Source organism: Extibacter sp. GGCC_0201, assembly GCF_017566055.1.
GTDB lineage: Bacteria > Bacillota > Clostridia > Lachnospirales > Lachnospiraceae > Extibacter.
Genome location: NZ_JABFCH010000028.1, coordinates 1 through 56941, shown reverse-complemented (window position 1 = coordinate 56941; position 56941 = coordinate 1). Strand labels below are relative to the sequence as shown.

Annotated in this window: 48 protein-coding genes and 1 pseudogene; 41 read left to right on the top strand and 8 right to left on the bottom strand. The window is 50.1% G+C overall.

Annotated features, from left to right (window positions below; genetic code table 11):
* Window positions 1–125: 125 nt before the first annotated feature.
* The 6 genes from HJV72_RS16190 to HJV72_RS16165 are packed head-to-tail and all read right to left on the bottom strand — an operon-like array spanning window position 126 to window position 5677.
* A complete protein-coding gene (locus HJV72_RS16190) occupies window positions 126–893 on the bottom strand; it encodes an SDR family oxidoreductase (RefSeq protein WP_208072530.1) in 768 nt (255 codons plus the stop codon).
* A gap of 22 nt (window positions 894–915) precedes the next feature.
* On the bottom strand, window positions 916–1728 hold the full coding sequence (rhaD, locus tag HJV72_RS16185; RefSeq protein ID WP_208072528.1) for a rhamnulose-1-phosphate aldolase: 813 nt from the start codon (window positions 1726–1728) through the stop codon (window positions 916–918).
* On the bottom strand, window positions 1725–3236 hold the full coding sequence (locus tag HJV72_RS16180) for a rhamnulokinase (RefSeq protein WP_208072526.1): 1512 nt from the start codon (window positions 3234–3236) through the stop codon (window positions 1725–1727). Before HJV72_RS16180 ends, rhaD begins: the two co-directional genes overlap by 4 nt.
* Window positions 3237–3253: 17 nt before the next feature.
* Window positions 3254–4078, bottom strand: coding sequence for a DeoR/GlpR family DNA-binding transcription regulator (locus tag HJV72_RS16175; RefSeq protein WP_208072524.1), 825 nt, complete (start codon window positions 4076–4078; stop codon window positions 3254–3256).
* Window positions 4079–4103: 25 nt separating this feature from the next.
* Window positions 4104–4709, bottom strand: coding sequence for a class II aldolase/adducin family protein (locus tag HJV72_RS16170; RefSeq protein WP_066580322.1), 606 nt, complete (start codon window positions 4707–4709; stop codon window positions 4104–4106).
* 17 nt (window positions 4710–4726) lie between these two features.
* Complete coding sequence (locus HJV72_RS16165; RefSeq protein WP_208072523.1) at window positions 4727–5677, bottom strand: 1-phosphofructokinase family hexose kinase; 951 nt, start codon at window positions 5675–5677, stop codon at window positions 4727–4729.
* A 419-nt stretch (window positions 5678–6096) separates the two neighbouring features.
* On the opposite strand from HJV72_RS16165, the gene HJV72_RS16160 reads away from it, so the two are divergent.
* The 18 genes and pseudogenes from HJV72_RS16160 to HJV72_RS16075 all read left to right on the top strand — a co-directional run bounded on the left by HJV72_RS16160 (window position 6097) and on the right by HJV72_RS16075 (window position 27061).
* Entirely contained in the window at window positions 6097–7599 is a 1503-nt protein-coding gene (locus HJV72_RS16160) for a sugar ABC transporter ATP-binding protein (protein WP_330619019.1), read from the top strand.
* A gap of 4 nt (window positions 7600–7603) precedes the next feature.
* Window positions 7604–8599 (top strand): ABC transporter permease, encoded by a 996-nt coding sequence (locus tag HJV72_RS16155; protein ID WP_208072520.1) that lies wholly within the window; start codon window positions 7604–7606, stop codon window positions 8597–8599.
* Between the two features lie 76 nt (window positions 8600–8675).
* Window positions 8676–9680, top strand: coding sequence for a sugar ABC transporter substrate-binding protein (locus HJV72_RS16150; RefSeq protein WP_208072518.1), 1005 nt, complete (start codon window positions 8676–8678; stop codon window positions 9678–9680).
* A 166-nt stretch (window positions 9681–9846) separates the two neighbouring features.
* A complete protein-coding gene (locus HJV72_RS16145; protein ID WP_208072516.1) occupies window positions 9847–10887 on the top strand; it encodes an NAD(P)-dependent alcohol dehydrogenase in 1041 nt (346 codons plus the stop codon).
* 31 nt (window positions 10888–10918) lie between these two features.
* Window positions 10919–11686 (top strand): GolD/DthD family dehydrogenase, encoded by a 768-nt coding sequence (locus HJV72_RS16140; RefSeq protein WP_208072514.1) that lies wholly within the window; start codon window positions 10919–10921, stop codon window positions 11684–11686.
* Between the two features lie 36 nt (window positions 11687–11722).
* Entirely contained in the window at window positions 11723–12565 is an 843-nt protein-coding gene (locus HJV72_RS16135) for a transketolase (protein ID WP_208072512.1), read from the top strand.
* Between the two features lie 2 nt (window positions 12566–12567).
* On the top strand, window positions 12568–13518 hold the full coding sequence (locus HJV72_RS16130; protein WP_208072510.1) for a transketolase family protein: 951 nt from the start codon (window positions 12568–12570) through the stop codon (window positions 13516–13518).
* A 9-nt stretch (window positions 13519–13527) separates the two neighbouring features.
* Complete coding sequence (locus HJV72_RS16125) at window positions 13528–14574, top strand: zinc-dependent alcohol dehydrogenase family protein (RefSeq protein WP_208072508.1); 1047 nt, start codon at window positions 13528–13530, stop codon at window positions 14572–14574.
* Between the two features lie 136 nt (window positions 14575–14710).
* Window positions 14711–15154, top strand: coding sequence for an RpiB/LacA/LacB family sugar-phosphate isomerase (locus HJV72_RS16120; RefSeq protein ID WP_066580295.1), 444 nt, complete (start codon window positions 14711–14713; stop codon window positions 15152–15154).
* 157 nt (window positions 15155–15311) lie between these two features.
* Entirely contained in the window at window positions 15312–16922 is a 1611-nt protein-coding gene (locus HJV72_RS16115) for a response regulator (RefSeq protein ID WP_208072506.1), read from the top strand.
* Window positions 16923–16935: 13 nt separating this feature from the next.
* Window positions 16936–17976 (top strand): sensor histidine kinase, encoded by a 1041-nt coding sequence (locus tag HJV72_RS16110; protein ID WP_208072504.1) that lies wholly within the window; start codon window positions 16936–16938, stop codon window positions 17974–17976.
* Window positions 17951–18421: pseudogene (locus HJV72_RS20530) on the top strand (ATP-binding cassette domain-containing protein); the annotation flags it as partial. The gene HJV72_RS16110 and the pseudogene HJV72_RS20530, both read left to right, overlap by 26 nt.
* Before the next feature lie 1283 nt (window positions 18422–19704).
* Entirely contained in the window at window positions 19705–21231 is a 1527-nt protein-coding gene (locus tag HJV72_RS16100; protein ID WP_243765678.1) for a sugar ABC transporter ATP-binding protein, read from the top strand.
* A complete protein-coding gene (locus HJV72_RS16095) occupies window positions 21231–22178 on the top strand; it encodes an ABC transporter permease (RefSeq protein ID WP_330619018.1) in 948 nt (315 codons plus the stop codon). Before HJV72_RS16100 ends, HJV72_RS16095 begins: the two co-directional genes overlap by 1 nt.
* 17 nt (window positions 22179–22195) lie before the next feature.
* Entirely contained in the window at window positions 22196–23188 is a 993-nt protein-coding gene (locus HJV72_RS16090; RefSeq protein ID WP_208072500.1) for a substrate-binding domain-containing protein, read from the top strand.
* Between the two features lie 167 nt (window positions 23189–23355).
* Complete coding sequence (locus tag HJV72_RS16085; RefSeq protein ID WP_208072498.1) at window positions 23356–24399, top strand: NAD(P)-dependent alcohol dehydrogenase; 1044 nt, start codon at window positions 23356–23358, stop codon at window positions 24397–24399.
* Between the two features lie 14 nt (window positions 24400–24413).
* Complete coding sequence (gene dhaL, locus HJV72_RS16080) at window positions 24414–26192, top strand: dihydroxyacetone kinase subunit DhaL (RefSeq protein WP_208072496.1); 1779 nt, start codon at window positions 24414–24416, stop codon at window positions 26190–26192.
* 173 nt (window positions 26193–26365) lie between these two features.
* Complete coding sequence (locus HJV72_RS16075; protein WP_243765677.1) at window positions 26366–27061, top strand: flavodoxin family protein; 696 nt, start codon at window positions 26366–26368, stop codon at window positions 27059–27061.
* On the opposite strand, the gene HJV72_RS16070 is transcribed toward HJV72_RS16075, so the two are convergent.
* Complete coding sequence (locus HJV72_RS16070; RefSeq protein WP_208072492.1) at window positions 27015–27923, bottom strand: LysR family transcriptional regulator; 909 nt, start codon at window positions 27921–27923, stop codon at window positions 27015–27017. The two genes, HJV72_RS16075 and HJV72_RS16070, sit on opposite strands and share 47 nt — an antisense overlap.
* A gap of 191 nt (window positions 27924–28114) precedes the next feature.
* Here HJV72_RS16070 and HJV72_RS16065 point away from each other — a divergent pair, with 191 nt between their 5' ends.
* The 23 genes from HJV72_RS16065 (at window position 28115) to HJV72_RS15955 (ending at window position 56146) form a co-directional block, all read left to right on the top strand.
* Window positions 28115–29770, top strand: coding sequence for an ABC transporter substrate-binding protein (locus tag HJV72_RS16065; RefSeq protein WP_208072490.1), 1656 nt, complete (start codon window positions 28115–28117; stop codon window positions 29768–29770).
* A 34-nt stretch (window positions 29771–29804) separates the two neighbouring features.
* Window positions 29805–30827, top strand: coding sequence for an ABC transporter permease (locus tag HJV72_RS16060; RefSeq protein WP_208072488.1), 1023 nt, complete (start codon window positions 29805–29807; stop codon window positions 30825–30827).
* Between the two features lie 12 nt (window positions 30828–30839).
* Window positions 30840–31703 (top strand): ABC transporter permease, encoded by an 864-nt coding sequence (locus HJV72_RS16055; protein WP_208072486.1) that lies wholly within the window; start codon window positions 30840–30842, stop codon window positions 31701–31703.
* Window positions 31704–32717, top strand: coding sequence for an ABC transporter ATP-binding protein (locus HJV72_RS16050; protein ID WP_208072484.1), 1014 nt, complete (start codon window positions 31704–31706; stop codon window positions 32715–32717). It abuts the gene before it with no gap.
* Entirely contained in the window at window positions 32699–33697 is a 999-nt protein-coding gene (locus HJV72_RS16045) for an ABC transporter ATP-binding protein (RefSeq protein WP_208072482.1), read from the top strand. The genes HJV72_RS16050 and HJV72_RS16045 overlap by 19 nt, the downstream gene beginning before the upstream one ends.
* On the top strand, window positions 33694–34743 hold the full coding sequence (locus tag HJV72_RS16040) for an aminopeptidase (RefSeq protein ID WP_208072480.1): 1050 nt from the start codon (window positions 33694–33696) through the stop codon (window positions 34741–34743). The genes HJV72_RS16045 and HJV72_RS16040 overlap by 4 nt, the downstream gene beginning before the upstream one ends.
* A 4-nt stretch (window positions 34744–34747) precedes the next feature.
* Window positions 34748–35794 carry an aminopeptidase gene (locus HJV72_RS16035; RefSeq protein WP_208072478.1) on the top strand — a complete coding sequence of 349 codons (1047 nt, stop codon included), beginning with the start codon at window positions 34748–34750 and terminating at the stop codon, window positions 35792–35794.
* 15 nt (window positions 35795–35809) lie between these two features.
* Entirely contained in the window at window positions 35810–37237 is a 1428-nt protein-coding gene (pepV, locus tag HJV72_RS16030; protein WP_208072476.1) for a dipeptidase PepV, read from the top strand.
* 34 nt (window positions 37238–37271) lie between these two features.
* On the top strand, window positions 37272–38093 hold the full coding sequence (locus HJV72_RS16025) for a carbon-nitrogen hydrolase family protein (protein WP_330619017.1): 822 nt from the start codon (window positions 37272–37274) through the stop codon (window positions 38091–38093).
* 74 nt (window positions 38094–38167) lie between these two features.
* Entirely contained in the window at window positions 38168–39235 is a 1068-nt protein-coding gene (locus HJV72_RS16020; RefSeq protein WP_066580262.1) for a hypothetical protein, read from the top strand.
* Window positions 39236–39294: 59 nt separating this feature from the next.
* Window positions 39295–40041 carry an aspartate/glutamate racemase family protein gene (locus HJV72_RS16015; RefSeq protein ID WP_208072474.1) on the top strand — a complete coding sequence of 249 codons (747 nt, stop codon included), beginning with the start codon at window positions 39295–39297 and terminating at the stop codon, window positions 40039–40041.
* Window positions 40042–40243: 202 nt separating this feature from the next.
* Window positions 40244–41848 carry a response regulator gene (locus tag HJV72_RS16010; protein WP_208072472.1) on the top strand — a complete coding sequence of 535 codons (1605 nt, stop codon included), beginning with the start codon at window positions 40244–40246 and terminating at the stop codon, window positions 41846–41848.
* A 9-nt stretch (window positions 41849–41857) separates the two neighbouring features.
* Window positions 41858–42907, top strand: coding sequence for a sensor histidine kinase (locus tag HJV72_RS16005; RefSeq protein WP_208072470.1), 1050 nt, complete (start codon window positions 41858–41860; stop codon window positions 42905–42907).
* Window positions 42882–44300, top strand: coding sequence for a hypothetical protein (locus HJV72_RS16000; protein WP_208072468.1), 1419 nt, complete (start codon window positions 42882–42884; stop codon window positions 44298–44300). The genes HJV72_RS16005 and HJV72_RS16000 overlap by 26 nt, the downstream gene beginning before the upstream one ends.
* A gap of 128 nt (window positions 44301–44428) precedes the next feature.
* Complete coding sequence (locus HJV72_RS15995) at window positions 44429–45415, top strand: substrate-binding domain-containing protein (protein WP_066580254.1); 987 nt, start codon at window positions 44429–44431, stop codon at window positions 45413–45415.
* 84 nt (window positions 45416–45499) lie between these two features.
* A complete protein-coding gene (locus HJV72_RS15990) occupies window positions 45500–46981 on the top strand; it encodes a sugar ABC transporter ATP-binding protein (protein ID WP_208072466.1) in 1482 nt (493 codons plus the stop codon).
* A gap of 20 nt (window positions 46982–47001) precedes the next feature.
* On the top strand, window positions 47002–48003 hold the full coding sequence (locus tag HJV72_RS15985) for an ABC transporter permease (protein ID WP_208072464.1): 1002 nt from the start codon (window positions 47002–47004) through the stop codon (window positions 48001–48003).
* Between the two features lie 69 nt (window positions 48004–48072).
* Complete coding sequence (locus tag HJV72_RS15980; RefSeq protein WP_208072462.1) at window positions 48073–48957, top strand: sugar phosphate isomerase/epimerase family protein; 885 nt, start codon at window positions 48073–48075, stop codon at window positions 48955–48957.
* Window positions 48958–48968: 11 nt separating this feature from the next.
* Window positions 48969–49532, top strand: a complete 564-nt coding sequence (locus tag HJV72_RS15975; RefSeq protein ID WP_208072459.1) for a 6-phospho-3-hexuloisomerase — start codon at window positions 48969–48971, stop codon at window positions 49530–49532.
* A gap of 53 nt (window positions 49533–49585) precedes the next feature.
* Window positions 49586–51328, top strand: a complete 1743-nt coding sequence (dhaL, locus tag HJV72_RS15970) for a dihydroxyacetone kinase subunit DhaL (RefSeq protein ID WP_208072457.1) — start codon at window positions 49586–49588, stop codon at window positions 51326–51328.
* A gap of 87 nt (window positions 51329–51415) precedes the next feature.
* On the top strand, window positions 51416–52414 hold the full coding sequence (locus HJV72_RS15965) for a Gfo/Idh/MocA family protein (protein WP_243765675.1): 999 nt from the start codon (window positions 51416–51418) through the stop codon (window positions 52412–52414).
* A 341-nt stretch (window positions 52415–52755) separates the two neighbouring features.
* A complete protein-coding gene (locus tag HJV72_RS15960) occupies window positions 52756–54549 on the top strand; it encodes a sensor histidine kinase (RefSeq protein WP_208072453.1) in 1794 nt (597 codons plus the stop codon).
* 22 nt (window positions 54550–54571) lie between these two features.
* Window positions 54572–56146, top strand: coding sequence for a response regulator (locus HJV72_RS15955; RefSeq protein ID WP_208072451.1), 1575 nt, complete (start codon window positions 54572–54574; stop codon window positions 56144–56146).
* On the opposite strand, the gene HJV72_RS15950 is transcribed toward HJV72_RS15955, so the two are convergent.
* Window positions 56133–56699 (bottom strand): DUF1062 domain-containing protein, encoded by a 567-nt coding sequence (locus HJV72_RS15950; protein ID WP_208072449.1) that lies wholly within the window; start codon window positions 56697–56699, stop codon window positions 56133–56135. The genes HJV72_RS15955 and HJV72_RS15950 overlap by 14 nt on opposite strands.
* Window positions 56700–56941: the final 242 nt, after the last annotated feature.

Genomic DNA, 56941 nt, shown 5'->3' with positions numbered 1-56941 from the left:
GATGTAAGCCGCTGTCGGCGCACATTCCGCAGGGTTAGGGATACGTGAAATAGTCGGAGCCTCAGACGCATCGGAGCATCTCCCACCCGGCTCCCCGCCCGCAGCCACTTTACTTAACCCCACATTTACTGGCAGGAATAGGCTCCGTCTACAATGAGATCGCTTCCTGTCGTGTAGCCTGAGGCGTCCGACGCAAGATAAAGCACCGGCGGTATCAGCTCTTCAGGATTTCCCATCCGGCCAAGTGGCATGAGCGGTATCCATGCGTCTATCAGTTCCTGCGGTGACAGGTCGACAGACATCGGTGTGGCGATGTAGCCCGGGCTCAGTGAATTGACCCGGATGCCATATTGTGCCCATTCTACGGCCAGTGACTTGGTCAGGTGGATGACTCCTGCTTTTGAGGCGTTGTAGGAACACTGCCACTGTGGTATGTTGACGATGGTCCCCGACATAGAAGCCATGTTGATGATGCTGCCCTTTATGCCCCGTTCAATCATGATTCGCCCTACAGCGCGTGCCATGATAAATTCTCCAGTCAGGTTCGTGTCCACGACCTGGCGGAATTCCTCTACGGTTGCGTCCATGGTAGACTGATGCATGCAGATTCCCGCATTGTTGAAAAGAATATCGATGGTGCCGGAACGTTCCAGAATGGAGCGAAGCGCCTGCTCCACCTGTGGCTCGTCCGTGACATCGGCTCTGAGCTCGTAAGCGTTTCCGCCGTCTTTCGTAATCATATCCACCGTTTCTTTGGCGCCGGACCGGGAGATGATTACAACTTCCGCTCCTGCCTTGGCAAGGCCGCAGGCGATGACTTGTCCGATGCCGCGCCCGCCTCCGGTCACGATGGCTACTTTGCCGTCTAATCCAAATATATCCTGTAAATACATGATAGGGTCCTCCTTTTAGGTTCTAGTCAAGCCAGCCTTTCCTCGGTACTGCGTGGAACGTATCGGCGAGGGCTTTGAGCTGGTCTTTCGGTATCTCGTTCTTTCGCTCCAGATGGGCGATCTTCATATAGATTTCAGCAGCTTTCTCCACGGTTTCTATGAGGCCGAACGCTTCATCCAGCGTCCTGCCTGTGCCGAAGATGCCATGGTGTGCCCAGACGACGAGCCGGCAGTCCTTAATCTTCTCGGCCGTGGCCGCCCCGATGTCATTCGTTCCTGATACCATCCATGGTACGACGCCGATGCCGTCCGGAAATACGACGATACATTCGGTAATCATCTGCCAGAGCGTGCAGGTGAAATCGCGGTCATCGATGGAATGTACAAAGGTCATGGCAATCGTATTTGCCGGATGGCAGTGCATGACAACCTTATGTTCAGGATCTGCTTTCAGCCTTGCCATATGGTTCATGAGATGAGTAGGGAATTCGCTTGTCGGTAACGTATTGCCCTCAAAGCCCCAGAGCAGTTCCAGCTCTCTGCCATTCGAAGCTACTCTTACGATTCCAAGATTCCCCTCCGGGTCTTTGGTAACGTTCTTGAAATACTTTCCGGTCCCTGTCACGAGAAACAGGCGTCCGGCAAGCTCGGTGGCATCAAAATCTATCGGGATATTGCGGATGGTCTTGGAAAGGTCGAGATAATCTGCCAGCTCCTGTTCGTCCAGCAGACAGCTTATATTTCCGCCGTTCCTCTCGTCCCATCCGAGACGGTACATGTTAGCCGTCATATCACAGATATCGGTTATGATTGGTGATTCTAATATAGGTTTCATCTTTGCTCCTCCCTGGCGTCTCGCAGCGGCGCCGGTTCTGAATCGTTCGACAGTTTCAGAAATGCCTCATAATGCATATTCCACTCCTCCGTATTCTGAGGGGTATATTCTTTCGTCTGATAAGACGGCCTCATGATATCTTTTGCCTCATTGAGCGTAGCGGCAGCGCCTGTAGCGATGAGCTGTACGGTGATGTTGCCGATGGCAGTTGCCTCATCCGGACCGGCGATAACCTTGCGGCCCGTCGCATTGGCAGTGAACTGGCAGAGCATGGATGCTTTGGCGCCCCCACCCATCATATTGATGACAGGGAGTGCCTTGCCGGAGATATGTTCCAGCTGCTCGATGGTCCATCGGAACTTCATCGCAAGGCTTTCATATATGCAGCGAATGATCTCGCCCGTGGATTCTGGCCGTGTTCCATAGTGGTCCATACAGTACTGCCGTATTTTAACTGGCATATTGCCTGGCTCGTAGAACAGGTTCTCATCCGGGTCAAAAAGGAAGCCGAACGGCTTGGCGGCTTCGGCAAGCCGGCCTAGTTCTTCAAAGCTATAGTCCTGGCCGTGCTCTTTATAATATCGCTTCGTCTCCTGGATGAACCAGGAGCTCATCACATTGCGGAGCAGGCGGTGGTGGCCTTTGTAACCGCCCTCGTTGGCAAGGTTCGCCCGGTAGCCTTCCTCTGTGATGACGCAGGAATCCAGTTCCGTACCTATGAGCGCCCATGTGCCGCAGCTTATGAGGGCGCAGTCTGACGTGACCGGAGAAGAGAGATATGCGGAAGCCGTATCGTGTTCACATACGACAGATACGGGAAATCCTTTCGTCTCCATATATTTGTTGTAGCTTTCCTGCGTGCGTCCGAGCAGGGTGCCCGGCTTAGTCAAAGTGCCGAACAGGCTGCGGGGTATGGAATAGCTGTCCAGAATCTCCTGGCACCAGTCATCCTTCTTGAAATCATACAACTGGCTGACGGAAGACAGCGTGTATTCGGATATCGTCTTTCCAGTCAGGAAATTGATGAGCAGGTCGGGGATAAAGAGCAGCTTGTATGCGTTCTTCAATATGTATCCGTGGCCGTCCTCGCACATGGCGGCGAGCTGCATATAAGTGTTGAAGAGCGCATTCTGGTTGCCGCTTAAGCGGTAGAGCTGTTCTTTGGAAAGCCGTCCGTATATCTTCGCGGCGTGACGTTCGGTACGCTTGTCCCTGTAACAGCGCACCGGGGTGAGCAGCGCTCCCTTTTCATCGATAAACGCAAAATCATTGGAAAAAGAGTCGATGGCAAAAGAATCGATATGGTCGTCCGTCAGTTCTATCGCTTTTTTGATTCCGATGTTCATCTCTTTGTAGATGTTGATGATATCCCAGTACAGGCTGCCGTTAATCTGGTATGATACATTGTCGAACCTGTGGATATTCTGAATAGATGCCTTGCCGTTACCTACGGCTGCAAGGAAGAGCTTGCCTCCGCTTGCGCCCAGGTCAAAAGCCAGTATGTTCAATGTGGACCCTCCTCCCTCTAGCTTGTAATGATTTTAATATTATTCTTGGAAGTAATCGTACGTATGTTGCTGCCGGTCTGCGGCGTATAGTCATATTTGTCTGTCACGATATAATCGATCGCATCAAAATCGGACAGGTAGAAAGGTCCGTTAATCTCAAACTTTGTGTGGTCTGCCAACAGGTATGTCTCTTTTGACTTGGACATAAGTGCTTTCTTCGTATCGACCTCGTTGAGGCTGATGTCGGTAAGCCGGTTCTCAAGTGTAACACCGGTACAGGAGATAAAGGTCTTGTTCGGGAAAAAGTCCTCCGCACTTCTGATCGTCCTCGTTCCGTATACGGAATAATTGTTGCAGTTATAGAAGCCGGCCAGCGATATGAGCGACAAGTTGGGATTCTCGAGCTTGGCCGCCTCCAGCAGCACCTTTATGGAATTCGTGATGATAGTCAGATGAACTTCTCTTGGAATATAGTCCAGGAGAAACAGCGTGGTAGAACTGTTGTCGATGAAAATGGTATCCCGGTTCTCGATAAATGCAGCTGCCCTCTGTGCTATCTTTTTCTTTTCCGGTATATTTCTCACATGCCGGAGCGCGAAAGGATACTCGTTGTTGAGTATAGTGTCGCCGTACTTGGCAGAGGCTCCGACGGAACGGGAATTGCCGTTGGTTATGGCTCCGCCGTGGGTTCTCGTCAACAGGCCTTCGCTTTCCAGCTCTTTGAGATCCCGACGTATCGTCTCCTTGGACGTGTGAAGCATATCGGCCAGTATATTGACGCTTACGGAAGACTGTGACTTCAGCAGGTCGATGATTTTGGCTTTCCTTTCATGGCTATACATAATTCATACCATCCTTATTTAGAATTTAGATGAGGTTCTTCGTAATGGTACAGAAAGCGTCACACTCGATGCGCTCTAACATGCTGTAGGCAAGATAGATGCTAGGACCGGATACGACGACGCCGTGCTTTGGCATGATCATTCCGATTGGCTTCTTTTCGGCCAGCTCCCTGTGGTCTTCAAAATACTGGTATACGTTTCTGCTCAGCTCTTCGGAATAGGCTTTCGTCCATTCGATACATCCGACCTCGCCTCGTCCCATCGTGGCTTCTGTCACATTCGGAATCGGCTTGCACTGTGCCACGAACGGCATACAGTAGAACGGATGGGCATGTATCGTACATTCTATTTCTTTGAAGTTGCTGAGGATCAGCACGTGCATCAATCCTTCGCGGGAGAGCTTTCCTTCTCCTTCCAGTATGTTCTGGTCATAATCAATCAGAAGGAAATCTTCCGGCTTCATATTACAATGCTTATTCTCTGACATAAGTGACGGGGACATGAGGATGCGGTTATCGTCCACGCGTACCGCGAAGTTCCCCCCGGCAGCGTTCGTAAGCCTGCGTTCCCACATCAGCCGTGCTACTGTTACCATTTCCTGTCTCATTTCGTAATAAGATAAATTGCTCATACTTTTACTCCTTTACTTTAATATAATTGGCAGATTTTTTCAATTGTTACTTGGTTTTTCAATTCCATGGCGCGGCTATAATCATAGCCAGCCGAAAGCTGCGATTCGGCAGTAGCGGCTGAGACTCCTGTCGCAGTCCGTATCGTCTCTTCCATCTCATATCCCTTCGACAATCCGTATACGAACCCGGCAAGATAGCAGTCGCCGCAGCCTATCGTATTGATGACATCTACCCTCGGCGGGTGTACGCGGTATACCCCTTCCGGGGTCTTGACGATAGAGCCGTTCCCGCCCAGTGATACGGCAATAATCTCCACCCCATATCTGTCCAGAGAATCGATGGCTTTGATGATAGACGCGTCATCTTCCGGAATACTGTACCCGGCCAGCGTAGAGAGTTCGTCCAGATTCGGCTTGATCATATAAGGAGACTCCTGGATACACTCCTTCAGCGAGGCGCCGCTCGTGTCCAGGAAGAACTTCAAATCCCTGTCCCGGAAGGTGTGCAGAATCTTATTGTATATGGAAGGGTCGGGAGAATTGGATGCATCGCCGGAAAATATGAGGTAATCTCCGGGGCGGATGGCTTCTTTCATCGTAGACAGAAGATCTTCCAGCTCTTTTTCGGTGAGCGTGACACCGGATTCCGCGACAATCGTACAGTCGGCACTGTCCTCGATGAGGAGATAATTTGTTCTCGTCTCCCTGCAGCCTTCCATATAATGGTTGAACCGGACGTCGATGCCGTAATTGGAGAGCATCTGGATGACCTGTCTGCCGTTCTCGCCGTGGCATATGCCGAAGGCGTTATTATCCTGTCCCAGAAGCTTCAGGTTGATAGATACGTGTGTGCCTTTGCCGCCGATAGTATCTGTGGTTTTTTTGACCCTGTTTGTGACATTCTTCTCCAGCTCGTTCAAGTATAAGATCCTGTCGATGGCGGGGTTCAGCGTAAGGGTGTGAATCATAACATGCTCCTTTCTATGTACATCTTATATAAGAAATTAAGCATAAGATAACACAAAAACAAAAAGAAAACAATAAAAAACAAACAAAAAGTCAAAAAGAATAATTGAATGACGGTTGATAATATGAACTAAATATGAACAAAGATATAACTAAAAATGTACATTTTAACAAAAATCATAAAAAAGTGCCTGTCAAAGGACAAAAAAGTGACTTGACAAACAAGGGTCATAATATTATAATTTGTCCTATAATAAGCAAAATGCATAATAAATGCAAAATATTTGTCATAGAATCGTTAAAAATGCTAAGTTAGATATTGGCTCAAGCATAAACGGTCATAAACAGTAATAAAACAAATATGAGAAATTGCAAAAAATTGGTAAAAGCTGTGAAGTATATGAAAAGGGAGGAAAGAAGAGTGGAGAATATTAAAATGCGTGTCAGCGGAATTAATAAGTCTTTCCCGGGAGTCAAAGCTTTGGACAACATCGATTTTGCGGTAAGAAAAGGGACGGTGCATGCCCTTTGTGGTGAGAATGGTGCAGGAAAGTCTACGCTGATGAAGATTATCAACGGACTTTACAAACCGGACTCAGGACAGATATTCATCGACGAGAAGCCGGTGGAGATTAAGAATCCTATTCAGGCACAAAGCTACGGGATTGCCATGATTGCCCAGGAGCTGAACTATGTACCTGAGATGTCGATAGAAGAGAACCTGTTTCTCGGAAGGCTGCCGGTAAACAAGGTTGGTAAAATCGACTGGAGGAAAGTCCGCAAGGAGACGCTTAAGTTTCTCGAGCAGGAGAAGCTTCCGTATGATCCGGAGCAGAAGCTTAAGACGCTTACCGTATCTGATATCCAGATGCTGGAAATCATCAAGGCTATTTCTAATAATGCAGATATCGTAATCATGGATGAGCCGACATCGGCAATCACGAACAGAGAGGTTGAGGTGCTGTTTGAGAAGATTGCAGAGCTCAAGAGCCGCGGCGTAAGTATCATCTACATATCCCACAAGATGGAAGAAGTATTCCGCATCGCAGACGATATCACCGTATTGCGTGACGGCACGGTGGTCGAGACGCATCCGGCATCCGACATTGACCTGGACACTGTCATTGCACTGATGGTAGGGCGGAAGATGGAAAATGTATACCCGAAAGAAGAAGTGCCCGTCGGCGATCCGATTATTGAAATCAAAGATTTGGAGAGCAGGGGGGTATTCAAGGATATCAACTTCTACGCGAAGAAAGGTGAAATAGTAGGATTTGCAGGCCTGATGGGAGCAGGACGTACAGAGACGATGCGGGCAATCTTCGGCCTGGACCCTTATGACGGTGGAGAAATCAAAGTCCATGGCAAGCCGGTACAGATTAAGAAAGTAAGAGACAGTATCAACAACAAAGTAGTCATGCTGTCAGAGGACAGAAGGCGTTACGGAATCGTACCTATCAGAAGCGTTATGGAGAACGCAAGCATTTCAAGCCTTGACAAGTTCATCTACGGGGGCAGGAGCCACCCAAGAGAGGAGAAGAAGCTCGTCGGGGAATATTTTGACAAGATGAACGTCAAAACACCTTCGCTAGAGACTGCGATACAGGCACTTAGCGGCGGCAACCAGCAGAAGGTACTTCTCGCAAAGTGGATGCTGAGGGATCCGGATGTGCTGATTCTGGATGAACCAACCAGAGGTATCGACGTTGGCGCAAAGTTTGAGATATACAGACTGATGACCGAACTCGTGAAAGAGGGCAAGACCGTCATCATGGTTTCCTCGGAACTGCCTGAATTAATCGGAATGTGCGACAGGATTTATGTCATGAACAAAGGAATGATTACAGGATGTCTGAACAGGGACGAGTTCTCGCAGGAAACGATTATGAGATTTGCGACAGGTACAGAAAAAGCGGAGGTATAGGAAGATGAGTAAAGGTAAATTCAAAAACAGTAAGTTCGTAGAAAAATATTCTATTTTTATCGTGTTGCTGGCGATGTTCATATTATGTGCGGTGATGAATGAGAATTTCTTATCCGTGAACAACCTGACTAACGTTGCCCGGCAGCTGTCTGTAGGAACCATCATAGCATACGGGGAGATGCTCCTTGTCATCGCAGGGCTGATTGACTTGTCTGTAGGCTCCGTGCTGGCACTCTCCGGCGTGCTCTCGATCGCCTGTTACCAGTCCACCGGTTCCCTGGCACTGGCGCTTGTGCTGGCAGTCGTGATCGGAGTTCTGTGCAACCTTGTAAATGCGGTACTTGTAACACATTTTGATGTTCCGGCCTTTATCGCCACGCTTGCGATGCAGACGATGGCAAGGGGTGCGGCCCTCCTGTATACGCAGGGACAGAACCTGCTTCAGCTGAAGGATTTTACAATCTTCGGGCAAGGCAGCGTGGGACCGATACCGATGCCTATCATCTTCATGGTCGTCATCACCATCATCACCTGGTATATCATGAACCACACGAGATATGGCCGTTCCCTGTACGCGATCGGCGGCAACGAAGGGGCAGCTATCGCATCCGGCATCAATGTTAAGAAGAACAAGTACATTACATATATCATCAACGGCGTATTTGCGGGAATCGCGGGCGTATTGTTCATGAGCCGTGTCAACGCAGGGCTGCCGAACGGCGCGGTCGGATACGAGATGGAAGGTCTGACAGCCACCATCGTCGGCGGTACGAGCTTCTCCGGAGGCGTAGGAACGACGATGGGCACCCTTGCCGGTGCATTTATCATCGGTTTCCTGAACAATATCATGAACCTGACCGGAGTGGACTCCTACGTACAGCAGATAGTCAAAGGTGCCATCATCGCATTTGCGGTCGTTCTGGATATCCGTTCCAAGAATAAGAAGACGAGGAAAGTTATCCTTGTGGCAGAAGATGCCAAGAAAGAAGAGGCGAAGTAAAGCTTCCATCATAGAAATGAATGCATTAAGTGCAGAACTTTTACAATATGAAAGCAAAAAAAGGAGGATATTATCTATGAAAAAGAAAGTTATAAGCGTATTACTCTGCGCGGCAATGGTTGCTACTATGGCAATCGGATGCGGCAAATCAGACTCAGGAAGCTCTGACGACAAGAAAGATTCAGGAGACAAGAAAGACAGCTATAAAGTAGCTTATATCGCAAGAGCCCAGTCCGATTCATTCGCGGCATGGCTTGCAAATGAGCTGAAGGCTGAATTTGAAAACTATGACGATATGACACTGGAAGTATTTGACGGTGAAGCTAACGACGAAAAAGAGAACACGATGATTGAGAACGCTATCTCCAGCGGATTCGACGGCATCATCATCCAGGCGAACAACGGTGAGGCTCAGCTTCCTTATATCCAGCAGGTAGTTGACGCAGGAATCCCATGTATCACGACAAACCCACGTGTCGAGTGTGAAGGAACAGGTTCTATCGACGCCGATCCATACGAGCAGGCGAAAGTAAACTGCGACCTTGCTATCGACCAGATTCCAGAGAACGCAAAAGTTGTCGTACTGTTAGGGCCTGCAGGCAACTTCCACAGCACAGAGAGAAGAAATGCATGGGAAAAAGAATTCTTCGAGAAGAGACCAGACGTTGAGATTCTTGCAGAAGACATCGCTAACTGGAACAAAGACGAAGCTATGTCACTCATGGAAGACTGGGTACAGGCTTACGGCGATATCGATGCAGTCGTATCTATGAACGACAATATGGCAGCAGGCGCAATCGAAGTAGTAAAAGATAATGACAAATTTAAAGATATGCTGGCATACGGCGTTGACGGAACAGCAGAGGCTTGCCTGTTGATCAAAGAAGGCAAGATGACATCTACAGGCTTACAGTCAGCAATCGACCTGGCTAAGATGAACGCAGAAGCAATCCATTCTGTACTGACAGGCGAAAAGAAGATTACTGACATTAATGACAACGTTCCGGCTCCATTGATTACAAGCGACAATGTTGACGAGTATATCCAGATGTACAAAGACAACGGACAGATTAAAGAATAATAGAATGTCAGTAAATAAAAGTATATTGTAAAAGTAAAAAACTGGCAGGTCTTATGGCTTGCCAGTTTTTATACAAAAGATGCGCTGTCTCGTATGCGGGACATTTTATTTGACCTAAAAAAATCGAGAAAAATTTAACAATCCAGGAAAGGACAGGTGGTTTGGTATGAATAACAGAGCAGCTTATATGACAGATTTAGACAAAATGGAGATCCGCGATATCGAGATGCCGAAAGCCGGAGCAAAAGAAGTGCTTGTCGAGCTTGAGTATGTAGGAATCTGCGGTTCCGATGTGCATTATTTCCATGACGGGAGATGTGGCGATTACAAGGTAGAGGGAGACTTCATGCTCGGACACGAATGTGCCGGTACGGTCGTCGCCCTTGGCGAAGGCGTAGAGCATCTTAAAGTTGGTGACAAAGTTGCACTTGAGCCGGGTATCACGTGCGGCCAGTGTGAATTCTGCAAGACAGGGCGTTACAACCTGTGTCCGGACGTACAGTTTCTGGCGACGCCTCCGGTACAGGGCTGCTATGAGAACTACATCGCATTTCCGGAGAACATGTGCTTCAAGCTCCCGGATAATATCAGCACGAAGGAAGGGGCTCTTGTAGAACCTTTATCCGTAGGTATGCACGCAGCCAATCAGGGCGACGTAAAGCTCGGCGACTCCGTAGTAATTCTCGGCGCGGGCTGCATCGGCCTTGTGACGCTGCTTGCCTGCAAGGCACACGGCGCCACAGATATCACGGTAGTGGACGTGATTCCAAAGCGTCTTGACTATGCCCTGAAGCTTGGCGCGACCCGTGTCATCAACGGCAGAGAGATGGATGCGGTCGGGGAAGTAGATAAGCTTACAGATGGCGCAGGGGTGGACAAAGTATTTGAGACCGCCGGCTCTCCGATTACAATCCAGCAGACGCCGTACATGGTGAAAAATGGCGGTACTATTGTTCTCGTCGGGATATCCGCACAAGAGAAGATAGAGTATAACTTCGCCAAGATTATGGCAAAAGAGGCCAGAATCGAATCTGTATTCCGTTACAGAAACATATATCCACAGGCAATCGCAGCCATTGCGGACGGTATCATCGACGTATCCGGCATCGTGACGCATGAGTTTGACTTTGAGGATATCCAGGAAGCGTTCGACTGTGCGATCAACAATAAGGATGATGTCGTAAAAGCGGTAATCAAGATTAAGTAGCGGACAGGTACACCATGGAGGATGATTAGAGATGGATTACAGGAATTTTAATGAAGACTTCAGCCTCGCAGGCAAGACGGCTATCGTCACAGGGGCTGCAAGCGGTATCGGATTTGAGATTGCGAAGATGTATGCGAGAAAAGGTGCCAACGTCGTGAGCTTCGACTTAAGCGAACCAGCCGAACTGCCGGCGTATATGAAGAGTCAGGGTGTGGGTTACATGGCTTATGCGGGAGACATCACAAAGACAGAGGCGATTGAGGAATGTGTCGGCACGACCATGGAGACGTTCGGCTCCCTTGATATCCTCGTCAACTGTGCAGGGATTGGGGTAGTGGAAGGCGTGCTGGAGCATGATGAAGCGCTCTGGGATAAGACGCTTAGTATCAACCTGACAGGCACCGTGCGGTTCATGAAGGCCGCGGCAAAAGTGATGAAGGAAAACGGTGGAGGGAAGATTATCAACATGGGCTCTCAGGCAGGCGTGGTGGCGCTCGATGGGCATCTGACTTACGGCTGTGCCAAAGCAGCGGTCATCTATGCCACGAAACAGTTCGCAATGGAGCTGGCCCAGTACAACATCAATGTCAATGCCGTCTCACCGACGATCATCCTCACACCTATGGGCGAAGAGAACTGGAACAATGAGCGGGGAGAGGAATTCAAGAAGAAGATACCGGCCCACCGTTTCGGCTATCCGGAAGAAGTGGCGGCGTGCGCGGTGTTCCTTGCAAGTGACGCGGCAAGCCTTATCAACGGGGCGAACCTGGTAATTGACGGTGGATTTACAATCTGCTAAATGTATATGACTAATATCAGACGGAGGTTCTTAAAGATGGAAGAGAAAAGAGTGAAAGAACTGGCACTAACGGCAGCAAAGATAAGGAGAAAGGCGCTCGAGGCAATCGAAGCGGCCCACTCCGGACATGTAGGCGGTTCTTTTTCAGTAGCAGACATATTGGCAGTATTATACTTTGAGAAGATGCATATAGACCCATCTGACCCGAAGAATCCGGACCGTGACCGGTTCGTGTTATCCAAAGGACACTGTACGCCGACGATGTACGCGACGCTGGCGCTGAAAGGATACTTTCCGGTGAGCGACCTGATGACGTTCCGCAACGTGGACAGCTATCTGTCCGGGCATGTAGAGATGACGAAGGTTCCGGGTGTGGATATGTCGGCAGGCTCTCTTGGACAGGGCTTGTCTGCAGCGGTCGGCATGGCGCTGACAGGCAAGGTAGATAAGAAAGATTACCGTGTATATGCGGCCCTTGGCGACGGAGAGATTCAGGAAGGACAGATATGGGAGGCCGCCATGGCTGCCGGAAACTATGGCCTTGACAATCTAACGGTGTTCGTGGATAACAACAACCTGCAGATTGACGGTACGGTCGAAGCGGTAATGTCCCCCTATCCGATTGAGGATAAGTTCAAAGCGTTCAAGTGGAATGTGATAACGATAGACGGACATGATTATGAGCAGATTGCCGGTGCCATCGATGAGGCGGCAAAAGCAAAAGGCATGCCGACAGTAATCGTGGCAAAGACGGTAAAGGGCAAGGGCGTATCATATATGGAGAACAACGTGAAGTTCCACGGCGGCACTCCGACAGAAGAACAGTTCAGACAGGCATTTAGCGAGATCGATGCAGCTATCGCATCACTGGAGGTGTAATCATGGGAAATGTAATATCAACGAGAGAAGCATATGGAAGGGCTCTGTGTGAATTCGGAGCTGACGAGAAGATCATGGTATTTGACGCGGACCTTACGATCTGCACCATGTCCTGCTATTTTGCCGAGAAGTATCCGGAGCGTTTCTTTAATGCGGGCATCGCCGAGTGCAACATGGCCGGGATGGCTGCAGGTACGGCGGCGTCCGGCAAGACGGCTTTCATCCATACGTTTGCGATGTTCGCCGCTGGCAGGATATACGATCAGGTAAGAAACTCTATCGCCTATCCGGGACTGAATGTAAAGGTGGTTGGCACCCATGCCGGGCTGTCGGTAGGAGAGGATGGCGCTACCCATCAGTGTATCGAGGACCTGAGCCTGATGCGGACCATTCCGGGTATGACTGTCATCTGCCCGTGCGACGCGAATGAGACGCGGGAAGCGCTGAAGGCCATGATCGGTTATGACGGCCCGTGCTATCTGCGGCTCGGACGTTCCGGGGTAGAGTGCGTGACGGACAGTATGGACGGTTACACATTTGAACTTGGAAAGGGCGTACAGGTAAAAGACGGCGGGGATGTGACGATCATCGCCACGGGACTTATGCTGCAGGAAGCGCTGAAAGCGTCAGAGCTTCTTCAGGAAGAAGGAATCGGGGCAAGGATCATCGATCTGCACACCATCAAGCCGATAGACAGGGACATCATCATAAAGGCGGCAGAGGAGACCGGCGCCATCGTGACGACGGAAGAGCACAACATCATCGGCGGGCTCGGAGCTGCAGTATCTGAGGTGGTAGGCGAGACATGTCCGGTGCCGGTCGTAAAGCACGGTGTGGAAGATGAGTTCGGTCATTCCGGAACGGCTGAGGCGCTTATGGTGAAATACGGCCTGACGCCTGAGAAGATAGCGGAAAAGGCAAGAGAAGCGATTGCCCTGAAGAATAGAAAGTAGGTGTCTAGAATGGAAATGATGAAAGCAAATGTATATGACAAGCCGGGCCACTGCCAGATAACAAAAGTGCCTGTACCGGAAATTGCGCCTCACCAGGTGCTCATCAAAGTGATGTCCTGCGGCATATGCAAGGGTGCAGATGTGGCCCTGGCAGGCGGCGGGTTCCTGGCGGAATTCCCTCTGCTGAACGGACATGAATTTGCAGGATACATATATAAGGTAGGAAGCGATGTCAAGACATTCCAGGAAGGTGACCGGGTGACGGCAGACAATACGGTGCTCTGTGACGACTGCTACTACTGCAGGAAAGATGAGCCGCTCTACTGCGAGAACTTCTATTCCCTCGGCTGCAACGGCCCTGGAGGGTTTGCGGAATATGTCGCGGTGAACGCTGACAAGGTATTCCCGATCAGCGAAAACCTGTCCTTTAATGATGCTATATTTGCAGAGCCTACGGCATGTGCGGTCCATTCTATGGACCGGGTCCAGGTGCAGTTCGGAGATGATGTGCTCGTATACGGCTGCGGTCCTACAGGAATCATCCTGATTCAGCTCCTCATGCATTCCAATGCAAACCGGGTCGTCGTGTGCGGGCCGAGCCAGGATAAGCTGGACATATTGAAAAAATATGGGTGCAAGGAGACGATTCTCATGGACAGGAACGATCCGGGCGTACATGAGGCGAAGCTTAAGGAGATTGCGCCAAACGGATTCGACGTGCTTGTAGATACGACGGCAAACGTTGATGTCATGGAAAGCATGATCAAGTTCGGCAAGATGGGCGCAAAGTTCATGATGTTCGCTATGCCGCATGCCGGCGCGAAGTGGGCCATCGACCCGGAATACTGGTACCTGCACGAGATACAGCTCATTCCAACATGGGCGCAGACCCACTGTTTCGGACGCGCGCTGGAATATCTGGAGTCAGGCAAGGTACAGGTGAAAGACCTCGTCACGCACGAGATGCCTCTTGATGATTATGACAAAGGCATCGCGCTGGCTGCAAAAGGCGGTCCGGGAACGCTGAAGGTCATCCTGCATCCAAATTATGAATAAGTAGATTGGGTGAAGAAGCTGAATACGATTGAAAATCCCTTTACGAAAGAAACCGAAAGTAGACAAAACAGGAACACAATGCTAGAATATCGGTAGAATCAAAAAATAATCATATCGCATTCAGGAGGGAATTAAGATGAAGATTGCAATCGGCTGTGACCCAAATGCACAGGAGGCAAAGGAAGATTTAATTAAATTTATGGAAGCAAAAGGCTATGGAGAGATTACGGATTTCGGAAGTGATGACCCGATATATGCCAATACTGCTGTCAAAGTAGCAGAGGCGGTGGCTTCCAAAGAGTATGACCGTGGCATTCTTATATGTGGGACGGGCATCGGCGTGTCTATCGCTGCAAATAAGGTCAAGGGTGCATATGCGGCATTGGTTTCCGACGTATACTCTGCACAGAGGGCCCGCCTGAGCAACGATGCGAATATCGCATGTATGGGCGCGTTTACAACCGGTGGAAAGGTAAGGGAGCTGCTTGCGGAAGCATTCCTGTCTAACGAATTCGTGCCGGGTTGCTCTTCACAGCCAAAGGTAGATGCATTTGTAGAATATGATAACACGCGTGACTAGATCCGCGAGCAGAAGGCATGGAAAACACAGGCTTTAGTTGGCCGGTTTTCCGTGCTTTTTTATTGTCGTGGATTCTCCTTTATGAAAGTTTAAATTGTCTGAACATTATGATATAATAGAGTGGATTTTAGACGATACGAAAGAGAGGTTGCACGGTATGCTGAAGGTACTGATTGCAGATGATGAGAAGAAGGTGTGCCAGCTGATTGTCAATCTGGTGGATTGGAAAGCGTTTGGGCTTGAGATAGTCGGGGTGGTGAACGACGGGATATCAGCCTATAAGTTCTTGCAGGATAATACGGTCAATGTCATGATTACAGATATCCGCATGCCTGGCTGTGATGGGATGGAACTGATACAGAAGGCGAAGGTGCTGTATCCCGACATGTATATCGTTATCATCAGCGGATACAGCCAGTTTGATTACGCACAGAACGCTATCCGTTATGGGGTGGAGGATTATCTTCTGAAGCCGATACGCAAGAAGGATCTGACTGCAACGCTTAAGAAGATTATCGAGAAATGCAGGGAAGAGATTCTGGACGCACAGAAGTGGGAAGATATGCAGAAGAGGCTGGAAGAAAATGAAGAGCGGGTGAAGGGCAGCTTCCTGGAGGATCTGCTGAAACGGCCGGAAAAGTTTGGCGGCTTCTATCCGCTGGACCGGATCAACAGGGAATACCATTACCAATTTCAGGACATCTGCTATCAGACCTTCATCATCAAGGCCATACCGGTAAAGAGGAAAGAGGATTCGGATACGAGACGGATTCTGCTCCAGAAGGGGACGGAAATCGTAAAGGAAGCGTTGGAAGGTATGTATGGCGAGGCGGTAACCGGTGTGGTTGACGGGGATATATGCGGGATACTCAACGGAACGGAAGAAGATATGAAGAAGGCGGCCCGCAAGCTCAAAAAGGTGAAGCTGGACATATCAAGGCTGCAGGATGTGTTCGAGGAGGTGCAGGTGTACGTCGGGCTTGGCGAAGAGACCGGGAGCATGCAGAACATACGGAAGAGCTTCGAGTCGGCAGAACAGGCGGTGCAGCAGAGGTTCTATTACGGGGAAGACTTCCTGTTGAAGGCCCCGCACGGAGAAAAATACAAAGAGATGGTTGGAGAGATTATCGATAACGCATGCAAGAAGCGTTTCCTGAACTATATCGAGATTATAGACCTTGAAAGCATTGAGGGGGAACTGGATAATCTGGAAAGGCTGCTGCTGGAAAGTCCTGAGAAAGACGGCCGGCTCGTCTCAGGAATATACAAGGAAGTCCTGACGCTGTTCTATTTTGGTACACATAATTATAATATTGCCATACCGGACCAGTATCCGGAACTACTGAAGCACCTGGAGGTGCTGGGTACCATCCATGAGGCGGTTGGTTATCTGAAGCAGTATATGCTGCGTTCTCTCATGCACTGGATGGAGGAGAAGAAGTATGTGGAATCGAGGCCGATCAGGCAGGCGAGACAGTTTATCGGGGACAACTACTACCTTCCGCTGACGCTTGAGACAGTGAGCAGAGAGATTGGATTCAATCCTACATATTTTTCGGGAATGTTTAAGAAGGAGACCGGAAAGAACTTTTCAGATTACCTGAAGGAGATAAGGATAGAGAATGCGAAGAATATGCTCTTGAATACAGAGCAGCAGGTGGAGGACATATCTTTTGCGGTCGGATACTCGGATATCAAGTATTTCTCCAGGCTGTTCAAAAAGCTGACGGGAGTCACTCCTACGGAGTTCCGCAGGCTGTACAATTAGAAGGAGGCACAGGATGAAAAGGAAAGCGCTTTCTGCAAGGGTGGCAGTTGTCATCACCTTGCTGCTGCTGTCAGGCATCATCAATATAGGGATATTAAGTATTATCTTTTCTGAGGGGGCTGTCTCTGCAACGTTCATGGGCACCGTCATACTGGCAGAGGTTATCGTGCTCCTCATCTTGACCTATCTGGCGGCAGAGTACGTGCTGAAGCCGTATCAGGAGATGAGGCGGCTTTACCAGCGCTTTATTGACGGACAGGTGTATGAAGAACTGTTCGATGCGGAGTATGAGCTGATGCCGCAGTGGTGTGAAGTGATGAAGAAGATACGGCATCTGCTGAACAAGCAGGATGCCATACGGATGTCCAAGAAGCAGGCGGAATATCTGGCGCTGCAGAACCAGATCAACCCTCATTTCCTGTATAACACGCTGGAGGCGATCAGAGGGGATGCCATCTGTGCAGGACTGGACAGCGTGGCGGAGACGACGGAGGCCCTCTCTATCTTTTTCCGGTACTCTATCACAGGAGTGGACAGGCTCGTCACGCTGGAAGAAGAGATAGACAATGTAGAGAATTATTTTACCATCCAGCATTACAGGTTTGGCGAGAAGCTGAAGCTTCAGATTACCTATCCGAAGGAGGAGGAAGTCCTGCAGCTTCGTCTGCCGAAGCTCACGATCCAGCCCTTTGTTGAAAATGCAATATACCATGGGCTGGAAAAGAAAGTTAATGGCGGCGTGGTAAGGGTGAAGGTTGATACGACGGAGCATAAGCTGTTGATAACTGTCTCTGACAACGGTGTCGGGATGCCTGAGGAGCAGGTGGAAAAGATTAACGGTTACTTTGAGAAGGTGGCGGTCAGCTATGTAGGGGATGACCGGAAGAAAAAGGGCGGCATCGCCATGAAGAATGTCAACAGCAGGATCAAGCTGCTGTTCGGGGAAGACTATGGAGTGCATGTATACAGTGTTGCAGGCATCGGTACAGATGTAAAAGTAATGCTGCCCAGATTAAGGCGTGGTGAATATGAAGAGAGAACGGCTGAGGATTGAAAATATCAGAAAAGGCAATCTTCTCAAACGGATTGAGCTCCAGGTGTTCGAGGGCGAGATTATCCATTGTGTGTTTGACAATATACAGGAGAAGACGTCATTCCTGGATATTTTGACAGGGTCGCAGAAGGCTGATTACGGAAGGGTGTACTATGAGGAAAAAGGCATACCCGAAAAAGATACGGCACGTGTGCTGAAGAGGCGGGTTGCGCTCATATCAAGGGAGAGCAGGCTTATCGACTCTGTGTCCATGGAGGAAAATATGTTCCTTGTACGGCCGCAGGTGAAAGGACACTGGGTTAAAAGAAGAAACTACAGGAAAGAGGCCGCAGAGCTGTTTGAAGAGTTTGGACTGGAGATAGACATGGAAAAGCCGATGGCGCGGCGTTCTGTATTTGAGAAAGTGCAGATAGAGATTATGAAAGCCTATCTGCTTGGACAGAAGATTATCATACTGACTGCCCTCAGCATCTGCCTGAGCGACGCGGAGATGAGGAAACTCTGGCAGCTTCTGGAGAAGCTGCGCGGCAGAGGCCTTTCCTGCCTTGTCGTAGAACCGCTGGAGGATATCAATTTTATCTATACGGATACGGTAGTGGTCATAAAGCATGGCAGGACGTGCGCGGTAAAGGATGTGGGCGACTGCGACTATACGACGCTTCACACAATCCTTTACCGTGATGAGATGGAGAAGAATGCGGAGGACTGGAAACGCGGCACAAAAGAAATGTCCGGGGAAGGGGTCAGCGTACAGGACATTTGCACGGGCTACCTCAGACATGTCTCTTTCTCTGTGGACAGAGGGGAGATTGTAAAGCTGTTCTGCATAGACGAGCGCAGCTATGACGAGGTCACCGGCTTTCTGAAGGGCGAGTCGGAGGCAGTGTCGGGCAGGCTGTGCATCGGCAGTGCGCAGAAGGCTGTCGGGAAAGTGGTGGCGGGTGTGAAGGACCGGATCGGCGTCGTGCAGGGCAACCCCGGAACCGCTTCATTATTCGAGGAGCTGTCCGCCATGGATAATCTGCAGATACTGCTGTCACAGAAGGTGAGCGGGATGTGGATGATTCCGAAGTACAGAAAGAGCATCCGGAAACTGCTCGGCGGCATCATATCGGACGATGTATATGCAAGGAAGGTGAAGGACCTGTCCCCGGCGGATGTACAGCGGATCGTGTACTGCCGCTGGCTCATCTATTCCCCGCAGCTGCTTGTCTGTATCCAGCCCTTTGCCGAGGGGGACATTCAGGCGAGGGAGACGGCAAGGGAGATGATATATATGCTGGAGAAAAGAAACATCCCCGTCCTGATCATCACCTCCAACACAGCAGAGCTGAACTACTGCCGCGGGAGGGAGCTGTATATGCGGCACGGCAGGATGATAAGCAAAGAAGAGGCTTATGAGTTCCTGTATTCAGAACTGTGATGAATGAAGAAAAACGAAGTGGATGTATGATATCCGGACTGTATCCTGTGATATCCCCGCCTGGCGGGGATATCATTTTTTTGTTCAATAAGGTAAAACATGCCATTTTTTTATATATTTAGAACTTGGACAATATAGACAAAAATATAACGAATCAATAAAAGTTATTATGTAAAACATCTAACTTCTGAAGATTGTCCCCCCTATTGTGAAGATGGTTAGTAGGAGGCAGGAGAGTAGTATGATACGATGCATGCATCGAGAGGAACCTGTGAACGGTGATAAAAGATATGGGAGGAAAAGTTATGAAAAATGAGGAAAAAGCGCAGGATGGACTTGTGCTTGAAGCGCGTAATATCACAAAACGTTTCCCGGGGGTCCTGGCATTATCTAATGTGAACTTCAGGCTGATCAAAGGCAGAGTACACGCGCTTATGGGAGAGAACGGGGCCGGCAAGTCGACGCTGATGAAGATCATTGCAGGCATCTATCAGGCAGATGAAGGAGATATCTATCTGCATGGTGAAAAGGTCGCGTTCCATACGCCCAAGCATGCGCTTGGCCATGGCATTTCCATGATACACCAGGAACTGAGCCCTATACTGGATATGACGATAGCCGAGAACCTATTTCTTGGAAAAGAATTCTGCAAAGGGAAGCTGATCGATTATAAGACGATGAACCGGGAAGCTGCCGAACTGCTCAAGAAGGTAGGGGTCGACCTGCCCCCGGGAAGGCTCATGAAAGAGCTCACAGTGTCACAGATGCAGATGGTAGAAATTGCCAAGGCGCTGTCCTATGATGCGGAAGTTATAATAATGGATGAACCTTCGGCGACGATAACGGACAGGGAAGTCGCCAGCCTGTTCGGGATTATCCGCAGCCTGAAGGAAGACGGAAGGTGTATCGTCTACATCACCCATAAGATGGACGAGGTATTTAAGATTGCGGACGAGATAACCGTATTCAGAGACGGACAGTATATCGGTACATATGACGCCGGTGAGATAGATGAAAATGAGCTTGTCGTCAAGATGGTGGACAGGGAACTGACCGAGATATATCCGGTACGTTCAAACAAGCCAAAGGAGGTTGTGCTGAAGGTGGAGAACCTCAGCCAGGAAGGGGTATTCGATGACATTTCCTTTGAGCTGCGAAGGGGAGAGATACTTGGCTTTTCCGGACTGATGGGGTCTGGAAGGACAGAGGTGATGAACGCCTTGTTTGGCATCACGCAGCCGACCGGAGGCGCTATCTGGGTCAATGGAGAGAAGCTTGAGAAGCCCAGGCCGGGAAAGGCGATATCGAAAGGAATCGGCTATGTGACAGAGGACCGGAAAGGAAACGGGCTCGTCCTGGACATGAGCGTCTACGATAACATGGTACTGCCGTCTCTTGGAAAGCTGTCCAACAGGATGGGGGCCATCAACCGGAGACAGGCCGTCAAAGTAGCAGAGGAATACAAAGACAAGCTGAACATCAAGACACCGAATATGCAGCAGATGGTGAAGCAGTTAAGCGGTGGAAATCAGCAGAAGATCGTGCTGGCGAAATGGCTGCTGCAGAATCCGGATATATTGATATTTGATGAACCTACGAGAGGCATCGACGTCGGGGCCAAGACAGAGATATATAAGCTGGTGGCTCAGCTTGCACAAGAAGGGAAGGCGATTATATTCATTTCCTCAGAGATGCCCGAGATTCTGGGCATGTCTGACCGTGTCGTCGTATTTTATGAAGGAAGAAAAAAGGGAGAGCTGGCAAGGGAAGAGGCTACGCAGGAGAAGATCATGATGTATGCTTCGGATGTCGATGAAGGAGGAATGCAGTGATGAAAGAGATGACAAAGAGGTTTGACCGGAATTGGGTTCAGACATATATGCTTATATTTATCGTAATTGGGCTTGGGATTATACTATCGTTTATCTCGGGCAACTTTTTGACAGGCACGAACCTGCTGAATGTTCTGCGGCAGATATCGATCAATGGAATACTGGCTATCGGGATGACAATCGTATGCCTGACCGGAGGGATAGACTTGTCGGTCGGTTCTATCGTGGCATTTTCCGGTATCATAGCAGCGGGCCTTCTGCGGGACAAGGAATACCCGATTGCGCTCATCGTGCTGATTGCAATTGCAATCGGCGGGCTGCTCGGACTTTACAACGGTTATTTCGTGGCATACTGGAATGCGGCGCCGTTCGTCGTCACCCTGTCTATGATGACGATAGCAAGAGGTATGACTTATGTATACAGTACCGGTCGACCTATTTCAAACCTGCCCACGGAATTTCTGGCCATCGGCAAAGGCAGCATTGCAGGCGTACCGGTGCCGACCATCATACTTATCATCGTGTTCATACTGGCTAGTGTCATGCTCACAAAGCTGAAGTTCGGCCGTTACGTATATGCGGTCGGTGGAAATGAAAATGCGGCCATGGTATCCGGCATCAATGTAAAGCGTATAAAGATGATGGTCTATGTGCTGAGCGGCATTGCCTGCGGAATCGCGGCCATCATATTGACGGCACGTGTGTCTGCAGGGCTGCCGACAGCGGGTGAGAGCTATGAACTGGATGCCATCGCTGCCACGGTTATCGGAGGCACAAGCCTGTCCGGAGGACGTGGAAGGCTCTGGGGCACGATAGTCGGAGCTATCTTATTAGGTATTGTGAACAATGGGCTGGACTTGATGAACGTGTCATCGTTCTATCAGCAGATTGTAAAAGGGTTGATTATTCTCGGGGCGATATTAATCGATTCAAAACGTAACCAATAATAACAGGAGGGAAAGTTATGAAAAAAAGAATATTATCTATGTTACTCGTAGCGGCCATGGCTGCCAGCCTGCTGCTTGGATGCAGCTCAGGGACAGAAGACAGCGACGGCAAGGGGGATGACAAGAAGGCGTCAAAGAAGGATGGAGGGTATACGATTGGCTGCACGGTCTATTACATGACCGAGTTCGTAACTCTTATGACAGAAGGCATGGAGAAAAAAGCAGAGGAGCTTGGCTGTGACCTTGTTATGCTGGACGCGCAGCAGGATGCACAGAACCAGATTACGCAGATTGAGAACCTGATAGCCCAGAAGGTGGATGTCATCATCGTGGCGGCAGTAGACTCGGACGCGATACTTCCGGCTATCGAGATGTGTGACGACGCGGGAATTCCGCTTGTCGGCGTGAACATGCTGTTCAACACAGAAGAGCCTTACCATTATGTAGGACCTGACGATGTGCTGGCGGGAGAGCTCGAGATGCAGAATGCCATAGATGAGATCGGCGGAGAAGGCAATGTCGTCATCCTGGAGGGGCCAATCGGACAGTCTGCTCAGATACAGCGTCTGGAAGGGAACCAGAACATACTTGACAAGTACGAAGGCAAGATCAATGTGCTTGCCGACCAGACGGCAAACTGGAGCCGCGAGGAGGCGCTTACGCTCGTAGAGAACTGGCTGGAGACATTCAGCGGCAAGATTGACGCCATCGTGGCCCACAACGACGAGATGGCCCTCGGCGCGATTCAGGCCCTGGAGGCAGCAGGCCTGACGGATGAGATAGTCGTAACGGGTGTAGACGCGATTCTGGACGGCTGCAACGCGGTCAAGGACGGTACGCTTCTCGGAACCGTATATCAGGATGCTGGGCTGGAAGGAAGCGAAGCAGTACAGAAGGCATATGACGTGCTGGAAGGAAAAGTGACAGAAAAAGAATTATCATATATAGATATGAAATGGATTACAAAGGAAAACGTAGACGAGCTGCTGGATACGATCTATGCTAAATAGAGCCGGATACATCATCCGAGGATAAAACGCAATAAGCCCTGAGAAAAATTATAAGTGGTTGGGTAAGTCCCAACCACATAAAAAATAAGAAATTGTTAAAAAAATATCAGACATTTCGATTTTACTGGCTAATATATAAAGAATGATAGAAAAGAGGTATACATATTATGGAAGGAAAAATGAAGGTTGCAGTGATGACAGGGGCAAGGCAGATGGAGTGGACGCAAAGGGACATTCCCAAACCGGGGAAAGGTGAGCTTCTCGTCAAGCTGGAGTACGTAGGAGTGTGTGGTTCTGACCTGCATTTTTATGAGGCCGGGAGGCTTGGAAACTGGGTACCGGACGGCCCTCTTGTGCTCGGCCATGAGCCGGGAGGGATTGTAGAGGAGGTCGGCCCTGACGTGACGGGATTTGAAAAGGGCGACCGGATAGCCATAGAACCGGGCGTCCCATGCGGTTCCTGTGACATGTGCAGGAAGGGGCTGTATAACCTCTGCCCTGATATGTCCTTCATGGCGATACCGAACGAGAGGGACGGGGTATTCTCCGAATACTGCGTCCATCCGGCCAATATGTGTTTCAAGCTGCCGGATAATGTAGACACGATGGAAGGGGCGCTGATAGAGCCGCTGGCTGTCGGCTTCCACGCCGCCAAGGTCGCAGAGGCCGAGATTGGGCAGAGCGCTGTCGTACTTGGCTGCGGCTGTATCGGGCTTGTGACGATTATGGTGCTAAGGGCAAGAGGAATAGAAGAGATCTATGCGGTAGACATGATCGACAAGCGTCTGGAAAAGGCCAGGGAAGTCGGCGCGAAAGAGGCATTCAACGCAAAAGATGTCAATATCGAAGAATTTGTCAAGACACTTCCGGGAGGGGGAGTGGACATCGTCTTTGAGACGGCAGGCGCAGAGTTTACGACGCGGCAGTCTGCGAAGCTGATTAAGAACGGAGGCCGGGTCGTGCTTGTGGGCATGTGCGCGGAACCTGAGATTGTCGTGGATATCGGCAGCCTGAGCGCGAAAGAAGGTGACCTGAAGACGATATTCCGTTACCGGAACCTGTATCCGACAGCGATAAAAGCGGTGAGCGAAGGTACGATTCCGCTGAAGTCCATCGTCTCTCACGTCTTTGAATTCCAGGATGTGATCGAGGGGGTTGCCTATAACGTAGATAACAAGGCAGATGTCATAAAGGCAGTTGTGAAATACTAGAACGGGGGAAAAGTATGAGGAAAATAATCAATGACGCGGACCATGTCGTTTCGGAGATGATGGAAGGATTCGTCGGAGCTTACAGCAGGTACTTTCGGAAGCATCCCGAGGTGAATGCCATTTTGTCCAGACAGAGGCGGAAGGATAAGGTGGCTCTTGTCATCGGCGGAGGAAGCGGACATGAGCCGATGTTCGGAGGCTTTGTCGGGAAAGGGCTCGCGGATGCGGCCGCCTGTGGCAATATCTTTGCCTCGCCTGACCCGAATACGATATACGAGGCGGCGAAAGCGGTGGATAACGGAAAAGGAGTGCTCTTCGTGTATGGCTGCTATGCAGGGGATAACCTGAACTTTGACATGGGCGAAGAATTTCTCAGGGACGATGGCATCTGGACTGCCCACGTCCGCGTACAGGACGACGTGGCAAGCGCGCCAAAGGAACGTATGGATGACCGCAGGGGAATCGCAGGTGACGTATTTGTAGTCAAAATCGCGGGCGCGGCATGCGACGCGGGTCTCAGCCTGGAGGAAGTGACACGAATTACCGAAAAGGCGAGAGATAATACGCGGACCGTGGGGGTTGCCACAGCCCCGGCTCAGCTCCCGGGAGTAGATAAGCCGATCTTCGAGCTGGGCGAGGACGAGATAGAATACGGTATGGGGCTGCATGGAGAACGGGGAGTGCTCCGTACGCTCTGGCAGCCCGCTGATGTGCTTGCGGCAAAGATGTACGCACAGATAATGGAAGATGCGGACCTGCAGGCAGGCGATGAGATATGCGTGCTCGTGAACGGGCTTGGCTCTACGACAATCACAGAACTGGCAATCGTCTACCGCAAGATAAAAGAGCTGCTCGATAACGACGGCATCAAGGTATATGACGCAGATTTGAACAACTACTGCACGAGCCAGGAGATGGGAGGCTTTTCTGTCACCTTTTTCCAGCTTGACGAGGAGCTGAAAGGCTATTATGACAGCCCTTGCTACTGTCCGTACTATGCCAAAGGAGAACTGGCGGGTAGAAGCTGCAGGCCGGACGAAGAAGAGGAAACCGCCGGTAAGGCAGAAAACAGGGGGTCCAAGGAAGAGGATAGAAGGGATAAAGCAGCCGCGGCCGGGAAGGCTGCTGTTGTGGAGCCTGAGGCAAGACAGAGAGGTGTACTGGCAGAACTGAGTGCACAAGACGCCAGGAGAATGCTCATCTATATAGCAGACAAGATTATCGAGAAGAAGCCGTATCTCACGGAGATAGACAGCGCCATCGGCGACGGAGACCATGGCATCGGCATGGCCGGAGGCATGAATAAGGCAAAAGAAAAGCTGGAGCAGATGGCAGGCGAAGAGAATGCCTATGCCGTGTTCGAGGCTGCCGGTAAGGCAATGCTCATGTCCATGGGCGGCGCCTCAGGCGTCATCTTCGGAAGCCTGTACCTGGCGGGAGCAAAAGGAATGGAACCCAAGCCGGTTATAACAGCAAAAGATTTGGCCCGGATGGAGCAGAAGAGCCTGCTTGCCATCCAGGAGAGAGGGAAGGCTGAAGTAGGAGACAAGACGATGGTAGATGCCCTGGCCCCGGCTGTAGACGCAATGAAAGCCAGCTGCAACGAAGGACTCCTGCCCATGCTGAGAGCGGCAGAAGCCGCCGCATTACAGGGCGTGGAAGATACGAAGAAATATGTAGCAAAGTTCGGAAGGGCCAAGTCGCTCATGGAACGGGCGGTCGGCTACCAGGATGCAGGGGCAACCTCAGTGTGGCTCATCTTCCAGGGGATGCGAGAATACGTAGAAGGATAAGCAAATTGGGGACGGGGGAAATCTAGAAAACCTCCGTCCCCAATTCATTTTGGGGTGTCCCAAATTCGTTTTGCCCTGTCCCCTTATTGAATTATCTGAATTCTAATGTTAGAATGTATCACAAACCAAAGGTGACGCAGTTTTGCTCGGAGCATGGGAAGGAGAAGGCGGATATGATGTTTTATGTGTTGAATGGGAGTCCCAGAAAGAACCATAATACGGCAAAGATTTTGAACTCTGCAATGGAAGGAATTAGAAGCATCCTTCCCGATGCAGAGTTCAAATGGATTCATGTCTATGATTTTGCCTACAGTGGATGTGTCAGCTGCTATGGCTGTAAGCGTATTGGGGGAACGTATTATGGGAGATGTGCAAAGCGAGATTCGATTAGCGGGCTTCTGGAGGATATCTCCCAGGGGGACGGCCTGCTGATTGGAAGTCCGGTCTTCTTCCACGACCTTCCGGGGCAGTTACGGGCCTTTCTGGAGCGTCTATTGTACCCATATCTCGTCTATGGTCAAGCGTACACTTCGATAGCGCCGAAACGTTTCCCTGTCGCCTTTTTCTATACGATGAACGCGACGGAAGAAAAGATGAAGCAGATGCATTATCCGATAAAGCTGTCTGCGATGGAAGAATATACGGAAATTGTCTTTTCCAGGCCTGAAATCTTCTATTGTTATGACACATGCCAGTTTGACGATTATCAGTTATACAAGGCAGACCGGTTTTCGGAAAAGGAAAAATTACGTATAAGAAGGGAGCAATTTCCAAAGGACTGCCTGAGAGCCGCTGCACTTGGAAAAAAGATTGCACAAAACGCTATATGTCAGAATCCCACTGCTTTAGAAAGTCCTGACAGAACTTGATGAAATCGGTCTGTTCAGGATAAAAATAACTGTTATGTATAGAAATCAGGTTATACGAATGATATTCATAATAGTCCCTGATATAAATCTGCCGTATAGAACCTTCTTTCAATTCCCTTGCCACGGCACTTTTATATAAGAAAGATATTCCGGTATTCTGAATCAGCAGCTGCTTTACGGTGGTGAGACTGTTGCTGATCTCGATGCGATGTGAAAAGCGCATAGAGGATATGTTGTTATCCCGGAATATCTGTTCCAGCCTGTTCCGCGACGGAGTCTTATCGACACCGAGTATGAGGGTGCTGTTATAAAGGTCCTGGATAGATACCCTCTTTTCCGCAAGTGGATGTACCGGCGAGCAGGCGCAGATTGTACTGCTGCTGCACAGCTCATAATAGTCATGCTCTGATTTGGAGACGATGCCATCCATCAAAAAAAAGTCCAGCTCTCCTTCGTTTAACATTCTAGAGAGGGCGTCATAATTATCGGTTACAACCCGAATCTTATAATCCGGATATTTTTCCATAAACGCAATAATCAGATAAGGTAAAAAAGACTCGCCTGCAGACTGCTCTGCCCCGAGGCGAAGCTCCTTTGTAGAGGAAGACAGAAGAGACAGATGCTCCCGGATCCGTTCGGAATCCGAATGGACGGAATTCGCGTACTGGTACAGAGTGCGTCCGGTAGGGGTCAGGACAAATCTACGGTTCGTGTAAGTATAGAGCTTTGTCCGGTAATAACCTTCCAGATATTTGATATGGTGAGAAACGGCAGGCTGCGTGATATGCAGCTTTTCGGCCGTTTTTGTAAAACTTTTCGTCTGGCAGAGCGTCAAAAAAGTGACCAGCCTTGTATCTAACATATAGAAGCCCCCTAACTATTATCTGTAGTAATAGATAAATTATAAATTAGAATTTTATTATAAGCAAAAAGGCTGATATAATCAATAGTAAATCAATAGAATCAGAAAAAATGCCATTTATTTTCAAATATAAAGATAAAACGGCCATTATTTCTGAGAGTTTAATCAACATCCATAAAGGAGGGTAATGTATGAAGAAAATGATTTCTAGTTTACTGTGTGTTGTTATGGCAGCCGCTCTGTTCGCCGGATGCGGTAAATCGTCGTCTGAGCAGAAAGAGTCCGGGGATACGCCATCTGTCGGGGATACAGCCAATGATGGCGATAATATCGTCAGATATACGCTGACCTCTACGCCGCAGATCGACCCGGGCGTCGGTTCGGATCTTGGAGCTGCGACGGTATTGATCAATCTATATGATCCGCTCGTGCAGCCTCAGAAGGACGGGAGTACAGAGCCGTGGATTGCGACAGAATGGGAAGTGTCCGAGGACGGTAAGACGTGGACATTCAAGCTTCGTGATGATGTGAAGTTCCACAGCGGCAATCCACTGACGGCGGCGGATGTCGTATATTCGATGCAGAGGAATCTGGACATGGGCGAAGGATTTGGCTATCTGTTCAGTTCTGTTGTCGAGGAAGCAAAGGCAATTGATGACACGACGGTTCAATTTATCTGCAGCAAACCTACCGGAACGCTTCTTGCCACATTAGTAAGGCTCTACATACTGGACAGCAAGCTCGTGGAAGAAAACTATGCAGACGGAGATTACGGGGACAAGGGTGATTATGGCAAGGCGTTCCTTTTGGAAAATGATGCGGGAAGCGGACCGTACAAGGTAAAAGAATATGCGGCCAACTCCCATGTGCTCTGTGAGAAAAACAAAGACTACTGGGCAGGGCTGGATGAGAATACACCGGAAGAATTCAAGGCGATCGGCTCCAATGAAGCCGTTACAGTCAAGACCATGCTGGAGAGAAAAGAGTTGGAGCTGTCCGATGAGTATCAGACTTCTGAGACCATTGACGCCCTTGGTAAAGTGGATGGCATCAGCATCATGGAAAATACCCAGGGAGATATCATATATCTGCTTCTGAATAACCAGAAAGCCCCGACGGACGATGAACACGTACGGAAGGCGCTGGCTTATATGCTTGATTATGATGCGGTCTGTAAGGACGTATACCCGAACTCCGTCAAGGCAGAAAGCATTATTTCCAAAAATGTGCTCGGTTATAAGAAGATGAGCGATTACAGCTTTAATATCGAAAAGGCAAAGGAAGAAATCCAAAAGTCTAAATATGCGGATAACATCCAGGACTATCCGATTGAGGTCTGCTGGGTGGCGGAGACGCCGGACCGCGAGAAGCTGGCTCTTTTGATACAGTCGGCGGCACAGCAGATTGGCGTGAATGTCAAAGTCGTCAAAACACCTTGGGCAAGCGTCGTAGAGAGTTCTTCGTCACCGGAGACCACACCTAACGTAACGACCACATGGTTTTCAGCCGATTACCCGGAGGCAGGGTCAGTCTTCGAGTCCGCGCTTCACTCCAAGACTTCGGGAACATGGAAGAACTGCTGCTGGATTGAGGATGCGACGCTGGACGGCATGATTGATGATGCGATGACGACAGTCAACCAGGAGGAACGGGTTGCAAAATACGAGGGCATACAGGATTATCTTGCTGATAAATGTGTCATGATACCGATTGCAGAAGTCACGTTACGCTTTGCCTACCGTTCCGATTACGTAGATTATGATGCTGCAGACCCTGAAAACCTGGTTCCGGTTATGGGATATATCAACTATATGCCAAATATCAAGATATATCCGGACAAGAAGTAGAACAGCATAACGGGAAAGAGAGGAGGATAAGATCATGTCACTCCTGAAGAGTATATTGAAACGATTGCTTAGCTCGCTCGTTGTTTTACTGGGGCTGACAATTATTATATTTGTTCTTATGCGGATTGTACCGGGCGACCCGGCCCGGCTTGCATTGGGAGCAAATGTATCTGAGGAAGTGCTGGAGAACTATCGGGAGGTGAACCACCTGAACGAGCCTCTGCCCGCCCAGTATGGATACTGGCTGACAGGAGCGCTGCGCGGAGACTTTGGAACGTCAGCAGTTACAAAGCGTGCGGTCATACAGGATATCAAGGACTTTGCCCCTGCGACCATCGAGCTCGTCTTGTGGGCCGGATTCCCATCTATCCTGGTGGCGCTGTATCTGGGCGTTACAAGTGCCCAGCATAAGAATAAATGGCAGGATTACCTGTGCAGATTTTCCGGGTACATATTTGTGGCAACGCCGACCTTTGTATTTGCAGTCATGTTCGTGCTCATATTCGGGTACTGGATACCTGTTATGCCTACGATAGGGGGGCGCTTAAGCCCCTCCTTCACCATACCGGATATTACGGGCCTGTACGTTCTGGATGCCTTGTTAGGCGGAAAGCCGGCGGCAGCGTGGGATGCATTTTTACATCTTTTGTTCCCCGCACTGGCACTGGCTCTTGGAAAGACGATGCAGGAGGCCAGGATTACGAGATCCAGCATGCTGCAGAATGCGGATAAAGACTATATCACTATGGTCACTTCCCAGGGTGTCCCGCAGTCGGTGGTTAACAGAAGATTCCTGCTGAAGCCGTCCGTAATACCCACGATTACCGTAATAGGCATGGACATCGCGGCCATGTTCGGCAATGCATTCCTCGTAGAGCGTATCTTCAACTGGCCGGGGCTGTCCAGCTATGGGATGACAGCGATATTAAACAAAGATACCAATGCAGTCTGCGCCGTCGTCCTGATCATCGGACTTGCATTTGCACTGACGAGTATCGCCGTAGACATCGTGGCCATGATACTGGACCCGAGAATGCGGCAGAAGCGGACAAGATAGGAGGTGGTGTAAATGAAAGCAGAACGTAAAGAAACATGGATTCAAAACTGGTATAAGTTCGCAGCCGGTAAAGTATCGGTACTGGGGCTGGCAATCGTGCTGCTCATAGTATTGCTTGCAATCTTTGCACCAGTGATTGCTCCGTATCCAGAAGATGCGGGGCCGGTTGTGAAGTTTGAAGAAAGTTCGAAGCCGCCGAGTGCCGGGCATCTTATGGGTACGGACACGATGGGGCGGGATGTCTTTTCCAGGCTGCTCATCAGCCTCAGAAGCAGCCTCCTCATGGGCGTCCTCGTGCTGGCGATTGCAGTACCTGTAGGCTTTGTCGTAGGCGTGCTGGCCGGTTACTTTAAAGATACGTGGATAGAGACGATACTGATGCGGATCGTAGACATCTTCCTGTCGGTGCCGGCGCTGGTACTGGCACTTGCGATTGCTGCAATCCTGGAACCGAATCTTAAGAATTCGATGATAGCAATTACGATCATGTGGTGGCCCTGGTATGCAAGGCTTTCCTTTGGAGTGGCTTCTTCTCTGAGGACGGAAAACTACATCGTATATGCGGAACTGACAGGTGCGAAGCTAAGCCACATTGTATTGAAAGAGTTCCTGCCTAACACCTTTGATCAGATTCTGACAAAGATGACGCTCGATATGGGATATGTCATATGCATGGGCGCGACATTAAGCTTTGTGGGACTTGGAGAACAGCCGCCGACACCGGCCCTTGGCAATATGATCAATGATGGTGTCAAATTTCTGCCGGATATGTGGTGGCTTGCGGTATTCCCGGCGGTGGCGATCATTGTCATCGTGTTAGGATTCAACCTTCTGGGAGATGGTGTCGGGAATATCTTTAACGTGGAGGGCAAATAGATGGAAGAAAAGACGAACGTACTGGAAGTCAGAGATTTGTCCGTATCCTATACTGTTGCAAATGTAAAAACCCACGTATTGGATGGGGTATCGTTCAGCGTGGAAAAAGGAAAAAGTGTCGGGATTGTCGGCGAATCCGGGTGTGGAAAGACGACGACGCTGCGGGCGATATTGAACGTGCTGCCATCCAATGGAACGATGGAAAGCGGAGAGATTCTCTATGATGGGAAGAACATACTCCAGATGTCCAAAGATGAACTGCAGGAATACAGGCAGAAGGGCGCCGGAATGATATTCCAGGATCCGTCAAGCGCCCTGAACCCGGTTATATCCATTAAGAATCAGTTTCTGGAAGCATTGAAGTATGCGCACAATGAGCATAAGGGTAAGAAGCTTACGAAAGCAGAGCTTCTTGAGAAGGCGGCAAAATCGCTGGAGACAGTTTCGCTGGCAGATCCGGACCGTATACTTAACAGCTATCCGTTTCAACTGTCCGGGGGTATGCGCCAGAGAGTCTGCATCGCCATGACAATGGCGGCGGAAAGGCAGCTTTTGCTGGCGGATGAGCCGGGAACCGCTCTGGATGTGACGATACAGGATCAGATCTTAAGGCTGATCAAGCGCCTCGTAGAGTCGGGAGAGCTGTCGGTCGTAATGGTAACCCACTCCCTTGGCGTGATCAGGCAGGTAACAACGACAGTCAATATCATGTATGCCGGTACCATCGTGGAGGGCGGCGAGACAAAGCAGGTGTTTGAAAACCCGCAGCATCCCTATACGCAGGCACTGATAGACTGTCTGCCTAAGCTTACCGGCAGCGGCATTGCGAAAGGGATTCCCGGGCGGATACCAGATTACAGCAATCCGCCGAAAGGCTGCCGTTTTGCCCCCCGGTGCCCCTATGCTGTTGAAAAGTGCATGAATGAAAAACCAGTAAGACATGAAATCAGCGCGGCACACTGGGTGGCATGCTTTCAGGCGGAGGAGGGTCAATCATGTCAGAAAAAATATTAGAGATAAAAGATTTGAAAAAATATTTTCCTCTTGGGAACGGGCAGACGGTAAAGGCTGTCGACGGTGTCAGCATGGACCTGTATAAAGGGGAGACCCTCGGCCTCGTGGGTGAGTCGGGCTGTGGAAAAAGCACCATCGCCTATACGGTGGTCGGAATGTACGGCGCTACGGAAGGAGAAGTACGCTATAAGGGGACGGACCTTGTAAAAAAGGGGTATAAGCGGACGCTACGGCAAAAAGGAGAGATCCAGATCGTATTTCAGGATCCGGGCTCCTCGCTAAATTCCCGCAGGACCATTGAAAAAAGCATGCAGGTACCGCTGGACATCCATGACAAGATGTCAAAGGAAAAGAAAGTGGAACGGATTGAAAGCCTCCTGGAAGAGGTGGGGCTTCCGCGGGAATATAAAAATAAGATGCCCCGCAATATCGGTGGTGGAGAGAGGCAGCTCGTGTCCGTTGCAAGAGCACTGGCCACCAATCCGGAACTGATTATCCTGGATGAACCTACATCTGCTCTGGACGTATCGGTACAGGCCAAGGTAATCAATACGCTGATTGAGCTGCAGAAGGAGCTGGAGCTATCGTATCTATTTATCACCCATGACCTGAGCCTGATGCGTAATGTGGCGACCCGCGTAGCAATCCTGTATCTGGGCAGGCTCTGTGAACTTGCTCCGACGAAGGAATTCTTTGACGCGCCGCTGCATCCCTATACGCAGATGCTCTTGTCTTCCATTCCGGTTGCGACGGAGGAAGAGGAGGCCATGAAGCCGGAGCAGATAACTTCGCAGGGAGAGATTCCGTCACCGGTCAATGCTCCAAAGGGGTGTACCTTTCACACCAGATGTCGTGACTGTATGGATATCTGCAAGAAAGAGGCACCGATAATGACTGAGATTGGACCAGAGCATTATGTATGCTGTCATAAGTTTGCGAAACAGGACGTGGCTGAACATAAGGAGGCGGAGAAAGAGTGATAGGACGTGAGTTGCAATTTGCCGCTGAAGTGCTGGTCAAAGACCTGCTTCAGACGCAAAAGGGAGAGACAGTTGCGATTACTGCAGATACGGCTGCAGATGTATCTGTCATCGAGGCGGTCGGACGTGCCGCAGCCATGGCAGGAGCGAAGCCGTGCGTTGTCCTGATACCGGTTCCGGCGGGAGTAAGCCTTGCGGCGGATAAGGATATCCAGGTTGAGGGCCTGAGCGGTCTGCTTGCCCATACAGACATCTGGATTGAGCTGAATGTGAAATGGCTCTTATATTCCACTCCTTTCTACAACGCGAAAAAAGCGAATCCAAAGCTTCGGCACATGTGCCTGACCGGAACGACCGCAGATACGCTGATCCGCTGCGTTGGCAATGTCAATTATCCGGCTATGCGGGAGTTTACAGTCATGCTGCGGGATAAGATTGCCCATGCAGAGAAGGTACGGATGGTGTCTCCAAAGGGGGATGTCCTTTCCTTTGAAAATGTACCAGGCAGGCCCATATCATGCAAGCTTGGAGATGCCGGCGTTCCGGGGACTCATTTGTATATGGGGCAGATTGGATGGACGCCGGAGATTGAGAGCGTGAATGGCGTCATCTGCCTGGACGGTTCCGTGGCGCCGGACATCGGTGTGATTACGACGCCGGTAAAAATTAGTGTGGAACATGGCTGCATCCGTTCCATTACCGGAGGAGAAGAGGCGAAAAAGTATGAAGCGTGGCTGAAAAGCTTTGAACATCCACAGATGCTTCGGGTGTCGCACGCAGGTATCGGCTTCCACCCGGGGGCAGAAGTAATAGGCGATATTCTGCTGGACCAGCGGGTATGGGGGTCTACCACGTGGGGATTTGGAAGCATCGGTGCCGGCATGCTGCCGCCGGAAGGCGTGTATGCACCGTCCCACTCAGATGCAGTTTCCTTACATACAGATATCTATCTGGACGATAAGCCGTTGTGGATGCATGGAACGCTCATAGATGAGGAACTGAAGACTCTGTCAGGCAGACTGACATGTGCAGGACAGGAGGTATGATAACATGGGAGACTTTCTATATGAATATGAAATAGGCAAGGCCGCAGATGTCATCGTAAAGGAGCTTTTTAAGGTGAAGCCCGGTGAAAACTTTGTGATTACGGCAGACACGAAGAGTGACGAACGTGTCGTGAATGCTACCGCCCGGGCCGTGTATGCAGCAGGGGCAAAACCGATGGTCATCTGGACGGCGACTCCGCCGGGACCGGGGAAGCAAGTGGATGGTTTTCTGCCGTCTGCCCCGATTAAAGCAGCGCTTCTGGAAGCGGATTGCTGGATAGAGTACAATGCGATGTATTTCTTATATTCCAGCACGTATGAGGAAGTGGCGCATACGAATAAGAAGCTGCGGTTCTTATGCCTGCCGGGGATGTATGTGGATGTGTTTATCCGTTTATTTGCCAATACGGATCACGGGGCGCTGCGGGACCTTCTGCACGCGGTACGGGATAAGATACGCGCGGCAAAGCATGTAAGGCTTACCAGCACCGCAGGTGAAGACATATCATTTGATAACCATCCGGATTACCCTATCAATGCACGGGACGGATATGCGGACGAACCGGGCACCCATATGCTGGCAGGCATGATCTCATGGACGCCGGATCTCGATACGGTGAACGGCGTCATCGCCATAGACGGTTCCCTGGTGCCACAGTTCGGGGTGCTGAGCGAACCGGTGAAGATCTATATGAAGGACGGTGTGATCGATCACGTGGAAGGCGGCGCCACTGCCAGGCAGTGGGAGAAATATATGAGGGACTTCCATCATCCGCAGATGCTGAGGCCCGCACATGTCTGTGTCGGTTTCCATCCAAACGCAAAACTGACCGGGCAGCTTGGTGAAGATGAGCGGATCTTCGGGGGCTCCCAGTGGGGCTTTGGGGCAATCGGAAGTTTCCTCATGCCGCCGGACGGGATTCCGGCGCCTTCCCATATCGACGCCACCTGCCTGAGCGTATCCATCTATCTGGATGGAACTGCAATCACCATGGACGGGAAAATCGTCGATGATGAGCTGAAAGAATATGCCGCCAGACTGGGCAAGTGAGAAAGAGGGGGTACCGTGGAGCACATATTAAATAACCTGATAGACGAATATCAGAAAGAGATTGTGAAGACGACACAAAGGCTCATCGCACATCCGAGCCTCTATGAGGAAGGAAGCGAGGGAGCGCCGTTTGGAGCGCCCATTGAAGCTGCGCTTGAAGAAGTGCTGAAAGTGGCGGAGGAGCTTGGCTTCGATACGAAGAACCATGAAGGTTATGCAGGCACGGTCAGATGGGGACAGGGAGGGAAGCAGATTGGCATACTGACCCATATCGATGTGGTGCCGCCCGGGGACGGATGGTCCTATCCTCCTTTCGAAGGGACCATTGACAACGGCAGACTGTATGGGAGAGGTTCCCTGGACGATAAGGGACCTATGGTGGCCGCTCTTTTTGCGATGAAGGTGGTAAAAGAAAGCGGGCTTCCGGTTAAGAACCATGTGTGCCATATCATCGGTACGGACGAAGAGAGTGGTTTTATGCGGGGCCTGAAATATTACCTGAAAAAGGAAGAAGCCCCCTGGGGAGGATTCTCTCCGGACGGGGAATTCCCGGTCATTCATGCAGAAAAGGGAATCCTCCGGTTTGACGTATCGGAAACGTGGAAGGAACCGGGCGAGGCCTCCGGCATGATTCTGAAGGAAGTCCGGGGCGGGACGAAGGTCAATGTGGTTCCGGGATATGCTTATGCAATGGTTGACGGGACAAATGAGGCAGGCGAGATACTGCATGAGGCAAGAGAAAGCTATGCAAAGAAGGACAAAATATCTATTACAGAGCTTATGTCCTGCCCGGAGCAGAAAAGGGGCTGGAAAATAGAAGCGAAGGGGCAGGGCGGACATTCCTCTCAGCCGTGGAACGGTGAAAATGCGATTCAGATATTGCTGGAATTCTTACGCTTGCTTCCGCTATATGAGGATGGGAAGAGCCGGTTTGCCGGAAAGATAGAAGAGCTATTTGGAGACGGCTACCGGGGGGAACGACTCGGTGTTGCATGTGAGGATAAGCTGTCCGGCATTCTGACACTGTCCCTTGGCATGCTGGAGGTGGGAGAAGGCTCCGGAAAGGCGACGGTAGAAATCCGTTATCCGATTCATGCCTCCAAGGAAGTGATTCTTAAGACGTTAAAGGTAGCCTGCGCACAGCAGAAGGTAGAGCTGGATATATATCAGGACAAAAAGCACATCTATATGCCTGTAAAAGCGCCCTTGATACAGACGCTCCTGCATGTATACCAGGAGTGTACCGACAGGGCGGAAGGGCCAGTCGTGATCGGCGGTGGCACCTACTGCAGGGCGGCAGAGAATTTTGCGGCTTATGGCCCTGTATTTCCAGGGCAGAGGGAGCTGGCACATGAGCCGGACGAATATATCAGCGTGGAGGACCTCATATTGTCTGCGAAGATCTACGCACAGGCGTTATATACACTCTTAAACATTTCCTGACAGGGAGAGGACGAAAAAGGAGTGAATGATATTGTTGAAAATAGGATTGGTGCAGCTGTCGGTCACGGAAGGCGAGATAGAGAAGAACCGCGCGCATATCAGAGAGCTTGCGTTAGCTTATGCAAAAAGGGAAGTGGATTTATTGTGCTTTCCGGAACTCTGTGTAAGCGGGTATGATTTTTCCAGGGCAGCAGATTCACAAGATGAGAACTTGTTTTTTTCTGCATTGGCAGAGGAATGCAATACTGCAATTCTGGCTGGCACCTGTGTGAAAGAGGGGCATGCGTATTATGATGTGGCTTGTATATGGGATGAGGCCGGAAAGCTCCTGGGAGAGTATAAAAAGATACATCTCTGGGATAAGGAGTGTGAGTTCTTCACACGTGGGGAGGAACTGATTCTGGTTCCTTACAGGGGCTGGAAGATCGGAATGCTCATATGTGCGGATATGCGATTCTTTGAGATATCCACGCCTCTGGCCAATATGGGGGCAGATATAATCGTCTATCCGAGTGCCTGGATAGATGGCTATAAGGAGCTGTTTCATCTTTGCGCGCGGATGCGGGCGGCGGAGAATCAGATTTATACAGCTGCCCTGAACCGTGCGTCCGGGGACGTAAGGTATTGCGGCGGCACGGCTGTAATGGGACCGGCAGGTGACGTGTTATGTGCGCTGGAAGATGACGCGGAAGGATATGTGGAGATGCTGCTGTCCAAACAGGAAATACGGGCCGCCAGGGACAGGCTGGAGTGGGACAGTCTCAAACTGCCCCAGATATACAAAAAATATGAAACTTATAAATATGCGGATAAGGATCTTGGAAATTATGGCCTTACGACAGTGAAGTCGCTGTAAAGCCGGTGCAAGGTCAGCCCCAGGCAGCGTTATCGCCCGTGGGGGTCCGCTTTGACGAAGCAGGAGGTTACAATATGGAGTGGAATCTTGGAGTGGAAATGCGCAATGAATATCGAAGGATGGAGCTTGCCAGAGCGGCGATGAAGCTGGTGCGGGATATCATGCTCTGCAAACCGGGAGAAAATCTTGTGATTACATATGATACGTGTGTAGATGAGAGAGTGGTCCATGCGCTGACAGAGGCGGCTTACACGATAGAGACAGTCCCTACGGTCGTCTATTATCCGACGGCTGAAGGATTTTATGCGGACCCTCCGCAGCCGGTAGCTGACGCTATCGCAGCAGCGGACGTATGGATTGAGCTGACCTATGCATCTATCATGCACGGGCCGGCTTACCGCAAGGCGGTGGATGAGAACGGCGCGCGCTATATCTGTGCGACGGGGCTGGATACGGAGATGTTAGTAAACTGTATCGGCAAAGTGAATGTGGATAAGGTGATTGAGCTTGGAGAATATTTCAAATACCGTCTGGAGAAGGCACAGGATATCCATCTGCTCTCCAAACAAGGCATGGACCTTCGAGGCAGCATGGGTGGGCGCAAGGTCCGCCACTCCGGAATCAAGGCAGCGGAGAAAGGGTATCCGGTCATGCTGACCGGTCAGACGAGCTGGTGTCCGGTAGAGGAGTCTATCGAAGGAAGGCTTGTATTTGACGGGGCCGTATTTCCGCCGGATACGCTCGGTGTCCTGAGAGAGACGATCTGCATCGACTTCAAAGAAGGGCGCGTCGTAGACGTGACAGGTGGTGCAGAGGCGGACATCTATAAGAACTGGCTGTATTCCTTCGACGATCCGAATATGCTGCGCCTCGCACACTACTCACAGGGATTTAATCCGGGAGTCAGGAAGGTGACGGGACGTATCGTGGAGGATGAAAGGGTGTTCGGCTGTATGGAATTTGGAATCGGCAGCCAGGGAATCAAGATTGGCGGTGCACACTGGAGCGCTGCTTCGCATTCAGATGGAACGGTTCTGCGCCCTACGATTATACTGGATGGTGAAAAGCTGGAGGAAGATGGCGTGTTTGTAGATCCTACTGCTAAGAAGCTCTGCGCGGAACTGGGAATCGCAGGATACTAGGATGCGAAGCTGCTAAGATGTGAAGCTGCTAAGATGAGTAGCACAGATGAGGAGGACATATGGGGAAAAGGCGGATTTTATTTTTAAAAGCAGTTGCATACAACGACTTAAATCCGATGATTCAGTCTTATCTGGACAGATATCGGGACGAGAATACGGAGCTTGAAGTGCGAAGTCTCAAAACAGGTCCGAAGCATTTAGAATACCAGTATTATCAGGCCATTGCCGGAAGGGGCATCTTAGAAGAAGTGCAACGGGCAGAAAAGGACGGGTTCGATGCAGTTATCATCAGCTGCTTCGACGATCCCTTTTTATACCCGTCACGGGAGATCAGCCAAAAGATAATTGTTACAGCGCCAGGCGAAGCCAGCATGCATCTGGCCGCTATGCTGGGGAACCAGTTTTCTGTCATTGTAGGAAGGGATAAATGGATCCCACAGATGAAGGAGAACGTGCACCGCTACGGGCTGGAAAGTAAGCTTGCATCCTTCCGGAGCCTTGGCATGGGAGTACTGGAGTTCCATCAGGATGAAGAAGAGACAGTCACACGGATGAAACGGGAGATACGCTCGGCAATTGAAACAGACCGTGCAGAAGTCATCATCCTTGGCTGCAGCATGCAGTTCGGCTTCTATGAAGAGCTTCAGAAAGAATTCCATGTACCGGTCATAGACTCCATGGTCGCAAGCCTGAAACATACGGAGTACCTGCTGGAGGTGCAGGAACAGGCAGGCTGGCGCTTCAGCAGGAGGGGACTGTATGAGCGTCCTCCGGAAGAAGAGATGAGAGAATGGGGGTTAGGTTAAGTCCACAAATTATGGACGTTCCCAAATTAGGGACGGAGGAAAATTAGATTTCCTCCGTCCCTAATTCGATTCAGGGTGTCCCCATTTCGATTTGGGGTGTCCCCCAGTGATTCCCGTGTTGCTTATTGATTTTTAAACCATTATAATATAACATAATAAATTAATGTTGGTGCCAGAGGGTATTAGATGAAAGGTGTTTGAGATGCAGAATAGAAAATGGCGTGTACTGATTGTGGACGATGAATTTAGGATTGGGATGTTGATCAAGAAGCTGATCAAGTGGGACGAGTATAATATGGAGTTTGTGGATGCCGTGGATAATGGGGAGGCTGCGTTTCAGATTATCAGGGAGAAACGGCCGGACATCGTGATTACGGATATCCGGATGCCGAAGATAAACGGTCTGGACTTGATCTGCATGACGCGTGAGATAAGCCGGGACATCAAGTTCGTCGTGATAAGCGGCTATAAGGAGTTCGAGTATGCCCACCGTGCGCTCCAGTATGGGGTGGATGATTATCTGCTGAAGCCGATCAGTGAGGACGAGCTGGACAAAGTGCTTGGGAAGATACACAGGGAATTCCTGCAAAAAGAGCGGCAGCAGAAGGAGCGGCAGGAGCTTCAGGAGAAGGTTACGGAGAGCAGGCAGATTATCAAGCGTGACTTTTTGAAAAATATAATCGAGCAGGATGATGAGGCCGAAATGGAGGATGCCAGAGTAGCGCTTGAGGGGGAAGTCTACCGGGGAATCGATATCAAGCTTGACTATGTCGATTACAGCAAGAGCGACCGAAAGCAGGACAGGCTGACGGTAGAGCGGGTCGTCGCCATCGTGGAGGGGATTCTGAAGGAGGTATCGGAAGAGGTGCTCATATGTGAAAAGGAGAATCTGCATATCTACTGCCTCTTCAACTATGATTACAGCAGAGCCAAGCTTATCAAGAACAGCATCAACGACATCCTGTCGGAGATAAAAGATTATCTGATGGGATTTGAACAGTATGAGGTGACGATTGGAGTCGGGACAGAAAAGACAGACTTCGCGGGGATCCGTTTTTCTATCAAAGAATCCAGCCGGGCGGTCGGTAACCGTATCAAGATGGGAACCGGGCGGCTCATCTACGCCGATACACTGTCAGGCGGGGGAAATGACGCCGCGGATAATCCGGTGGAACAATACAGGGAAGCGTTCCTGGCGAGCCTGGAAGTATATTCCAGAGATAAGATGGAACAGTGCCTGAACCAGATATACAGCAGCTTTATGCTGCGGGAGGATATCGACTTCTCAAAGTGCTATACGGTTGCGGAGGAGCTAATCGAGCTCTTTTTCGGATACATAGATCTCCATCAGGAAGAATCCCGCCAGCTTCGGAAAAGACTTGCCGGCAGCTGCCAGCACTGCTACTCCGTCACACAGCTTAAGAACCTGCTGAAGGCAGAGCTTGGAAGCTATCTGGATATGAACCGGGAGGCCGCAGAGGACGAATCCGTCAAACCGGTACGCCAGGCAAAGCAGTATATTGACGAACACTATAATGAGAAGATCGTTCTGGAAGACATCGCCGAAGTCATAGGCCTGAACCCTGTCTATTTCAGCGTGCTGTTCAAAAAAGAAGCCGGCATGAACTTCAGCGCCTACCTTATGAACGTGCGTATGGAAAAGGCGAAGGAAATGCTCTGCGGCACAAACGAGACGATAGCTGCCATCGGTGAAAGCGTCGGATATAAGGACTCCAGGTATTTCAGCCAGACATTTGCCAAAGTAGTCGGGGTAAAGCCCGCGCTGTACCGCAAGCTGCACTCTTAGGAGGAGAATATGAAACTGGTCAAAAGATTAAGAACTCTGATTATATGTGAAATCATCTTCCTTCTCCTGCTGTTTATGTGTATCGAAAGATACGGATATTCAAGGGCCGCGATTTGGGGCGCCATGCTTTTCCAGGCAGGAGCGATGATATACCTCGCAGCCGCTGTTTTGATACCATTTAAAAGCTTCGACGAGACGCTCGACTATTTTGCAGATAGAGACCGTTTGGAAGAAGATGACATCGAAAGGGAGCTAAAGCAGGTGGCAGGACGCGTCCCCTATATGGAACAGATTGAGCGGATTACCGACAGGCTGGCCAAACGGCGTACGAGAAAGAGCTCCGCGAAGATTTTCGACAAGCAGACAGAGCTTACAGCCCTCCAGAGCCAGATTAACCCTCATTTTCTGTACAATACGCTGGAATCCATACGGGGTCAGGCCCTGATGGACGATAATGTTGAAATCGCAAAGATGGTGGAAGCGCTCGCCGCGTTTTTCAGATACAGCATAAGCGGGAAAGGAAATCTTGTAACGCTGCGCGATGAGCTTGCCAATATCAACAACTACATGCTCATACAGCGGTACCGTTTTAACAACCGCTTTTCCATGGAAATCATTATAGACGAGGAAGATGAGGCTGCCTATGACTTCCTGATTCCGAGGCTGATCATACAGCCCGTTGTAGAAAATGCTATTTTCCATGGACTCGAAGAGAAGCTGGAAGGGGGCAAGGTAATCATCGAAGTCATCGTCACAGAAAGCAACCTGATCATCACCATCTCCGACAATGGGAAGGGGATAGACGGCAGAGAGCTGAAAGAGCTGGGCGCCAGAATCCAGTCCCAGGATATGCAGCTGGATGACGGCGGCAGCAGGCAGCGGAACACAGGAATCGCGCTGCCGAATATCCACAAGAGGATACAGCTGCTTTTTGGAGAAGAATATGGGGTCAATGTATACAGTACCGTCGGCCAGGGGACGGATGTAGAGATTACGGTACCGGCCGGATATGAAAGGGGCGGTGGATTGGAAGATGAAGAAAGAAATACTGCGGATTAGCAGTCTGGATTATACATATGCGGCCGGCAGAAAGCTGGAAAATATCTCCATGTGTATACTGGAAGGAGAGAGCGTCGGCTTCCTCGGACTGACCTATTCGGGCAAGGACCTGCTCGTACGTCTGCTGTGCGGTGAGGCGGAGGCAGACATACGGGGGCTTAACATATATGTGGACGGGGCCAGGATGTCAGACCAGGAGGAGCTGGCCCGGAACGTATACCGTATCGCGGCATCGAATTATAAGATTGATGACTGGACGGTAGCAGAATATATAGGGCTTGTCGGGTCCGGCTGGTTCCAGATGCTCTGGAACAGGAGGCGCCTGGAAGAAGAGACGGATGCATATTTTAAAGAGCTCGGCATTCCATTCGATGTCTCCCGAAAGTTGAAAGAGCTTACAGAGCTGGAAAAAAGAATTGCAGATATGGTAAAAGCCAGAAGGCATGGGGCCAGGATTGTCATAGTGGAGGACGAGTTCGAGGGGATGCGTCCGGAATCGATCGGGGAATTTGCCTGTATCATGAAGAAGCTGGCCAGGGAAAGAATGGCAGTCATCGTTAACAGCCATTCGGATATGGTCTTGTCCATGCTGTCTGATAAATATATTATCATGAAAAAAGGACGGATCGTGAAAAAGTGCCGGACGGATTATATACAGGATGGCAGACATCTGGAAAAGTTTCTGCTCGGCAGCACGATTAAATCCAAGAAGCAGAATATGGACAGCTATACGCTGGAACAGAGCGAGGAGAAAAAGACGGTGTACCGGGTGAGAGGGTTAAGGCTGAAAGACGGAAGGAAAGGAGACTTCAACTTCTCAAGGGGAGAGGTCGTCACGTTTCTTGTACTGGACGGCAGAGAAAAGGAGAGGCTCTTCCTCATGCTGTCAGGAAGGCAGCCGGGAAGGGACATGTACTGCGTCATCGATTCGCGTGAATATGCGTCCGGCGATTTCAGCGGATTCGTCCGGGGCAAAGTCGTGTCTGTCATGCATATGGGGAGCAAAGAAGAAGTGTTCACCCATATGTCGGCGGGACAGAACCTGCTGCTCCCGTCGCTTGGAAAGATATCATCGGCAGAGTATATCGCATCATCTGGAAGAATCTCGAAGATGCTGAAACAGAATATGGACAGCGATGCCATGATGCCGGACATGGAAGCCGGGGACCTGGAAATCAACGATCTTATCAGCATAACGCTTGAGCGCTGGTATATATATAATCCCAAGGTGCTCGTCCTCTTCGAGCCATTTGCACAGTGCGACGTATTCGGTGTGTCCATCGTAAAATCATACATCAAGAAGTTTGCGAACAGGGGAACTGCGGTAATCATACTGAAGTCCAGAGAAGAGTATGTAGAAGATATCTCGGACAAGATTATAAGCCTTGATTAGATATGCTGGTCAAGGCCTTAAAATGTTCACACTTAATCTAAATCCTGTCACATTGGAATCTGTATTCCCCCCATGTATAATAAAACCATTCCAAGAGGGAAAGAACTAACATAAAGGAGGAAATGTACATGAAAAAGAAAGTTTTATCGGTTCTGCTGGCAGCAGTCATGGTTACTGCACTGCTGGTAGGATGCAACTCCGGAGAGACGAAGAAAGAATCAGGGGGAGAGGCAAAGAAGGGCGAGGACCTGACATTCGTCGTCGTACCGAAATGTGTCCATGCCTGGTTCGACGAAGTCAACAAGGGTGCACAGCTTCAGGCGGATGCGTTGTCCGACCAGCTCGGCGTGGAAGTTAAGATTGACTACCGTGCACCGTCCAAGTCAGACGTGGCAGAGCAGAACTCCGTCATGGAGCAGGCAGCAGCGACGAAGCCGGACGGTATCGCCGTCGACCCTGTAGACTATGAAGGCAGCAAGGCTGTCATAGAAGAGATTCAGTCCCAGGGCATCCCGGTCGTTCTCTTCGACGCACCGTCACCGGAAGGCAGCGGCCTTACAAGTGTCGGCAATGATTTTAAAGAGCAGGCAACGATTGCCGCAGATAAACTTGCAGAACTCATCGGAGAAGAAGGCAAGGTTGCAGTGATGCAGGGATTCCCATCTGCACCGAACCATGCAGAAAGATACCAGGCTCATCTGGACGCGCTGAAAAAATATCCGAATATTGAAGTGATTGACGGCGGTATTGACAACGACAATGTAGAAGAAGCCCAGTCCCAGGCAGCAGCAGTTCTCGCGGCCAACCCGGACCTGAAAGGCTATCTGAACTGTGACGCCTGCGGCTCAGGCGTGGCGGCAGCTATCGAGGAGGCGGGAAAAGCAGGTGAAGTTACATTCGTTGCAATGGATAACCTGATTGAAATCCTTGATTATGTCAAGAGCGGAACGATCTCCGCGACATCTTCCACAATACCTCAGATGCAGGGCTCTATGGCAGTTCTGATGATGTGGCAGCAGTCGATCGGAATCGAAATTCCACAGAAAGTTGACACAGGTATCGCATACATTGATGAGACCAATATCGATGAATGGATTAAAACTGTAAGTGAATAACAATCAGAATGACTAGAAACGGGGGGCTTGTGACTGGATTAATTCAAGTTACTCGCCCTTCGTTTTTTTAAAAGGAGCATGTCTATGAAAGTATTAGAGGCACAAAATATTACGAAATTATTTCCGGGCGTAGTCGCTCTTGATTCGGTAGATGTATCCTTTGATACGGGAGAGATCCATTGCGTCATCGGAGAGAATGGTGCGGGGAAAAGTACGCTGATCAAGTGTCTGACAGGCGTGTATGAGCCGGAAGAAGGGCAGGTCCTGATAGACGGGGAGGACGCGCTGAAGAACAAGGTGCTGTTTGACAAAGTGGCATACGTGCCCCAAGAGATAGATCTGTTCGGCTATATGTCTGTTGCGGAAAATCTGTTCCTGCCATATGAGAAATCCGGCCTCAAAGGGATTGTAAACCAGAAAGAATTGGAAAAGAAGGCGGTTCCGCTGCTTGAGAAGTTCCGCATACCGGTAAAGCCGGATGAACTTGTGAAGGATATATCCGTATCTGCACAGCAGCTTTTGCAGATTGCGAGAGCCACGGTCCATGAAGACTATGAAGTGCTCATGCTGGACGAACCGACGACCAGCCTTACGACGAGTGATACAGAGATATTATTTGACATTGTAAAAGAGATTAAAGCAGAAAATAAAGCGATCATATTCATTTCCCATAAGCTGGAAGAGATATTTGCCCTGGGTGATGTACTGACAGTATTCAGAAATGGTAAGAAAGTCGCTTATTCCAGATTGGAAGAGATAGATATACCGTGGGTAATCCGGCAGATGACCGGACGTGAGCTTGATCAGAAGCAGGTATTTTATTCTGACAAGGTATCGGATGAAGTGCTTTTGGAAGTCAAATGCCTGACAGGAGAGCGGTTCACGGATGTGAGCTTCACTTTGAAAAAAGGAGAGATACTGGGATTTTCAGGATTGGTGGGGGCCGGCAGAAGCGAGCTGATGCAGGCCATCTTCGGATACCTTCCCGTATACTCAGGCAGCGTGAAGCTGGGCGGCGAGGAGTGGAAGCTTGGAGATACGAATTATTCTGTAAACCACGGGTTTATCTATCTCCCGGAGGAGAGGAAGAAGCAGGGGATCCTCCCTGTCCTGTCCATCCGTGAGAACATATCCGTCTCAGCCCTTAAGGACTTAAAGGGCGGCCTTGGCATCTCCAAGAAGAAGGAAGACGAACTCGCGGGCAGGATCATCGATACCTATGATGTAAAGACGCCGGACGCAGAAAAAGAGATTCAGTTCCTGAGCGGGGGCAACCAGCAGAAGGTCATCATCGGACGCTCGATGTGCTGCAGCCCGAAGGTGCTTGTGTTCGATGAGCCGACGAAGGGAATCGATGTCGGCACGAAAGCAGAGATATACCGTCTCATGAAAGAACTGGCGGAGGAAAAAGGCATCGGCATCATCCTCATATCCTCGGAGATGGAAGAGATTAAAAAATGTTCCAACAGAATCATTGCGTTGTATGAAGGGAAGAAAGCCGGCGAGTATGATGCAGAGGCGGATAAAGAAGCAATCCTAAGTGCTATTATCGGAGTAAATTCTTAGAGAAAGAGGAGTCGTTTATTATGAATAAAGAAAAAACAAAGACAAACAACGTCTTCGTAAATGCGTTGAAGAAAAGTAATATGACAGCTATCGGCGTCGTATTGTTATTGATGATTATTATTGCAAGTGTAGCTTCTCCGTATTTCCTGGATATGTATAACCTGCAGTCTCTTATCAGAGACCTGGCCTTCATCGGCATGATAGGTATCGCCCAGTCGCTGCTTCTGCTCATCGGGGAGCTGGATCTCTCGGTCGGGAAGATTGCGTCTCTGTGTGGTATCCTTGCAGGTATGATGATGGTGAATTATGGCATCAACCCATGGCTCGCTCTTGCGCTTGCGTTGCTGCTCGGTCTTGTGTTCGGCTGTATCAACGGGCTTATCATTACAAAGCTGAGACTGAATTCCATGGTAGCCACGATTGGTATGCAAGGGGTATACGGAGGTATCAACCTTGTGCTGACAAAAGGGAAAGCGATTACAGGGATTCCGGAAGATATCTACATACTTGGCAAAGGAAACCTCGGACCGGTACCGTTCCCGTTCGTGTTCTGCATAGGGGTGCTCATCCTTATCCTGTTCATGGTGAAGAAGACAAAGACCGGACGTTATATCTACGCCATCGGCAACAGCCGGGAGGCCGCTAAGATTCTTGGCATCAAGGTAGACAAGATTCGGGTCATGATATACGCTATCGTCGGTCTCATATCCTCCCTGGCAGGCATCCTGTACGTGGCAAGGCTTGGTTCCTCCCAGTCTGCAATCGGTGAGAACTGGCCGATGAACTCTATCGCCGCCTCTGTCATCGGCGGCGTATCCCTGACAGGCGGTATCGGCAATCCGGCGGGGGCGCTCATAGGCGCGGCAATCATCAGCATCATCCAGAACATGATTGTGCTGTTCGGCGTCAACGTATACTGGCAGTCAGCCGTCAGCGGCATCGTAGTCGTCATCGCCATATCCTTCAGCTCTATATCAGAGATTATGCGGGAGAGAAAGCAGAGAAAGATAAAGCTTGGCTAAGACTCATATATGGGCTGCACTATGAGCAGACATGCGCAGCCTAATCACAGTTAGGAAAGGAGATTGATTATGAAGCTTGGATTAAATCTGTCATTTGCCGTAAAGCGCTTTTTAGAGCCAGAGAAGCTGGCCCACATGTGCAGACACGAATTTGGCACGGACCACGTGCAGTTTACGTGGGACCTCATCGACCCGTGGTGGCCGGAAGAACTCAGGGATGTGCTGGCAATCCGATACAAGGAAGCATTTGAAGAAGAGAGCGTACACATAGATGCTACATTCGGAGGACTGGCGTCCTATTCGTATGCTCATCTTCTCGCTCCAGCCAAGGAGCAGAGAGAAGCGGCCTTCCTCTTCTTTAAACGGGCCATCGACCTTACGGCAGTAATGGGGGCAAAAGTCATGGGAACACCGGTAGGCGGCATGTCCTACGACGACGCCCGCTGTCCTGCAAGACGGGAAGAACGGTACGAAGAGATGCTTGGCTATGTCAGGCGGCTGGCCTCCTATGGGAAGGAGAAAGGTCTGGAGGAGATACATATTGAGGCGACGCCGCTCATCACGGAATTTCCATACAGCCCTGAAGTGTCGGTAAAGATGATGAAGGACCTGGAAGGGACGGATATTCCGGTAAAGCTGCTCGTGGACTGGGGACATGCGCTTTATGAGCCGCTTTTGAAGGAAGAAGCGGATATTGAACTCTGGTTCCACACATGCGCCCCATACATCGGATCCATTCATCTTCAGCAGACGGACGGCCAGTGGGACCGGCATTGGGACTTCACGAAGAAAGGAATCGTCACGCCGGAGCTCATCAGGCGCGCTACCGCCGGGGCCGGGCTTGACGATGTCATGCAGTACCTGGAGGTCGTCACCATATTTGAAGACGACGATGACGCAGTGTACGACGGTATGAAAAAGACGATGGACTATCTTCACAGGGAACTGGATTAAGGAGGCGCAGCATGGAATATAAAGAGATGTACGAGCAGATGCTCTCTGAATATCGACAGGTATTCGAGAAGCTGGATCAGGCAGCGATGCGTGAATTTATCGATGAAGTGGAGCGGCATGACCGCATCTTCCTTATCGGAGTAGGGCGCGAAGGGATGGCGACGAGAGCATTTGCCATGAGGCTCATGCATATGGGCAAAGAGATTCACTGGATCTGGGACGACACGACACCTTCTATAGGAGAAGGCGATATGCTGATAGCCACCCTCGGAGATGGCTGCATCGGGCATATCAATTATATATGCGAGCGGGCGAAAGAAGCAGGAGCTCTCCTATATGTGGTAACCGGTTCACCGAGCGGGAACACGGCAAGAAACGTTGCGGACAAAGTATTCTTCGTCCCGGCCGCGGTGTACCGTGGGACGGATGATGTCGTTCCGTCATTCCAGCCCATGGGCAATCTGTTTGAACAGTGCCTGCTCATGGTATTTGATATAATAGTGATGACCATCGTGGACGAGACGCCGGGACTCACATTCGAGAGGATGTCGGGGCGCCACAGGAACGTAGAATAAGAAGCGTTAAGTTGGAGGCGTGAAGCTAGTGACGTATAGGAGGAAGAGGTGCGATGAAAAAAATATTAAATGCAGATGTAGATCATGTGGTGGAAGAGATGCTTGCCGGATATCTGTCTGCATACAGACGGTACTACAAAAGAATCGGCGAGTACAATGCATTTACATACAAGGGACACAGAAAAGATAAGGTTGCGCTTGTCATCGGCGGAGGAAGCGGTCATGAACCACTTTTTTCCGGGTACTGCGGAGCCGGGCTGGCCGACGGCGTCGCCTGCGGCAACATATGCGCCTCCCCGAACCCGGAGCTGATCTATGAGACGGCAAAGGCCGTAGACCAGGGAAAAGGGGTACTGTTCATCTACGGATGCTATGCAGGAGACAATCTGAACTTTGACATGGCGGAGGAACTGTGCCGCGCGGACGGCATGAAGACCGCCCACGTACGGGTGTGGGACGACTGCGCTTCGGCGCCGAAGGAGCGGATTACAGACCGCCGCGGCATCGCGGGTGATGTCTTTGTTATCAAGGCAGCCGGCGCGGCATGTGATGCGGGGCTTGCGTTTGACGAGGTGGTACGAATTGCAGAAAAGGCGAGGGACAATATCAATACGATTGGTCTTGCAACGTCTCCCGGAACGCTGCCGGGGAACGATAAGCCGACATTCGAGCTGCCGGATGACGAAGTGGAATTCGGTATGGGGCTTCACGGTGAGCCGGGCATTGAGCGCACGAAGCTTAAGCCGGCGGATGAACTTGTGGGGAGGATGTACGCAGAGCTGAAGGCAGAGATGAACCTGAAAGAAGGGGATGAGATAGCGGTCCTTGTGAACGGGCTTGGCTCCACACCTCTTCTGGAGCTGAACATCGTGTATTACGACCTGCACAGGCTTATGGCGGCAGACGGGCTTAAGGTGTACGATGCAGAGGTGAAGACATACTGTACATGTATGGAGATGGGCGGATTCTCCATCACGGTGCTGAAGCTCGACGAGGAGCTGAAGCGGTATTATGACGCGCCGTGCTATTCCCCGTACTATGCAAAAGGCGAACTGACGGGCGCCGTCAGCGAACCTGGAGACATGGAGGAGGAAGAAGAGACGGAATTTGATGAAGCAGACGTAAAAGAGGCCGAAATCGTAAGGAGCAAAGAAGGGGAGCTAACTGAGCTGAATGCCGCAGATGCGAGGAATATGCTGCTTTACATAGCGGATAAGATAATAGCAGGCAAACCATATCTTACGGAGATCGACAGCGTAATCGGAGACGGCGACCACGGAATCGGCATGGCCGGGGGAATGCAGAAGGCGAAGAAAAAGCTGCTCCGGATGGAAGACGAGACAAATGCATATGCAGTGTTCGAGACTGCGGGAAATGCCATGCTCATGTCTATGGGCGGTGCCTCCGGCGTCATATTCGGCAGCCTGTTTCTGGCCGGGGCAAAAGGCATGAAGCCGAAAGAAGTGCTTACGGCCGCAGATCTGGCAAAGATGGAGCGGATGAGCCTCCTTGCCATCCAGGAACGAGGCAAGGCCGAGGTGGGAGACAAGACGATGGTAGATGCCCTGGCCCCTGCGGTAGAAGCGATGGAGAAAGCGGCCTCCGGCAGCCTTCTCGACATGCTGAAGGCAGCGGAAGAGGCAGCCAGACAGGGCATGGAAGACACGAAAAAGTATGTAGCCAAGTTCGGGCGGGCCAAATCACTTATGGAGCGGGCAATCGGCCACCAGGATGCAGGCGCGACTTCCGTATGGCTCATCTTCCAGGGCATGAGAGAATTCGTAGAAGGCAGGTAGGGACACCCTAAAACGAGTTGGGGACGGGGGAAAATGAATTTTCCCCCGTCCCCAACGAACCTCAACGATGAAAGGTGGTTAAAGTTGATGAATAAAAAAGTAAACTGGGGCATCTTAGGCTGTGCCGGGATTGCCAGGATAAGGACGATACCGGGACTGCTTCAGGCGGACAACGCGAGGCTGTATGCCGTGGCGAGCCGGGGAGACGGTAAAGCGGAGGAATTCAAAGAATTATTCTCCGCGGAAAAGGCCTATGGCAGCTACGAACAGCTGCTGGAAGACGATGAAGTGGAAGCTGTCTACATACCGCTTCCCAACACTATGCACTATGAGTGGACAGAAAAAGCTGCAAAGGCCGGAAAGCATATTTTATGTGAGAAGCCGTTAGCCATGAATGAAGAAGAAGCAAAGAAGATGTATGAGGTGTGCCGGGAGAACGGAGTGCTTCTCATGGAGGCATTTGCCTACCGGCACAGTCCGCTTGTGCAGAAGGTGAAGGCGCTTATAGATGAGGGTGCCATAGGGAAAGTGAAGTATATAGAATCCCATCTGACGGATGTGCTTCACGACATGTCTAACATCAGGATGAACCAGAATCTGGGCGGCGGCGCGTTCTATGATATGGCGTGCTATAATGTCAATGTCATAAGCTATCTGATTGGAAAAGAGCCGGAAAGCGTCAAGGCGTTTGCCGAGATGGACGAAGAATATGGGGTTGATGTGAGCAATACGTTTCTGCTCAAGTATGATGACGGCATCCAGGCCGCAGGGTATTCTTCCCTGAATTCCTATGCCAGAGGCTATTATGCCGTGGTAGGAGATAAGGGAAGGATTGAAGTCCCATGCAACTTCAATTGTAGAAACGTGTGCAAATTCACCGTTTCCACAGGTGCCAGTGTGGATAATGTGGAAGTGCTGGATGAAGAGAAGACGGAGTATACAGTCATGTGTCCTGACAACTACATGCTGGAAATCGAACAGTTCGGCAGATGCATCCTGGATGGGGAGCAGCCGCTCGTGTCGGAAAAAGAGACCTTGCAAAACGCGCGTATACTGGACAGGGCGCTGGAAGATGCCGGACGGTAGGAACAACGCCGGATACAGCTGCCGTTTCTACGGCAGCTGGCCCTGTTCTATCTTTTTAAACAAGATGTTGTTGACTTTTTTGTTATCCAGATTTCATCATCGATAATTTTTATATCGTATCCATGAATGACTGCAGTGCATACCGTATAGTAAAATCAAGATGCTCATCGTCCTGCGTCTGCCTTGTACAGCATTATTCTATGGGGACACCCTAAAATAAATTAGGGACACCCTGAAAACGAATTGGGGACGGAGGAAAATTAATTTTCCTCCGTCCCCAATTCGTTTTCAGGGTGTCCCTCTATGTGTTATACTGGAAAAAGATGGAGAGAGGTGAAGGGATGAAGAGACGTTATGGACTGAACATGGTATGGAAGATGACGATAGCCACGATGCTGCTGCTTCTCATACCGATATTCATTATCTGTATCATATACATACAGATGTACCAAAAGACTTCTATGGAGACTGCGGATGGTAAACTGACGTCCGTGCTCGGCAGTATGCAGGGCCGGATTGACGAGACGCTGTCAGACGCGGAGGTCATGCTGGATGAGCTGTTCTACCGGCAGGAATTTTCTTATTTTATGAACGATAAGAACGAACTGAGCCAGCGGGAAATCAACTATTATACGTCCAGCGTACAGAAGGAACTGATTAACAACCGTTATCTGTATTCTAATATCTTTGGCAATATCGGTCTCTATTCATCGAACAGCCAGGTGAAGGCCGACTGGCAGTTTCCTCTTCAGAATCTGGAAGAAAAGCCATATTACGCGGAGGTGACGGTGGACACGCAGGGAGCGGTCTATGGAGCTGTCAGAGAATCGGAACTCGTGTTCTCCACGCTGGATACCAAGCACATAAAAGTCGGCAATGCCAATGTCTATGTCCTTCCTATCTATAAGAAGGTATATGCGATAGGGACGAAAGACGTGATAGGAGTGGTAGAGACGGATGTGGATATCAACCGGCTTATGGACGTGACGGGCCTTCGCAATGACGATTCCGGTATAACGAAGATTGTTGCGGACCGGAAGAAAAATGTCCTTATCAATACGGGGAACAGGGACAGCGCGCTTGAAAAACGTATTATGGCACGGATCCAGGAGGATAAGGGTACGGAAGAACTGTACATTGACGGGGCTAGTTATCGGATGTCTTACACCGTATGCCCAAATACGGGACTTATCAATATTGCCCTTCTCTCACGGGATGACATATATAGCAATATCTTCAACATGGTCATCGGCGTACTGCTCATTACCGTAATGTGTCTTGGAGTGATGGGAATCATCACTTACCTCGTTATCAGCAACATGCTGAGCCGTCTCGTAGTCGTAGACGTCATGATGGGTAAGGTGAGGGAAGGACATTTTGACGTGCTCATACCGGAGGATGGCAAATCAGATGAGATATCCCGCATCGGAAGTTCCTTCAATCTCATGGTGGCCCACTTGAATGAGGTCCTCGAAGAGAAGGTACGAAACGAACAGGCGCAGAAAGATGCTGAAATCAAAGCGCTGCAGGCTCAGATCAATCCTCATTTTCTATACAATACGCTGGAAAATATGCGCATGCAATGCGAGATTGACGGCTATTATATGATGGGGAACAGCCTGGCTGTGCTCGGAGAGCTTTTCCGCTACAGCATCAAATGGGGCAACAACGAAGTGGCATTTGAACTGGAATGGCAGAATCTGAAGAATTATCTCTATATCATGCGTATGAGATATGAAGATGACCTGGAAGATGAGCTGGAATGCGACTACGGGCTGGAGGATGTGATTGTACCTAAGATGATACTGCAGCCGCTGGTGGAAAACTGCTTCAGTCATGCATTTAAGACGAAGATGCCGCCGTGGAAAGTCCGCGTAACCGCAAGAAGAGAAGGTGACAGGCTTGTAATTGCCATAGAGGACAACGGGTGCGGCATCGAAGGTGAAAAGGTGGCGTGGATCCAGAGATGTCTCGATGAGAACAAAGAGATTCGATGTACCGAGAAGCAGCGCAAATCTATCGGAATCCTGAACGTAAAGCAGAGGATAGAGATGATATGCAAGGAAGGCAGCAAGGTAATGATTGAGAGCAGGCAGCAGGAAGGTACGGTAATCCGCATTATAATTGAACTGTAGATGATGAAAATGGGTGATGGTAATGTTTAAAATATTAGTTGCAGATGACGAAAAGTTCATACGGAAAGGAATCGTAACCATACTGTCCGGCAACCTCAGGGAAGAAGTAGAGTTCGTAGAGGCGAGAAACGGTCTGGAGGCGCTGGAAAAGTCGAGGACAGAGACGCCGGGACTTATCATAACAGATATAAGTATGCCCGGATGTGACGGCCTGGAATTCATACAGAGGCTGAAGGAGATCAACGTAAATGTCCCTGTTATCATCTTGTCGGGATATGAGAACTTCGAATATGCCAAGAAAGCCATTAAGCTTGGCGTAAAAGAGTATGTCATGAAACCGATTAAGAAAACGGAGTTCGTAGAACTCATACATTCCTACATAACAGATATACGGCAGGCCAGGCAGAGGAACCGTGAGGAATATCTGAAAAGAAGCGAAAATACGAGAATTATGGAAAAGCTTAAGCGGGATTTTCTGCTTGGCCTTTTGAAATGTACGAGCAGTGAGGAGGCGCGGAATTATCTCATCCAGCTCGAAGAGCTGGGCATGCGCTTCGACTCCCACTTGTACATGTGCGTAGCCGTACAGTATAAGGTTACGCCGGCCAACATGGAATATATAGACTTTGTCGTAAAAAATATACTGGATGAGTTCTGGGGACTTCGTCTGGATGATGAAAAGGCAATTAACGTAGTATACGGATCAGGCATGGTCGTGGCCATCTTTGAAGGGGACAGCCAGACCGCCCTTCTGGAACAGAAGAAAAAGCTCGTGCGCGAAGCACTGTCATTGTTGAAACAATATTGCAAGACAGAGATATATGCGGGAATCGGTGATATAGCATTTGACTCCATCCAGCTTCACGTATCTCTGCGGCATGCTATGCTGGCAGCCAACTATAAGATATTTGAAGAGGGGGGCAGCGTATGCGCGTATCAGGATCTGGAAAAAGGAAAGGAGCCAGAAGCACCGGAGCTGGTAAAGCGGATGAAGCCGATTGAAGACATCAATATATTTGATATGCTGGACCGCTTCCGAAAGCTGGCATATTCCGGGAAAACCCGCCGGGTGCTGAAGGTGCTGGAGCAGGAGTACGAGGAAGTACAGAACCATATCAATCTCGTGATGGCGCGGAAGCAGACCGGCAAGACGGTATGGGATGAAAAGTACAAAAGCTTTTCCTGCGTCTGGTCCGTCGGGGAGGCAGGGCAGGAGCTGAAAGAGCGGGTCGAACTGCTCAAAGAGCTCTGCGATGACAGCGGGAGCGTGAATGAAGCATTGATGCGGCAGATGCTGGATTTCGTGGATGAACATATCACAGAAGAGCTGGATTTGAATACGGTGGCGGAAAAGTTCAACCGGACGTCCGGCTATGTCAGCACTCTCTTTAAGAAATATACGAGCGGGGGCTTCAGCGCCTATCTCACCGGGGAGCGGATAAAGATAGCGAGAAAGCTGCTGGAGGACTCCAGCATACCGATACAGGAGATTGGAGAGCTGTGCGGCTATAACAATCCAAAATACTTTTCTGTCGTATTCAAGAAGGTGACGGGAGAGACGCCGAGAGGATACCGGGAAAAGCTCATAAGCCGGTAGCATCGTACTGGACGGTCAATGTGATATGGCCGGGGAGCTTCTGCTTCAGCACATGTATTCCAGGCGCCCCTTTTATCGACCCGCTATCAATAAGCTGATTCAGCATCCTGCGAGACAGGTTCAGCTTCTGGCGCAGCACGGCAGACACTTTGACGGGAAGCGGGTAGTCGCATATCAGATGCAGCTCTACGGGTTCGCCGGTGGGAAGATTCTCCCCGGCTACCGTGAACGCAGGCACACAGGGAATGGCCCCGTTCTGCCGGAGAAGCCCCGTGTTCAGAGCATGCTGTGCGGCCAGCTTCTGGTCATTGTTGTGATAACGTTCCAGGAGGTCCGCATCTATGCCGGCGGGACTGATGCGGGAGCAGATGGGCAGGTTCCACGTTGTGTCACAGTGCGGACATCTGTATATGAGCCATATGTCAAGATGCTTCCGCTGCGCATTCACCCGGAACTGACCGGAGCACCTATATTCTCTTTTTGTGCCGCAGCTTTTGCAATATCTAAGTACGGCAGGCAGTTCAAATTGGATATACCATACGATTCTCTTCAATTTACACAGTCCTTTCGTTCTGTAAAATTGTAGCATCTCGGTCTGGTATGTCCAACCGAATACACGTTTTATAAAAGAACTTGAGGAACGGAAAGATTAGGCAATGGAGGATGCCTAATCGGGAAGCATACGATCATTATCAGCAGTTTTCATAACAGTATTTCTTAAATGGGGGTTTAGTGAAGTGGACGCCGCTGGGGAGGTATGGGGCATCTGCTCCGATGCGTCCGGGAACTGCGACT

What these genes read in the sequence shown, in the direction of transcription:
- HJV72_RS16150 (WP_208072518.1), top strand. Translation starts at nt 8,676, where the DNA reads ATGAAAAAGAAAGTTATAAGCGTATTACTCTGCGCGGCAATGGTTGCT.
- HJV72_RS15955 (WP_208072451.1), top strand. Translation starts at nt 54,572, where the DNA reads ATGTTTAAAATATTAGTTGCAGATGACGAAAAGTTCATACGGAAAGGA.
- HJV72_RS16060 (WP_208072488.1), top strand. Translation starts at nt 29,805, where the DNA reads ATGTCACTCCTGAAGAGTATATTGAAACGATTGCTTAGCTCGCTCGTT.
- dhaL (WP_208072496.1), top strand. Translation starts at nt 24,414, where the DNA reads ATGAGGAAAATAATCAATGACGCGGACCATGTCGTTTCGGAGATGATG.
- HJV72_RS16075 (WP_243765677.1), top strand. Translation starts at nt 26,366, where the DNA reads ATGATGTTTTATGTGTTGAATGGGAGTCCCAGAAAGAACCATAATACG.
- HJV72_RS16095 (WP_330619018.1), top strand. Translation starts at nt 21,231, where the DNA reads ATGAAAGAGATGACAAAGAGGTTTGACCGGAATTGGGTTCAGACATAT.
- HJV72_RS16090 (WP_208072500.1), top strand. Translation starts at nt 22,196, where the DNA reads ATGAAAAAAAGAATATTATCTATGTTACTCGTAGCGGCCATGGCTGCC.
- HJV72_RS15985 (WP_208072464.1), top strand. Translation starts at nt 47,002, where the DNA reads ATGAATAAAGAAAAAACAAAGACAAACAACGTCTTCGTAAATGCGTTG.
- HJV72_RS16065 (WP_208072490.1), top strand. Translation starts at nt 28,115, where the DNA reads ATGAAGAAAATGATTTCTAGTTTACTGTGTGTTGTTATGGCAGCCGCT.
- HJV72_RS16015 (WP_208072474.1), top strand. Translation starts at nt 39,295, where the DNA reads ATGGGGAAAAGGCGGATTTTATTTTTAAAAGCAGTTGCATACAACGAC.
- HJV72_RS16170 (WP_066580322.1), bottom strand. Translation starts at nt 4,709, where the DNA reads ATGAGCAATTTATCTTATTACGAAATGAGACAGGAAATGGTAACAGTA.
- dhaL (WP_208072457.1), top strand. Translation starts at nt 49,586, where the DNA reads ATGAAAAAAATATTAAATGCAGATGTAGATCATGTGGTGGAAGAGATG.
- HJV72_RS16190 (WP_208072530.1), bottom strand. Translation starts at nt 893, where the DNA reads ATGTATTTACAGGATATATTTGGATTAGACGGCAAAGTAGCCATCGTG.
- HJV72_RS16140 (WP_208072514.1), top strand. Translation starts at nt 10,919, where the DNA reads ATGGATTACAGGAATTTTAATGAAGACTTCAGCCTCGCAGGCAAGACG.
- HJV72_RS15965 (WP_243765675.1), top strand. Translation starts at nt 51,416, where the DNA reads ATGAATAAAAAAGTAAACTGGGGCATCTTAGGCTGTGCCGGGATTGCC.
- HJV72_RS16130 (WP_208072510.1), top strand. Translation starts at nt 12,568, where the DNA reads ATGGGAAATGTAATATCAACGAGAGAAGCATATGGAAGGGCTCTGTGT.
- rhaD (WP_208072528.1), bottom strand. Translation starts at nt 1,728, where the DNA reads ATGAAACCTATATTAGAATCACCAATCATAACCGATATCTGTGATATG.
- HJV72_RS15995 (WP_066580254.1), top strand. Translation starts at nt 44,429, where the DNA reads ATGAAAAAGAAAGTTTTATCGGTTCTGCTGGCAGCAGTCATGGTTACT.
- HJV72_RS16010 (WP_208072472.1), top strand. Translation starts at nt 40,244, where the DNA reads ATGCAGAATAGAAAATGGCGTGTACTGATTGTGGACGATGAATTTAGG.
- HJV72_RS16125 (WP_208072508.1), top strand. Translation starts at nt 13,528, where the DNA reads ATGGAAATGATGAAAGCAAATGTATATGACAAGCCGGGCCACTGCCAG.
- HJV72_RS16155 (WP_208072520.1), top strand. Translation starts at nt 7,604, where the DNA reads ATGAGTAAAGGTAAATTCAAAAACAGTAAGTTCGTAGAAAAATATTCT.
- HJV72_RS16145 (WP_208072516.1), top strand. Translation starts at nt 9,847, where the DNA reads ATGAATAACAGAGCAGCTTATATGACAGATTTAGACAAAATGGAGATC.
- HJV72_RS16005 (WP_208072470.1), top strand. Translation starts at nt 41,858, where the DNA reads ATGAAACTGGTCAAAAGATTAAGAACTCTGATTATATGTGAAATCATC.
- HJV72_RS16020 (WP_066580262.1), top strand. Translation starts at nt 38,168, where the DNA reads ATGGAGTGGAATCTTGGAGTGGAAATGCGCAATGAATATCGAAGGATG.
- HJV72_RS16165 (WP_208072523.1), bottom strand. Translation starts at nt 5,677, where the DNA reads ATGATTCACACCCTTACGCTGAACCCCGCCATCGACAGGATCTTATAC.
- HJV72_RS16045 (WP_208072482.1), top strand. Translation starts at nt 32,699, where the DNA reads ATGTCAGAAAAAATATTAGAGATAAAAGATTTGAAAAAATATTTTCCT.
- HJV72_RS16035 (WP_208072478.1), top strand. Translation starts at nt 34,748, where the DNA reads ATGGGAGACTTTCTATATGAATATGAAATAGGCAAGGCCGCAGATGTC.
- HJV72_RS15975 (WP_208072459.1), top strand. Translation starts at nt 48,969, where the DNA reads ATGGAATATAAAGAGATGTACGAGCAGATGCTCTCTGAATATCGACAG.
- HJV72_RS15960 (WP_208072453.1), top strand. Translation starts at nt 52,756, where the DNA reads ATGAAGAGACGTTATGGACTGAACATGGTATGGAAGATGACGATAGCC.
- HJV72_RS16100 (WP_243765678.1), top strand. Translation starts at nt 19,705, where the DNA reads ATGAAAAATGAGGAAAAAGCGCAGGATGGACTTGTGCTTGAAGCGCGT.
- HJV72_RS16050 (WP_208072484.1), top strand. Translation starts at nt 31,704, where the DNA reads ATGGAAGAAAAGACGAACGTACTGGAAGTCAGAGATTTGTCCGTATCC.
- HJV72_RS16115 (WP_208072506.1), top strand. Translation starts at nt 15,312, where the DNA reads ATGCTGAAGGTACTGATTGCAGATGATGAGAAGAAGGTGTGCCAGCTG.
- HJV72_RS16055 (WP_208072486.1), top strand. Translation starts at nt 30,840, where the DNA reads ATGAAAGCAGAACGTAAAGAAACATGGATTCAAAACTGGTATAAGTTC.
- HJV72_RS16120 (WP_066580295.1), top strand. Translation starts at nt 14,711, where the DNA reads ATGAAGATTGCAATCGGCTGTGACCCAAATGCACAGGAGGCAAAGGAA.
- HJV72_RS16000 (WP_208072468.1), top strand. Translation starts at nt 42,882, where the DNA reads ATGAAGAAAGAAATACTGCGGATTAGCAGTCTGGATTATACATATGCG.
- HJV72_RS16070 (WP_208072492.1), bottom strand. Translation starts at nt 27,923, where the DNA reads ATGTTAGATACAAGGCTGGTCACTTTTTTGACGCTCTGCCAGACGAAA.
- HJV72_RS15980 (WP_208072462.1), top strand. Translation starts at nt 48,073, where the DNA reads ATGAAGCTTGGATTAAATCTGTCATTTGCCGTAAAGCGCTTTTTAGAG.
- HJV72_RS16110 (WP_208072504.1), top strand. Translation starts at nt 16,936, where the DNA reads ATGAAAAGGAAAGCGCTTTCTGCAAGGGTGGCAGTTGTCATCACCTTG.
- HJV72_RS16175 (WP_208072524.1), bottom strand. Translation starts at nt 4,078, where the DNA reads ATGTATAGCCATGAAAGGAAAGCCAAAATCATCGACCTGCTGAAGTCA.
- HJV72_RS15990 (WP_208072466.1), top strand. Translation starts at nt 45,500, where the DNA reads ATGAAAGTATTAGAGGCACAAAATATTACGAAATTATTTCCGGGCGTA.
- HJV72_RS16085 (WP_208072498.1), top strand. Translation starts at nt 23,356, where the DNA reads ATGGAAGGAAAAATGAAGGTTGCAGTGATGACAGGGGCAAGGCAGATG.
- HJV72_RS16135 (WP_208072512.1), top strand. Translation starts at nt 11,723, where the DNA reads ATGGAAGAGAAAAGAGTGAAAGAACTGGCACTAACGGCAGCAAAGATA.